Annotated in this window: 59 protein-coding genes and 3 pseudogenes; 30 read left to right on the forward strand and 32 right to left on the reverse strand. The window is 64.1% G+C overall.

Annotated features, from left to right (window positions below):
- Positions 1-20 precede the first annotated feature (20 nt).
- The 4 genes and pseudogenes from UP09_RS39065 to UP09_RS29050 all read right to left on the reverse strand — a co-directional run.
- Positions 21-206, reverse strand: a pseudogene (locus UP09_RS39065) (integrase core domain-containing protein); the annotation flags it as partial.
- Positions 185-266 (reverse strand): annotated as a pseudogene (locus UP09_RS39070) (integrase core domain-containing protein); the annotation flags it as partial. The pseudogenes UP09_RS39065 and UP09_RS39070, both read right to left, overlap by 22 nt.
- A 24-nt stretch (positions 267-290) precedes the next feature.
- Positions 291-1,007 (reverse strand): annotated as a pseudogene (locus tag UP09_RS29045) (helix-turn-helix domain-containing protein); the annotation flags it as partial.
- A gap of 69 nt (positions 1,008-1,076) precedes the next feature.
- Entirely contained in the window at positions 1,077-2,555 is a 1,479-nt protein-coding gene (locus UP09_RS29050; protein ID WP_044541805.1) for a protein adenylyltransferase SelO, read from the reverse strand.
- 194 nt (positions 2,556-2,749) lie between these two features.
- Between UP09_RS29050 and aspS the strand changes: the two genes are divergently transcribed.
- Entirely contained in the window at positions 2,750-4,525 is a 1,776-nt protein-coding gene (gene aspS, locus UP09_RS29055; protein WP_044541806.1) for an aspartate--tRNA ligase, read from the forward strand.
- Between the two features lie 108 nt (positions 4,526-4,633).
- On the opposite strand, the gene UP09_RS29060 is transcribed toward aspS, so the two are convergent.
- Complete coding sequence (locus tag UP09_RS29060) at positions 4,634-6,616, reverse strand: aq_1923 C-terminal domain (protein ID WP_044541807.1); 1,983 nt, start codon at positions 6,614-6,616, stop codon at positions 4,634-4,636.
- Positions 6,617-6,856: 240 nt separating this feature from the next.
- Here UP09_RS29060 and UP09_RS29065 point away from each other — a divergent pair, with 240 nt between their 5' ends.
- Both UP09_RS29065 and UP09_RS29070 read left to right on the forward strand, forming a co-directional pair.
- On the forward strand, positions 6,857-9,166 hold the full coding sequence (locus tag UP09_RS29065; protein WP_044541808.1) for an NADP-dependent malic enzyme: 2,310 nt from the start codon (positions 6,857-6,859) through the stop codon (positions 9,164-9,166).
- A 157-nt stretch (positions 9,167-9,323) separates the two neighbouring features.
- On the forward strand, positions 9,324-9,776 hold the full coding sequence (locus UP09_RS29070; RefSeq protein WP_044541809.1) for a DoxX family protein: 453 nt from the start codon (positions 9,324-9,326) through the stop codon (positions 9,774-9,776).
- 110 nt (positions 9,777-9,886) lie between these two features.
- On the opposite strand, the gene UP09_RS29075 is transcribed toward UP09_RS29070, so the two are convergent.
- The 4 genes from UP09_RS29075 to UP09_RS29090 all read right to left on the reverse strand — a co-directional run bounded on the left by UP09_RS29075 (position 9,887) and on the right by UP09_RS29090 (position 14,167).
- Positions 9,887-10,456, reverse strand: coding sequence for a dihydrofolate reductase family protein (locus tag UP09_RS29075; RefSeq protein ID WP_044541810.1), 570 nt, complete (start codon positions 10,454-10,456; stop codon positions 9,887-9,889).
- A gap of 25 nt (positions 10,457-10,481) precedes the next feature.
- On the reverse strand, positions 10,482-11,471 hold the full coding sequence (locus tag UP09_RS29080) for a polysaccharide deacetylase family protein (RefSeq protein WP_044541811.1): 990 nt from the start codon (positions 11,469-11,471) through the stop codon (positions 10,482-10,484).
- A 181-nt stretch (positions 11,472-11,652) separates the two neighbouring features.
- Complete coding sequence (locus tag UP09_RS29085) at positions 11,653-12,222, reverse strand: glutathione peroxidase (protein WP_044542617.1); 570 nt, start codon at positions 12,220-12,222, stop codon at positions 11,653-11,655.
- Between the two features lie 109 nt (positions 12,223-12,331).
- Positions 12,332-14,167, reverse strand: coding sequence for a L,D-transpeptidase (locus UP09_RS29090; RefSeq protein WP_044541812.1), 1,836 nt, complete (start codon positions 14,165-14,167; stop codon positions 12,332-12,334).
- A 223-nt stretch (positions 14,168-14,390) separates the two neighbouring features.
- Between UP09_RS29090 and UP09_RS29095 the strand changes: the two genes are divergently transcribed.
- A complete protein-coding gene (locus UP09_RS29095) occupies positions 14,391-14,948 on the forward strand; it encodes a CreA family protein (protein ID WP_044541813.1) in 558 nt (185 codons plus the stop codon).
- 55 nt (positions 14,949-15,003) lie between these two features.
- Here the strand turns inward: UP09_RS29095 and UP09_RS29100 are convergent, their stop codons facing one another.
- Positions 15,004-15,237, reverse strand: a complete 234-nt coding sequence (locus tag UP09_RS29100; RefSeq protein ID WP_044541814.1) for a hypothetical protein — start codon at positions 15,235-15,237, stop codon at positions 15,004-15,006.
- 406 nt (positions 15,238-15,643) lie between these two features.
- Here UP09_RS29100 and UP09_RS38225 point away from each other — a divergent pair, with 406 nt between their 5' ends.
- Both UP09_RS38225 and UP09_RS29105 read left to right on the forward strand, forming a co-directional pair.
- Entirely contained in the window at positions 15,644-15,799 is a 156-nt protein-coding gene (locus UP09_RS38225; RefSeq protein WP_197082758.1) for a hypothetical protein, read from the forward strand.
- A 43-nt stretch (positions 15,800-15,842) separates the two neighbouring features.
- Complete coding sequence (locus UP09_RS29105) at positions 15,843-16,244, forward strand: hypothetical protein (RefSeq protein WP_044541815.1); 402 nt, start codon at positions 15,843-15,845, stop codon at positions 16,242-16,244.
- 54 nt (positions 16,245-16,298) lie between these two features.
- Here the strand turns inward: UP09_RS29105 and UP09_RS29110 are convergent, their stop codons facing one another.
- A complete protein-coding gene (locus tag UP09_RS29110) occupies positions 16,299-16,568 on the reverse strand; it encodes a DUF6719 family protein (RefSeq protein ID WP_044541816.1) in 270 nt (89 codons plus the stop codon).
- Positions 16,569-16,716: 148 nt separating this feature from the next.
- A complete protein-coding gene (gene pdxR, locus UP09_RS29115) occupies positions 16,717-18,243 on the reverse strand; it encodes a MocR-like pyridoxine biosynthesis transcription factor PdxR (protein WP_044541817.1) in 1,527 nt (508 codons plus the stop codon).
- A gap of 72 nt (positions 18,244-18,315) precedes the next feature.
- Between pdxR and UP09_RS29120 the strand changes: the two genes are divergently transcribed.
- The 5 genes from UP09_RS29120 to kynU all read left to right on the forward strand — a co-directional run bounded on the left by UP09_RS29120 (position 18,316) and on the right by kynU (position 23,388).
- Positions 18,316-19,041 carry a pyridoxamine 5'-phosphate oxidase family protein gene (locus UP09_RS29120; RefSeq protein ID WP_044541818.1) on the forward strand — a complete coding sequence of 242 codons (726 nt, stop codon included), beginning with the start codon at positions 18,316-18,318 and terminating at the stop codon, positions 19,039-19,041.
- Positions 19,042-19,095: 54 nt separating this feature from the next.
- Positions 19,096-20,373: an ArgE/DapE family deacylase gene (locus UP09_RS29125; RefSeq protein ID WP_044541819.1), complete on the forward strand. Its 1,278-nt coding sequence runs from the start codon at positions 19,096-19,098 to the stop codon at positions 20,371-20,373.
- A 111-nt stretch (positions 20,374-20,484) separates the two neighbouring features.
- Positions 20,485-21,294 (forward strand): hormone-sensitive lipase, encoded by an 810-nt coding sequence (locus UP09_RS29130; protein ID WP_044541820.1) that lies wholly within the window; start codon positions 20,485-20,487, stop codon positions 21,292-21,294.
- A gap of 29 nt (positions 21,295-21,323) precedes the next feature.
- The gene (gene kynA, locus UP09_RS29135; RefSeq protein WP_044541821.1) at positions 21,324-22,163 is read left to right on the forward strand and encodes a tryptophan 2,3-dioxygenase; all 840 of its coding nucleotides are present in this window, start codon (positions 21,324-21,326) and stop codon (positions 22,161-22,163) included.
- 10 nt (positions 22,164-22,173) lie between these two features.
- On the forward strand, positions 22,174-23,388 hold the full coding sequence (gene kynU, locus UP09_RS29140; RefSeq protein WP_044541822.1) for a kynureninase: 1,215 nt from the start codon (positions 22,174-22,176) through the stop codon (positions 23,386-23,388).
- Positions 23,389-23,423: 35 nt separating this feature from the next.
- On the opposite strand, the gene UP09_RS29145 is transcribed toward kynU, so the two are convergent.
- The gene (locus UP09_RS29145) at positions 23,424-24,212 is read right to left on the reverse strand and encodes a cobalamin-binding protein (RefSeq protein WP_044542619.1); all 789 of its coding nucleotides are present in this window, start codon (positions 24,210-24,212) and stop codon (positions 23,424-23,426) included.
- A gap of 122 nt (positions 24,213-24,334) precedes the next feature.
- On the opposite strand from UP09_RS29145, the gene UP09_RS29150 reads away from it, so the two are divergent.
- Together UP09_RS29150 and UP09_RS29155 are read left to right on the forward strand one after the other, a co-directional pair.
- Entirely contained in the window at positions 24,335-24,736 is a 402-nt protein-coding gene (locus UP09_RS29150; protein ID WP_044541823.1) for a PaaI family thioesterase, read from the forward strand.
- 137 nt (positions 24,737-24,873) lie between these two features.
- Entirely contained in the window at positions 24,874-25,497 is a 624-nt protein-coding gene (locus UP09_RS29155) for a GNAT family N-acetyltransferase (RefSeq protein WP_044541824.1), read from the forward strand.
- Positions 25,498-25,577: 80 nt separating this feature from the next.
- Here UP09_RS29155 and UP09_RS29160 read toward each other — a convergent pair whose 3' ends face one another.
- The 3 genes from UP09_RS29160 to UP09_RS29170 form a co-directional block, all read right to left on the reverse strand.
- Positions 25,578-25,880 (reverse strand): hypothetical protein, encoded by a 303-nt coding sequence (locus UP09_RS29160; protein ID WP_044541825.1) that lies wholly within the window; start codon positions 25,878-25,880, stop codon positions 25,578-25,580.
- A gap of 216 nt (positions 25,881-26,096) precedes the next feature.
- Entirely contained in the window at positions 26,097-26,270 is a 174-nt protein-coding gene (locus tag UP09_RS38640) for a putative quinol monooxygenase (protein WP_245302262.1), read from the reverse strand.
- A gap of 19 nt (positions 26,271-26,289) precedes the next feature.
- Positions 26,290-26,976, reverse strand: a complete 687-nt coding sequence (locus UP09_RS29170; RefSeq protein WP_044541826.1) for a DUF2161 domain-containing phosphodiesterase — start codon at positions 26,974-26,976, stop codon at positions 26,290-26,292.
- Positions 26,977-27,117: 141 nt separating this feature from the next.
- Here UP09_RS29170 and UP09_RS29175 point away from each other — a divergent pair, with 141 nt between their 5' ends.
- Positions 27,118-27,462 carry a GrlR family regulatory protein gene (locus UP09_RS29175; RefSeq protein WP_044541827.1) on the forward strand — a complete coding sequence of 115 codons (345 nt, stop codon included), beginning with the start codon at positions 27,118-27,120 and terminating at the stop codon, positions 27,460-27,462.
- On the opposite strand, the gene UP09_RS37815 is transcribed toward UP09_RS29175, so the two are convergent.
- Together UP09_RS37815 and fabG are read right to left on the reverse strand one after the other, a co-directional pair.
- On the reverse strand, positions 27,428-27,604 hold the full coding sequence (locus UP09_RS37815) for a hypothetical protein (RefSeq protein WP_156164832.1): 177 nt from the start codon (positions 27,602-27,604) through the stop codon (positions 27,428-27,430). The genes UP09_RS29175 and UP09_RS37815 overlap by 35 nt on opposite strands.
- A 5-nt stretch (positions 27,605-27,609) precedes the next feature.
- The gene (fabG, locus tag UP09_RS29180) at positions 27,610-28,290 is read right to left on the reverse strand and encodes a 3-oxoacyl-ACP reductase FabG (RefSeq protein WP_044541828.1); all 681 of its coding nucleotides are present in this window, start codon (positions 28,288-28,290) and stop codon (positions 27,610-27,612) included.
- A 115-nt stretch (positions 28,291-28,405) separates the two neighbouring features.
- Here fabG and UP09_RS29185 point away from each other — a divergent pair, with 115 nt between their 5' ends.
- A complete protein-coding gene (locus UP09_RS29185) occupies positions 28,406-29,116 on the forward strand; it encodes an SGNH/GDSL hydrolase family protein (RefSeq protein WP_245302263.1) in 711 nt (236 codons plus the stop codon).
- Positions 29,117-29,218: 102 nt separating this feature from the next.
- Complete coding sequence (locus UP09_RS29190) at positions 29,219-29,422, forward strand: hypothetical protein (RefSeq protein WP_044541829.1); 204 nt, start codon at positions 29,219-29,221, stop codon at positions 29,420-29,422.
- A 3-nt stretch (positions 29,423-29,425) separates the two neighbouring features.
- Here UP09_RS29190 and UP09_RS29195 read toward each other — a convergent pair whose 3' ends face one another.
- Both UP09_RS29195 and UP09_RS29200 read right to left on the reverse strand, forming a co-directional pair.
- Positions 29,426-30,172, reverse strand: a complete 747-nt coding sequence (locus UP09_RS29195) for a tyrosine-protein phosphatase (protein ID WP_044541830.1) — start codon at positions 30,170-30,172, stop codon at positions 29,426-29,428.
- Between the two features lie 230 nt (positions 30,173-30,402).
- The gene (locus UP09_RS29200) at positions 30,403-30,597 is read right to left on the reverse strand and encodes a DUF2735 domain-containing protein (protein ID WP_044542621.1); all 195 of its coding nucleotides are present in this window, start codon (positions 30,595-30,597) and stop codon (positions 30,403-30,405) included.
- Positions 30,598-31,152: 555 nt separating this feature from the next.
- Here UP09_RS29200 and UP09_RS29205 point away from each other — a divergent pair.
- From UP09_RS29205 to UP09_RS37820, 5 genes are all read left to right on the forward strand, one after another.
- Entirely contained in the window at positions 31,153-32,187 is a 1,035-nt protein-coding gene (locus UP09_RS29205; RefSeq protein WP_044541831.1) for a glutamine synthetase beta-grasp domain-containing protein, read from the forward strand.
- A gap of 180 nt (positions 32,188-32,367) precedes the next feature.
- Positions 32,368-33,072 carry a hypothetical protein gene (locus tag UP09_RS29210; RefSeq protein WP_044541832.1) on the forward strand — a complete coding sequence of 235 codons (705 nt, stop codon included), beginning with the start codon at positions 32,368-32,370 and terminating at the stop codon, positions 33,070-33,072.
- A 6-nt stretch (positions 33,073-33,078) separates the two neighbouring features.
- Positions 33,079-33,765, forward strand: coding sequence for a substrate-binding domain-containing protein (locus tag UP09_RS29215; RefSeq protein ID WP_044541833.1), 687 nt, complete (start codon positions 33,079-33,081; stop codon positions 33,763-33,765).
- A gap of 31 nt (positions 33,766-33,796) precedes the next feature.
- Positions 33,797-34,615, forward strand: a complete 819-nt coding sequence (locus UP09_RS29220) for a tetratricopeptide repeat protein (protein ID WP_044541834.1) — start codon at positions 33,797-33,799, stop codon at positions 34,613-34,615.
- A 63-nt stretch (positions 34,616-34,678) separates the two neighbouring features.
- Entirely contained in the window at positions 34,679-34,828 is a 150-nt protein-coding gene (locus UP09_RS37820; RefSeq protein WP_156164834.1) for a hypothetical protein, read from the forward strand.
- 30 nt (positions 34,829-34,858) lie between these two features.
- Here the strand turns inward: UP09_RS37820 and UP09_RS29225 are convergent, their stop codons facing one another.
- On the reverse strand, positions 34,859-35,302 hold the full coding sequence (locus tag UP09_RS29225; RefSeq protein ID WP_044541835.1) for a DMT family transporter: 444 nt from the start codon (positions 35,300-35,302) through the stop codon (positions 34,859-34,861).
- Between the two features lie 159 nt (positions 35,303-35,461).
- Between UP09_RS29225 and UP09_RS29230 the strand changes: the two genes are divergently transcribed.
- Complete coding sequence (locus UP09_RS29230) at positions 35,462-37,084, forward strand: ABC-F family ATP-binding cassette domain-containing protein (RefSeq protein ID WP_044541836.1); 1,623 nt, start codon at positions 35,462-35,464, stop codon at positions 37,082-37,084.
- A gap of 28 nt (positions 37,085-37,112) precedes the next feature.
- Here UP09_RS29230 and UP09_RS29235 read toward each other — a convergent pair whose 3' ends face one another.
- Both UP09_RS29235 and UP09_RS29240 read right to left on the reverse strand, forming a co-directional pair.
- Entirely contained in the window at positions 37,113-37,649 is a 537-nt protein-coding gene (locus UP09_RS29235; protein ID WP_044541837.1) for an REP-associated tyrosine transposase, read from the reverse strand.
- Positions 37,650-37,699: 50 nt separating this feature from the next.
- The gene (locus tag UP09_RS29240; RefSeq protein WP_044541838.1) at positions 37,700-38,578 is read right to left on the reverse strand and encodes a dienelactone hydrolase family protein; all 879 of its coding nucleotides are present in this window, start codon (positions 38,576-38,578) and stop codon (positions 37,700-37,702) included.
- Positions 38,579-38,703: 125 nt separating this feature from the next.
- Between UP09_RS29240 and UP09_RS29245 the strand changes: the two genes are divergently transcribed.
- On the forward strand, positions 38,704-39,579 hold the full coding sequence (locus UP09_RS29245; protein WP_044541839.1) for an MBL fold metallo-hydrolase: 876 nt from the start codon (positions 38,704-38,706) through the stop codon (positions 39,577-39,579).
- 6 nt (positions 39,580-39,585) lie between these two features.
- On the opposite strand, the gene UP09_RS29250 is transcribed toward UP09_RS29245, so the two are convergent.
- Genes UP09_RS29250 through UP09_RS29265 form a run of 4 tightly spaced genes read right to left on the reverse strand, consistent with a single transcriptional unit; the run spans position 39,586 to position 42,336 of the window.
- Positions 39,586-40,638, reverse strand: a complete 1,053-nt coding sequence (locus UP09_RS29250; RefSeq protein WP_044541840.1) for an HD-GYP domain-containing protein — start codon at positions 40,636-40,638, stop codon at positions 39,586-39,588.
- Between the two features lie 39 nt (positions 40,639-40,677).
- Complete coding sequence (locus UP09_RS29255) at positions 40,678-40,875, reverse strand: hypothetical protein (RefSeq protein WP_044541841.1); 198 nt, start codon at positions 40,873-40,875, stop codon at positions 40,678-40,680.
- A gap of 37 nt (positions 40,876-40,912) precedes the next feature.
- The gene (locus UP09_RS29260; protein WP_044542622.1) at positions 40,913-41,215 is read right to left on the reverse strand and encodes a PilZ domain-containing protein; all 303 of its coding nucleotides are present in this window, start codon (positions 41,213-41,215) and stop codon (positions 40,913-40,915) included.
- On the reverse strand, positions 41,215-42,336 hold the full coding sequence (locus UP09_RS29265) for a DUF2336 domain-containing protein (RefSeq protein WP_044541842.1): 1,122 nt from the start codon (positions 42,334-42,336) through the stop codon (positions 41,215-41,217). The genes UP09_RS29260 and UP09_RS29265 overlap by 1 nt, the downstream gene beginning before the upstream one ends.
- Before the next feature lie 317 nt (positions 42,337-42,653).
- Between UP09_RS29265 and UP09_RS29270 the strand changes: the two genes are divergently transcribed.
- The gene (locus UP09_RS29270) at positions 42,654-43,583 is read left to right on the forward strand and encodes an AraC family transcriptional regulator (protein WP_245302264.1); all 930 of its coding nucleotides are present in this window, start codon (positions 42,654-42,656) and stop codon (positions 43,581-43,583) included.
- A 108-nt stretch (positions 43,584-43,691) separates the two neighbouring features.
- A complete protein-coding gene (locus tag UP09_RS29275; RefSeq protein ID WP_044541844.1) occupies positions 43,692-43,937 on the forward strand; it encodes a PilZ domain-containing protein in 246 nt (81 codons plus the stop codon).
- Positions 43,938-44,060: 123 nt separating this feature from the next.
- Here the strand turns inward: UP09_RS29275 and UP09_RS29280 are convergent, their stop codons facing one another.
- Entirely contained in the window at positions 44,061-44,309 is a 249-nt protein-coding gene (locus UP09_RS29280) for a hypothetical protein (protein WP_044541845.1), read from the reverse strand.
- Between the two features lie 151 nt (positions 44,310-44,460).
- Here UP09_RS29280 and UP09_RS29285 point away from each other — a divergent pair, with 151 nt between their 5' ends.
- From UP09_RS29285 to UP09_RS29295, 3 genes are all read left to right on the forward strand, one after another.
- Entirely contained in the window at positions 44,461-45,138 is a 678-nt protein-coding gene (locus tag UP09_RS29285; protein WP_044541846.1) for a nitroreductase, read from the forward strand.
- A gap of 39 nt (positions 45,139-45,177) precedes the next feature.
- Positions 45,178-46,101 (forward strand): alpha/beta hydrolase family protein, encoded by a 924-nt coding sequence (locus UP09_RS29290; protein ID WP_052833245.1) that lies wholly within the window; start codon positions 45,178-45,180, stop codon positions 46,099-46,101.
- A gap of 135 nt (positions 46,102-46,236) precedes the next feature.
- Complete coding sequence (locus UP09_RS29295) at positions 46,237-47,400, forward strand: acyl-CoA dehydrogenase family protein (RefSeq protein WP_044541847.1); 1,164 nt, start codon at positions 46,237-46,239, stop codon at positions 47,398-47,400.
- A 43-nt stretch (positions 47,401-47,443) separates the two neighbouring features.
- Here UP09_RS29295 and UP09_RS29300 read toward each other — a convergent pair whose 3' ends face one another.
- Positions 47,444-49,525: a methyl-accepting chemotaxis protein gene (locus UP09_RS29300; protein WP_044541848.1), complete on the reverse strand. Its 2,082-nt coding sequence runs from the start codon at positions 49,523-49,525 to the stop codon at positions 47,444-47,446.
- 171 nt (positions 49,526-49,696) lie between these two features.
- The gene (locus UP09_RS29305; protein ID WP_044541849.1) at positions 49,697-49,942 is read right to left on the reverse strand and encodes a hypothetical protein; all 246 of its coding nucleotides are present in this window, start codon (positions 49,940-49,942) and stop codon (positions 49,697-49,699) included.
- A 173-nt stretch (positions 49,943-50,115) separates the two neighbouring features.
- Between UP09_RS29305 and UP09_RS29310 the strand changes: the two genes are divergently transcribed.
- The gene (locus UP09_RS29310) at positions 50,116-50,706 is read left to right on the forward strand and encodes an NADPH-dependent FMN reductase (RefSeq protein ID WP_044541850.1); all 591 of its coding nucleotides are present in this window, start codon (positions 50,116-50,118) and stop codon (positions 50,704-50,706) included.
- 12 nt (positions 50,707-50,718) lie between these two features.
- Here the strand turns inward: UP09_RS29310 and UP09_RS29315 are convergent, their stop codons facing one another.
- Positions 50,719-51,102, reverse strand: coding sequence for a hypothetical protein (locus UP09_RS29315; RefSeq protein ID WP_044541851.1), 384 nt, complete (start codon positions 51,100-51,102; stop codon positions 50,719-50,721).
- A gap of 181 nt (positions 51,103-51,283) precedes the next feature.
- Between UP09_RS29315 and UP09_RS29320 the strand changes: the two genes are divergently transcribed.
- Positions 51,284-51,907, forward strand: a complete 624-nt coding sequence (locus UP09_RS29320; protein WP_044541852.1) for a L,D-transpeptidase — start codon at positions 51,284-51,286, stop codon at positions 51,905-51,907.
- A gap of 96 nt (positions 51,908-52,003) precedes the next feature.
- Here UP09_RS29320 and UP09_RS29325 read toward each other — a convergent pair whose 3' ends face one another.
- A complete protein-coding gene (locus UP09_RS29325) occupies positions 52,004-53,065 on the reverse strand; it encodes a hypothetical protein (RefSeq protein WP_156164835.1) in 1,062 nt (353 codons plus the stop codon).
- Positions 53,066-53,158: the final 93 nt, after the last annotated feature.

Below are 53,158 nucleotides of genomic sequence, written 5' to 3' on the forward strand. Positions count from 1 at the left end.
CTCGCAATTGTGCAAGTTCACTAATTCGCTGATTGAATGGGTTCAGTTTTGGTCGCAGCGAAGTCCTTTGGTGTCTGGCCGCCAAGGGCCTGATGAGGCCTGTGGTTGTTGTAGTAGATCAGGTACTCGAAGAGTTCATTGGCGAAGTGATCGAGGTTATCGAAGGTTGCCCCATCGATGACGTCGTCGTCGAGGGTACGCCAGAACCGTTCGATCTTGCCGTTGGTCTGCGGCCGATAGGGTCTGGTGTAGCGATGCTTGATGCCGAGTTCGAGGAGCATGGCTTCGAAGGGATGCTCTTCACGGTTGTTTCGGGATGCGAACTCGGCGCCGTTGTCGGACATGATTTCGGCGAAGACCAGCCCATAGGTGACGTTGAGGGTGTTGATCATCTTCAGCGTCCTGAACATGACCGGCAAGGCTTTCTTGGAGGTGATGACCTCGGCCCAGGCCAGGCGCGAGCAGCTGTCGATCAGGCTGACGATATAGGCCGTGGCCGGGGGTGGCGCCAGGAACACGTCGCGTGGCAGCTGATGCAGATCGACATGGCCAAGTTCGCCGAGCTTGTCCTTGATAATGCGGCGTTTCTCCTCGCGCATCGCCGGCGTGCGCCGGTTCAGATGATAGCGTTTCAGGACCCGGTAGATCGTCGACGGCGAGGGTAGCGTATCGCGCCGCTCGCGCAAGACAGCATGGATCTCGTAGCGGTTCATCCCCCTCTGGCGGCAAGCAACGATCTCGGCCTCGATGCCTTCCGGTTCGCGCCGTTCCTTCCACTTCGGTCCGCGCCGCCGCGGCAAGAGGTCGGCCTCCTCGCCGCTTTGCAAATAGCGGTTGTAACACTTCCGGAAGGTTTGCGAGCAGGTGCCGTGATGCCGATAAAAATCTCCGACCCGGCGGAACGTTGCCGACCGCCCGGCTTTCACCGCCTCGTATTCCGGGATCAGGAACCGCCACTTCTGCAGGTAGTTCCGCTCAATCGTCCGGTCGTAGCTGTTGTCGCGCATCGAATCCTCCCGCAAGAGAATTCAATCAGCGAATTAGTGAACTTGCACAGCAATGACGGGGGAGAGAGCTTACGTCCCGCAGAACGTCTGCGTGACGCGCTGCTCCGGCAGCGGAGGTTCGGCGTAGGCCGCGTACTGCGGGTGGTCGTCGAACGGTTTTGATAGCACCGTCAACAATTCCTCGAACGGTGCGTAGTCGTCGTTGCTGACAGCCGCCTGGATCACCGCTTCGACGCGGTGGTTGCGCGGGATGAAGGCGGGGTTGACGGCGTGCATCGCGGCCTTGCGCTCGGCCGATGTCTGCGGCTCCAGCGCGGTGCGCTCGCGCCAGCGGGCTGCCCATTCGTCGAAGGCTGCGGGGTCGGTGAATTGGGCGCGGACATCGGCGATGCCGGCCTCGTCGCCCGCGGCATGGCCGAGCTGGCGGAAGGTCAGGGTGAAGTCGGCCTCGTTCTTCGCCATTGCGTCGAGCAGGTCCTGAATCAGCGCCTCGTCGCCGTCGCGCGCGGTGAACAATCCCACCTTCTCGTGCAGGCCGGCCTGATAAGCCGTCGTGAACTTTTCCGGGAATTCGCCGAGGATCGCCTGCGCCTGCTCGATCGCTCTGTCCTTGTCGTCCGTGAACAGCGGCAGCAGGCATTCGGCGAGCCGGGTCAGATTCCACAGCGCGATCCGCGGCTGGTTGGCATAGGCGTAGCGGCCCATCTCGTCGATCGAGGAAAACACCTGGGCGGGGTTGTACGCGTCGAGGAAGGCGCAGGGGCCGTAATCGATGGTCTCGCCCGAGATCGAGGAGTTGTCGGTGTTCATCACGCCGTGAATGAAGCCGACCAGCAGCCAGCGGGCGACGAGCTCGGCCTGTCGCGCCACGACGCCGGCGAGCAGCGCGTGATACGGCTGGTCGGCGTCCTTCACGTGCGGATAGTGCCTGGCGATGACATGGTCGGCGAGCGCGCGGATGCCGTCGGTGTCGCCGCGCGCGGCGAAGAACTGGAAGGTGCCGACGCGGATGTGGCTCGCAGCGACACGGGTCAGCACCGCGCCGGGCTGCGCGATCTCGCGCTGGACCCGTTCGCCGGTGACGACAGCGGCAAGCGAGCGGGTGGTCGGAACGCCGAGCGCAAACATCGCCTCGCTGACGATGTATTCGCGCAGAACCGGACCGAGCGCGGCGCGGCCGTCGCCGCGGCGGGAGAACGGGGTCGGGCCGGAGCCTTTGAGCTGGATGTCGCGGCGGACGCCACCCTTGTCGATGACCTCGCCGAGCAGGATGGCGCGGCCGTCGCCGAGCTGCGGCACAAAGTGCCCGAACTGGTGGCCGGCATAGGCCATCGCGATCGGGTCGGCCCCGTCGGGGACGCGTTTCCCGGCGAGGATCTCGGCGCCCTCAGGCGTCGACAGCAGGTCGGCGTCGAGGCCGAGCTGGATGGCCAGCGGCCGGTTCAGCTTGATCAGCCGGGGGGCGGCCACCGGGGTCGGCGCGACCCGGGCGAAAAAGTTCGCCGGCAGCGCCGAATAGGTGTTCTGGAACGGGAAATGGACGGTCATGTCGGAAAGATAGGGCTACGGGGCGAATAGGCAAACGGTTCGCGCCAATGGTCCCGAAAATGTGCGATTTCGGGCCAAAACCGGCCGTTCCCTTGGTTGCCGCACCCGGCCTCGTCGGGTAAACCCTCCGCAACATCGGATAGGCCATTTTGGCTTGGTCCGATTCTCCTCCGACATCAGTTTTTGGAACTAATATGCATCGCTACCGGTCACACACATGCGGCGCGCTCCGAGAGAGCGATATCGACCAGACGGCCCGGCTGTCAGGCTGGGTTCACCGTGTCAGAGACCATGGCGGCGTGCTGTTCCTCGATTTGCGCGACCATTACGGCATCACCCAATGTGTGGCCGATCCGGATTCGCCGGCGTTCGCCGAGGTCGAGAAGTTCCGCTCGGAGTGGGTGGTGCGGATCGACGGCAATGTCCGGCGCCGCCCCGCCGGCACCGACAATACGGAATTGCCGACCGGCCTGATCGAGATCTACATCAAGGAGATCGAGGTGCTCGGCCCCGCCGCCGAGCTGCCGCTGCCGGTGTTCGGCGAGCAGGAATATCCTGAAGACATCAGGCTTAAGTACCGTTTCCTCGACCTGCGTCGCGAGAAGCTGCATCAGAACATCATGACCCGCGGCGCTGTCGTCGATTCCATGCGCAAGCGGATGAAGGAGCAGGGCTTCTTCGAATTCCAGACCCCGATCCTGACGGCGTCCTCACCGGAGGGCGCGCGCGATTTCCTGGTGCCGTCGCGCATCCATCCCGGCAAATTCTACGCGCTGCCGCAGGCGCCGCAGCAGTACAAGCAGCTCCTGATGATGTCGGGCTTTGACCGCTACTTCCAGATCGCGCCGTGCTTCCGCGACGAGGACCCGCGCGCCGACCGCCTGCCGGGCGAGTTCTATCAGCTCGACGTCGAGATGAGCTTTGTCACCCAGGACGACGTGTTCTCGGCGATGGAGCCGGTGATCACGGGCGTGTTCGAGGACTTTGCCAAGGGCAAGCCGGTCACGAAGAACTGGCCGCGGATCCCGTTTGCCGAAGCGGTGCGCAAATACGGCTCCGACAAGCCCGACTTGCGCAACAAGATCGTCATGCAGGAGGTCTCCGAGCACTTCCGCGGCTCCGGCTTCAAGGTGTTCGCGCGGATGCTGGAAGACCCGAAGAACCAGGTCTGGGCGATCCCGGGCACCGGCGGCGGTTCACGCGCGTTCTGCGACCGCATGAACTCGTGGGCGCAGGGTGAAGGCCAGCCCGGCCTCGGCTACATCATGTGGCGCGAGGGCGGTGAGGGCGCGGGTCCGCTAGCCAACAACATCGGACCTGAACGGACCGCTGCGATCCGCGACCAGCTCGGCCTGAAGGAGGGCGATGCGGCGTTCTTCGTCGCCGGCGACCCGGAGAAATTCTGGAAGTTCGCTGGTCTCGCACGGACAAAACTCGGCGAGGAGCTGAACCAGATCGACAAGGATCGGTTCGAGCTCGCCTGGATCGTCGATTTCCCGATGTACGAGTATGACGAGGAGAACAAGAAGGTCGACTTCTCGCACAACCCGTTCTCGATGCCACAGGGCGGTCTTGACGCGCTGAAGTCGCAGGACCCGCTGACCATCAAGGCGTTCCAGTACGACATCGCCTGCAACGGCTACGAGATCGCCTCCGGCGGCATCCGCAACCACAAGCCGGAAGCGATGGTCAAGGCGTTCGAGATCGCGGGCTATGGCGAGCAGGAAGTGGTCGACCGCTTCGGCGGCATGTACCGTGCGTTCCAGTACGGCGCGCCGCCGCATGGCGGCATGGCGGCCGGCCTCGACCGCATCGTGATGCTGTTGTGCGGCACCAACAATCTGCGTGAGATCTCGCTGTTCCCGATGAACCAGCAGGCCATGGACCTGCTGATGGGCGCGCCGTCGGAAGCCTCGGCCAAGCAGCTCAAGGAACTGCACGTCCGGGTCAATCTGCCGAACAAGGGATAGGCGGAGAGGCTGCGTAGCCCGGATGGAGCGAAGCGAAATCCGGGAACGGTGTTGCCGCAGGAGAGACTGCCCCGGATTGCGCTCCGCTCCATCCGGGCTACGGGAGCGTCATAACCCTGTCGAGGCCTCGATCTTAAATTGCGCGAGCGCCACCAGCGGATCGGTCCTGAGCAGCTGCATCAGTTGAGCCGCCGGCACCTTGCCGAGCGGTGTCACTTTGATGACGAGCGTCTGCCCCGGCGTCTCGACAAAGCTTGTGACGGCCGCAAGCAAGGCGTTGGCGTCGGGATTGGCCGCGCCGATCGCCTCGCCCTGCGCCTTGATGGCGTCGAGGATGGCGCGCCGCGCGTCGTCGCGGCTGATGTTCTGGACGCCGGCAAACTGCGCGATCCCTAACTCGACGCAGCCGAGGTCCCGCAGCGTGATCTCGAGCGAGCCGGCCTCGATCTGACCCGCCACGGTCGCTGCCTGCGCCGTATCTGACGAAAAGACCCCGCGCGGCACGTTGGCGAGCGAGACGCGCGCCTGCGCCTTCAAGAGGTTACCGAGTTCGAGCGACACCGGCTCCAGTGCGAAGCTGCGGGATGCTTCCGTCCAGGCCGCGCCGAGATCGAAGTCGAGCGCGATCGTATCCATCCCGGCGGCGGCGAGCGGCTGCAATCCGACGTCCGTCCGGTCGATCGGCGAGGTCAGCTTCGCGGTGACATGGGCCTTGCTCGGGATCGGTCCGACAAACTGGCCCCAGCTCAGGTTGATGGTGTCGATGTTGATCGGCTTGCTGGTGTTCTTGTAGGGCGCGACGAGGCCTTTGACCTCGACGCCCTGGATCAGCGGCAACAGCGCAAAGGCTTGCGCGGCCGACGGCTTTTGCGCGGAAAACTCCGCGGCCATTCGCATCAAACCGGAGATGTTGAGGGATTTCAGCGCGAAGCGTCCGAGCTTGACGGGCCCCTTGGGCGCGCGCGCATCCAGGCCCTCGAAGGCCATTTCGCCGATCTTGCCGTTGTCGATGTTGAACCGCATCGCCTGGAGCTTCATCGGGCCCTGCGGCGTATCGACCGAGAGCCCCTGCAGCTCGGTGTTTCCGATCCGGATGCCCGCATAGAGGGTGGCCATTTTTTCCATCATATCGCGCACTTGCGCTTGTGTCGGCGGCGCGGCGCCAGCCGGCGGGATCGCTGCCATCAGGGCGGGGAGTTGCAGCCGTGACGGCTTGAAGGCGACGTCATCGATGGTCATGCCATCGATCCGCATGTTCAGGCCTTGCGTTGACGTGATGATGTAGGGACCGGCCGAGATGTGCCGGTAGGCGCGGTACTCCTTGTCGTCGTTGGCCTTGCCCGGATCGAAGATGGCGGCCATCGCGCTGACATCGACGTCGGAGGCGACCAGATTGGCGAGATTGCCGGTCATCTTGATCGGCTTGCCGGCCGGTTGCGAATTGACCGTGAAGGTGAACCCGTCGGTCTTGATCGAGGCGATCTTGCCGTCCTTGAGGTTCTCCAAAGCAACGCCCAAATAGGCGAACTCGCCGCCGTCGCTGTGCATTTGGGGGCCGAAAGTGATCGTCCCTTTGACCTCGGGGACGCTGACCGATGCCGCGCTGATGCTTGCCAGCTGTTCGAACCCGAACCGGTACAGATCGAACAGCGACGCCGACGCCGGGAGCTGGCGAGGGCCGGCTGGGCCGGAGTAATCTTTCACCGCTATCCGCGGCAATTTGTAGGTCAGGCCCGCGATCGTCTGGCCTGGTGCCGCCGCGCCGACCTCGACATCGGTGGCCTCGATGCTATCGGCGGAAAATCGCGTTGCGTCGCCCTCGCGGACGCCCGACGCTGTGAAGCTGGCAATCTTGATGCTGACCGGAGGCTGTGTGGCCGATTCGCTGGCAATGTCGGCGATCGTGACCGTGCGGCTCCGCAGGTCGAACGAGACCTTGCCATGATCGGCTTTGGCACCCGTGGCGCGGATTTGCGCGAATACCGCCTCGACCTCGCCCTTGACCCGATGCTGGATGTAGAAGTCGAAGCCGAAGAAGCCTCCCACCGCGACGACGACGACCGCAATCAAGCCCAGCAGGATTTTCTTCATTCGGTCAACTCCGGATCAAGCAGAGAACAAAATTGCCATTCCCCGGCCCGATGACCGGGGAGAGAAGGGGTGATACGGCTGCGCCGGGGTGCCTGCCGGCGGCCTGTTGACGGGGAAATTATCGAATATTGCATCCGAGCGGCTGGACGTGCTTCACATCCGGCTCGATTTGCCGGCAAACTGATTTGCCTTGGACTAGCATAGAAACAAGACTTCAGGGCCGGAAACGCGGGAGCACGCATGTCGTCATCGTCCGAAGAACTCCATAACGCGGCGCTCGCCTATCACCGCCTGCCGCGGCCGGGGAAACTTGAGATCCAGGCAACCAAGCCGCTCGCCAACCAGCGCGACCTCGCGCTGGCCTATTCGCCCGGCGTGGCAGCGGCCTGTATGGAGATCGCCAACAATCCGGCCGAGGCAGCGACGCTGACGACGCGCGCCAATCTGGTGGCGGTGGTCTCGAACGGCACCGCGGTGCTTGGCCTCGGCAATATCGGCCCGCTGGCCTCCAAGCCCGTCATGGAAGGCAAGGCGGTGCTGTTCAAGAAATTCGCCGGCATCGACGTGTTCGACATCGAGATCGACGCCAACACCATCGAGCGGGTGGTCGAGACGGTGGCGGCGCTGGAGCCGACCTTCGGCGGCATCAATTTGGAAGACATCCGCGGGCCGGAGTGCTTCGAGATCGAGGCCCAGCTCAAGGCGCGGATGAAGATCCCGGTGTTCCACGACGACCAGCATGGCACCGCCATCATCGTCGCAGCCGCGATCACCAACGGCCTGTTGCTGAACGGCAAGAAGCTGCCTGACGTCAAGATCGTCTGCTCGGGTGCCGGCGCGGCAGCGATCGCCTGCCTCAATCTGCTGGTGTCGATGGGCGCGCAGCGCAAGAACATCTGGGTCTGCGACATCGATGGCGTGGTCTACGAGGGCCGCAATACCACGATGGACCGCTGGAAGGCGGTCTATACCCAGACGACCGATGCCCGCGTGCTCGGCGACGTGATCGGCGATGCCGATATTTTCTTGGGCCTGTCGGCACCGAACGTGCTGAAGCCCGACATGGTCAAGCGGATGGCGGATCATCCGCTGGTGATGGCGCTCGCCAACCCGAACCCGGAGATCATGCCGGACGAGGCGCGCCAGGCGCGCCCCGATGCGATGATCTGCACCGGGCGGTCGGACTTCCCGAACCAGGTCAACAACGTGCTGTGCTTTCCCTTCATCTTCCGCGGCGCGCTCGATGTTGGCGCCACTGCGATCAACGAGGAGATGAAGCATGCGGCGGTCGACGCCATCGCGCAGCTCGCGCGCGATCCGCCGTCGGACGCCGTGGCCCATGGTTTCGATACCGGCGAGACGCAGGGGTTCGGCCCGGGCTCGCTGATCCCGAGCCCGTTCGATCCGCGCCTGATCCTGCGGATCGCGCCGGCGGTGGCCAAGGCCGCGATGGAGTCAGGCGTCGCGACCCGGCCGATCACCGATTTCGACGAATACGCCATCAATCTCGAGCGCTTCGCGTTCCGCTCCGGCCTCACCATGAAGCCGGTATTCGCCAAGGCCAAGACCCAGCCGGTGCGCGTGATCTACGCCGAAGGCGAGGACGAGCGCGTGCTGCGCGCGACGCAGGTGGTGCTGGAGGAGAAGCTGGCGCGGCCGATCCTGGTCGGCCGTCCGTCGGTCGTCGAAGCCCGGATCCAGCGCTTTGGCCTCTCGATCAAGGCCGGGCGGGATTTCGACCTGGTCAATCCCGAGGACGATCCGCGCTACCGCTCCTATGTGCAGTCCTATATCGACGTCGCCGGCCGGCGCGGCGTGACGCCGGAGGCGGCGCGCACGGTGGTTCGCACCAACAACACGGTGATCGCAGCACTTGCGGTGTCGCGCGGCGAGGCCGACGCGATGCTGTGCGGCGTCGAGGGCCGCTACATGAGCCATCTGCGCCATGTCCGCGAGATCATCGGCTTCCAGCCGGGGATCAGCGATTATGCCGCGCTGTCGCTGTTGATCACCACCAAGGGCGCCCATTTCATTGCCGACACCCAGGTGCGGCCGAATCCGAGCGCGGAGGAACTGGCGGAGGTGGCCTCGCTTGCGGCGATCCACGCCCAGCGCTTCGCGTTCAAGCCGCGGATCGCCTTCGTGTCACATTCCGACTTCGGCAGCTATGATACCGAGTCGTCGCGCAAGATGCGCCGGGCCACCCAGCTGCTGAAGGAAAGGCATCCGGAGATCGAGGCTGACGGCGAGATGCAGGGCGACACCGCGCTGTCGGCGTTGGCGCGCAAGCTGGTGCTGCCGCATTCCAAGCTGGAGGGCGAGGCCAACATCCTGATCATGCCGAATCTCGACGCCGCCAACATCGCCTATCAGATGATCAAGTCGCTGGCGGACGCGCTGCCGGTCGGACCGATCCTGATCGGCCCGGCGCGCCCGGCGCATATCCTCACCCCGTCGGTGACGGCACGCGGCATCCTCAACATGACCGCGGTCGCCGCGGTCGAAGCCCAGGAGCGGGCCGGCCGCGCACAGCCGACACTGTTTGGGTAAGAGCCTGCTTGTTTGAGCATGACCTTTTCGGAAAACCGCTGCGCACTTTTCCGGTTCATGCTCTAGCGAGACCGATTCGATTTGATCGAAGCAGGCGGAACGACCATAATCGTTGCGCCTGCTCCGTCCGATTTCTGCCATCCAGTGAGGCCGACCCATGCCAGCGTTCATTACTTTCGGGCGCGTTTTGTTCGCCGTGCTGTTCCTCTATTCGGGGGCGACCAAACTCTTCGGCATCCAGGCGACCGCCGACATGCTGACGGCCAAGGTGGTCATTCCCGCCGTGATCGCGCCCTATATGCAGCAGATCGAAACCTTTGTCGGCATGCCGTTCATGCAGCTACTGGCGATCACGATCGGCGGCTTCGAAATCCTCGCTGGTCTGATGATCGCGGTGAACGTGCTGACGCGGTTCTTTGCGATCCTGCTGATCATCTTCATCTGCGTTGCGACCTTTTACGCTCATGACTTCTGGAATCAGGCCGCGCCCGACAACGGCAAGACCTTGATCGATGCGCTGAAGAACCTTTCGCTGATCGGCGCGCTGTTCGTCATCGCCGGCTACGGCCGCGGCCCGCGCAGCACCGAGCCAGCTTACGGGGACGTGTAGGGCGATCACTGTAGGATGGGTAGAGCGCAGCGAAACCCATCACCTTTGGGCCGAGAAATCGATGGGTATCGCTGCGCTCCACCCATCCTACGAAGTCATCTTCTACGATCCTATGGGGACGTTTTGGGCTCGCGCCGCCACGGCGTGACGCTGACGTCGTGTGCGGCGTCGATCAGCTGCGGCTCACCGGCGCGCAGGCCATGCGCCGCCAGCACCTGCTGCGGGGTGCGGGCGGGGACGCCGGGGAAGCATGGCTCGCCGTTGGGGATACGCACGCGCGGCGCGACCGACAGCCAGAACGTGTCGTAGCGGTCCATGAACATGCCGAACACGCTGGGGCCGCCGATGATCGCGACTGTGCCCGATGAGACGCCGGCCTCGCGGCTTGCCCTCTCGAAGGAACAGCCGGCGGGATTCCACAACAGCGCCTTTGGATTGGTCGGGTCGGGCGCGATGGTCTCGACATCGCCGGTCAGGATGATGCGGCGGCGCTTCGGGGCATTCGGCTGCTCCTCCTCGGAGTGGCGACCGTGCACGACCAGATCGGCGCGGTCGAGCGCTGATGTGAAGAACCGCTTGTCGCCCTCGACCTTGAGATCGTCGGGCATGACATTATGCGCATTCGCCAGCCGGCCGTCGGCGGAGACGATGACATAACCCTCGATACGCAGCGCCGGCACGCGTCTTGTCGTCCGCTGTCGGCGCTTACTGGTTGACCGTCGTGACGACGCTGTCGACCGGCCGCGAGCTCACGGTCGGCAGCTTGACGTCCTTGGCGAGCTCCTGCTCGTATTGCGGCAGCACCGTCGCCGGGAATTTCGCGCGCATCGCGACCACCTTGTAGCCGCCGGCCTTCAACTGCGTCAGCAGTGTCGGCAGCGCCTCCGCGGTGTGCTTCTGGAAGTCGTGCATCAGGATGATGCCCTTGCCGAGCTTGGCGAGCCTCTTCATCACGGTGTCGATCACGGCTTGCGAATTCTTCGACTTGAAGTCGAAGGAGTCGAGGTCGCAGGAGAAGATCGCGATGTTGCGAGTGCCGAGATAGGTCACCATCTGCGGCGGGTGCTGCAGCGCCGGGAAGCGGAAGAAGGGCGCGGGCGAGACCTCGAGCGCCCATTTGACCGCAGCCAGTCCGCGCTCGATCTCATCCTTCCTCTGATCATCGGTCAGCTTCTTGTTGCTCTGATTCTCGTGCGACCAGGTGTGCGAGCCCACCGTGTGGCCTGCGGCATAGACCTGGCGCAGGATCTCAGGGTGATAGGTCGCGTGCTTGCCGATCGGGAAGAAGATGCCCGTGGTGCATTCATCCGCCAGCGCCTTCAGCACCGCCGGCGTGTTGGCCGGCCACGGACCATCGTCGAAGGTCAGCACCACCTCGTGGTCGCGCAGGAAGTCGAGCTGCTTGAAATGTTCGAAGCCGAAGCCCGGACCGCCCGTGGTGTCGATCTCGACGGTGCGGGCGACGCCGAGCGCAGTCGGGTTGTTGCAGGCGGCACGCGCCGGCTGCGCGGGTTGCTGCGGCGGGACCGGAGCCGCAGCAACGGGCGCCGGGGCAGCAGCCGCAGGTGCGGGAGCTGCCGCCTGTGGTGCGGCCGCTGGCGCTGCGCCCTTGGCTGCCGGCGTCTGGGACCAAGCTGCACTCGACGCGAGCAACGACACCGTCCCCGCGAAAATCAGACCTGCCGCAATGCGCATGGTGTGTTCCTTGCTGATCCCGCTCCCGGTACGGCCTGTTGCCGTGGCCGGGCGGCTCTCACCCCGTAACGAGAATACCCTAGTTGGATCGCCGCCGCCAAGGCAACGACAAGGCAACGGACGTGGCGGCTTTGTGTCCAAAATCCCCGACCGATCAGTTAATTCCGGGGATTACCACGCATCACGCCGCCGCAAGAGTCCGGGCGATTGCGGTCTTGATCCGTGTGTCCTCTGGTGTGACGGACTCCGGGAAGACGTCGGCGATGTAGCCGTCGCGGCCGATCAGGTATTTGTGGAAGTTCCAGTGGGGCACGTCCTTCGGTCGCGCCTCGGCCGCCCATCGGTAGAACGGATGTGCGTTGGTGCCCTTGACGACCGCCTTGGCTGCGATCGGGAAGGTGACGCCATACTGGTGCTGCGCCGTCTCGGCGATCTCGGTCGGGCCGCCCGGCTCCTGACCGCCGAAATCATTGGAGGGGACGCCGATGATGGCGAAGCCGCGATCGCGGAATTCGGTCCACAGCTCCTGCAGGCCGGCATATTGCGGGGTGAAGCCGCAGAGCGAGGCGGTGTTGACGATCATCAAGGGATGGCCGGCATACTCGGCGAGGCGGATGTCGCCGCCGGCCAGCGCCGGAAATGAGAACGCGTAAGCCGTGATCCGGCTCATCGCGGGCAGCTCGGCATGCACCGTGCGCGATCCGGCCGCAGCAGCCAGTCCCGCCACGATCAGTGTCCTGCGGTCGATCATGGTCATGTCCCCGGACAGATTCTGTGGGGGATCATAGTCCAGGTTGCAGGTCTGGAGCTTCAAGATGCCGTCATTGCGAGCGAAGTGGGCTACGAATGCCCCGCCGAGCCTAGCGCAGCGGCACGATGAAGTCGGTGCCTTCTCCGGTCTCGCCCTGGTTCACGCCAAGGTCGGAGACGATGATCGATCCGCCGGTGCCCAGCATGTCGGTGATCCGCGCCATCGTGTCGGCGGGAATGGTGATGCGGTCGAGGGCCTCGGCCGGGCTGTTCACCGTGGGCTGCGGCTTCGTCTCGATTGCCGCGGCGCCCGTCATCTTGTGACGGCGGGAGGGCCGATCCTCGTCGTCGATCCGCGCGGCATTGCGGGTCGGCAGTGTGACCACCGACCAGTGCAGCGCATTGGTATCGGTCTTGTCGGCTTCCGCCGTGAACACATGCGTGCCCAGCGGCCGGTCGCTCGCCGCGATCGTCACCGGCGACTCGAACAGCGGCGCAAAGTTCTGCCGCACATAAAGCTTGGAATCTTTGCGGCTGATATAGACCGCGATTTGGCCGGTGCGCTTCGGCACGTCGGCCTTTGCCAGGGCCGGCAGCCGAGCCGGATCTTTCTTCGCATCGGGCGCGTCGGCTGCCTTCACCGGGTCGGCGGGCTTGTCCACGCTTTTGGCTGCATCGACCTTCGGCGCCTCGGCGCCGGCAACGTCGGGCTTGGCCGTATCGGATTTCGCGACATCAGCCTTCAGTTCATTAGCCTTCGGTTCATTAGCCTTTGGTTCAGCAGCCTTGGCTTCGGCCTTCACATGGTCGCTTGCGGAGACCTCGGTCTTCCCGGCGTCGGAGCTGGCGGTGACGGGCGTTTCACCGATCGTCTTCTTGTCAGCGGTCCCGCTGCTGTCGCTGGCGGCTGCATCGGTGGACTTGCTCTCGGCCGGCTTCTCCGTGGTTGCGGAGGTCGAGGGCTTGTCAGCGGCGGCCTGGGCGTCCGGTTTGGCGTCGTCGGCCTTGGCTAAACTGGCCTCACTCTTGACGGCATCTTTGGTCGCTTCCTTGTTGGCTTCGTCGGGCTTGTCGGCGACGGAGGAGGCGGCATCCGACATCGTCGCCGACGCGCTGGCGGCCGGCATCGCGCCGCTGGCGTCAGCGGTATGGGTGTTGTCGCGCAGCGAGGCCTGTTCGACATGACCGACCGTCGAACGCAGCTCGAGGCTGGTCTCCGGCTTGTCCGCGCCCTTGTCGCCCTTCACGCCGAGCGGCGCATCGGCCTTCGGAACATCGCTGGCGACCGGTTGCGGCACGACCCGCTGCGTCACCAGCAGCGGATGCGAGAAACTCTCCGGAGAGATTGTGCCGGGCGTGACGATCACGCGGGCACCCATCCGGGTCCAGTTATACATCTTGACCGCGAATGCCATCGGCATGCGGATGCAGCCATGGGAGGCGGCATAGCCGGGCAACACACCGGCGTGCATCGCGATGCCCGACCAGGTGATGCGCTGCATGTACGGCATCGGCGCGCCGCTATAGATGTTGGACTGGTGGTATTTTTGCTTCTGGATGACGCTGAACGCACCCATCGGGGTCGCATGCCCCTTCATCCCCGTCGACACCGGGCTTTCGGCGTACAAGCCATTGGCGTCGTAGACCCGCACTCTCTGCTGGTCGATCGAGACGTTGACGATCACCGCGCCCTGCGGCTTGGTACCGGTTTCCTTCTCGACGCCAGCGTCCTTCCTGGCCGGATTGCGCCGCGGCTTTGGCCGGTGTGGCGGCGGCGCCGGCTCGGCCTGGCTGCCGTAATAGGTGGTATCCCCGTTCCAGTAGTAGAGCGCTGCATCGGCCGGCGCGGAGGCGCCGACGGTGCCAGCGGCGGTCAGAACCGCAAACTGCCAAAACCGCTCATTTGCGAAATCAAAAATCGAAATCCGACGGCCGCTTGCGCGCATATTCCGAATCCCAGTCCAGACTAATCTGTTGGTTGTTGCAGACGGAAAACACGTTCACCAGCACAAGGGTCCTAACCCCTGCGTGATCGCGTGATTTTCGCGGAAAGCGTAACAAAAAAGCCTCACATAAGGTTAAAGCGGCGCTGAGATCACCAACCTGTTAGCGCCTACCGGTGCGGCCTTTGCGCACTACATAGGCCGAGACCCACCCGCGGAGACCTTTATGACGTCGAGAAGTGTGAGCCTGTGTGACCTTCGTGTTCTGTCTCGTTGGGGGTGTGCGTTGCTGCTTCTGGCGGTGGCCCTGGCGCAGGCCGGCCCGGCGGCTGCCGCTGACGACCCGGACCTGATCTTCCGCCGCTCGACGGTGTTCAAATGGCTGAGTCCCAACGACAAGCTCGCGACCTATGGCGTCGACGATCCCGAGGTCGAGGGCGTCGCCTGCCACTTCACGGTGCCAGAGAAGGGCGGCTTCAAGGGATGGATTGGCGTAGCCGAGGAAGTCTCTGATATCTCGCTCGCTTGCCGGCAGATCGGGCCGATCCGCTTCAAGGATAAGATGAGCCAGGGCGACGACATGTTCAGCAAGCGCCGCTCGCTGTTCTTCAAGAAGATGCAGATCGTCCGCGGCTGCGACGCCAAGCGCAACGTGCTGGTCTACATGGTCTATTCAGACCGGCTGATCGAAGGCTCGCCGAAGAACTCGACCTCGTCGGTGCCGATCATGCCCTGGGGGGCGGCCGACGCCAGCGTGCAGAAATGCGGCGAGTTTATTCAGTAGCCAAAACAGATGGTTCGGCTGCGAACTTCAGCCAGTGCGCAAATCGGCTATCGGCTCAGCTCTTAACTTGCCCGAGCTGCCTGGCACGGAAGTCGAAGCCGGCCCGTTCGGGCCGGACACTGGTGTCGCGGCATCCCACCAGCCGGACCAGCTTTTGCGGCGCGCATTCATTGTCGCCCATGACGTGGGCGCCCTGATGCGACATCGCGCCCGCCATCTGTGGCTGGCCGGGCTTACGGGTCGCGGAGTCCTTGCCAGCACCCATGTTGCCATTGTCCACGACTGACATCCTTCGTTGGATTGGGGGACGACAACGTGCCACCACGAAGATGGTTGCACGGCGCGCACATCAGTCGGCGGGAACCCAGATGCGGTTCACGGGTCGACTTTGCTGCGCCGCAGTCTGTCTCACCAGAGGAACGTTAAGAAAGCGGCAGTGACGGTGGCCCGCCCAACTGGGCGTTCGCCTCGAATTTCATATGCCTCGGATCGATCCGAATAGCTCCTGCAGGGCGGTGCCGCTGAAATTACTCGTCTTTTTTGGCCAATGTTTCGTCGGACCGTGGCTGACGAAACAATTCTCGCGCCGACGAAACCGTTTTTTGTTTTTGGCGCAGAACTCCGGAAACGCGAGATCGTTATCAAACCGTCAACCAAACGGCGGCGACGCCGATCGCACTACCGGAGACAGACAAATGCGGACCATCAGCTTCATCCTCGCCTTTGCCTTCGTGTTGGCCGGTCCGTCGCTGGCGGGTTCCTCGGACAATGGTCTGCCCGGCATCGGCACCTTCTCCTACAACGGCTCGCCGATTTCGACCTCGGCGCCGGTGGTGATGGCCGCCAACTAACCGCGACAAGCAAACCGAACAAAATTGCCGGTAAAGGCTCCATATGTTGCTTCGTATCTGTTCCGCGGCCATCCTCGCGTCCTTCGCCTTCGCTGGCGCCGCGCAGGCTCAAACCCAGCTTCCCCTCGAGTCGGTGCAGCTTCGTACGCTGTTCAAGATGCCCGACCAGCGTGAGGAATTCGTCCGCCAGTGCGTGCCGCATATGGCTGGCCGTTGGGCGCACCCCGATGCCGTGTGCGGCTGCTTGCACGACCATGCCGCAGCGGTTGTCGATGACGCCGACCTGCGTCAGGCAGTGTTGCGTGGCATCAGCGAGACCGGCGTGCCGACGATCGAGACCGACTGGGTGCCGCGGTCCAAGCAGTCCGAGATCGGACCGACCTTCACCAAGATCGCCAAGCCGACGCTGCAATGCATGTTCGAGCCGTCGACGACGACGAACTGAGCGGCACGCTCTCAAAGCGACGACGAAAGTGGCGCCTCGCAAATGCGGGGCGTTTTACTTTTTGGCAAACCGCGGCACGCAGGTGATGCTGCGCACCACGCCGTTCTGGTTCAGTTGCGCACCGGTGACCAGCTTGATCTTCCCCGCCGGGCACGTTCCGTCATCGACCAGCACGCGCTGACCGACGCGCAGATCCACGATGTCGCGCTCGTGCGAAACGGCCTGGGCCTGTTGGGCCGACGCGCCGACGTCCGTCGCGACAAGTGCGAGGGAGACGAGCAGCACACCGATGATCAGAACCAGGACATTGCGATGGCCGGGCATCCGGTATTTCCCATGGCTAGAGCGTTTTCAAGCGAAGTGGATACCGGTTCGCGTAAAGAAAACGCGTCAAAATATGACTCCAGAACTCCGTTCCGATTCCATCGGAACGGAAATGGCTCTGACGCCGATTGAACGCGTGCGACCTTAGTCAGGCGGTGCCGATTCTCATAGGGCGCGGCGGTGCGTGCGCGCCTTTCGATGTCTTGCGGCGGGCGCGCAGCGCAGCCAGCGCGGCCTTCGCCAATTGTTCCGCCGACGCGACGAGTTGCAGAACCGGATGGCCGGAGAATCCGAGCACGAATCCCGATAGCGGCGCCGCACGGTGATAGGTTTCGGCGAGCAGCCAGCCGCCGACGCCGGCGGCCGCCTTCGCCTCTGCTGCAACGAGCGGATCGGTCGACGGCGCGAGGCGTGCCACCAGATGCAGGCCTTGCGAGGGGACCGGAACCGTGAGTTCGCCTTCGGAAGCTGCCGCCAATGTCGACGCCAGCACATCGCGCGCGTCGCGATAGAGTTTGCGCGACTTGCGCAGATTGGCGGCGAAGGCGCCGGAGTTCAGCATGTCGGCGACCGCGCCTTCCATCAGGGTTGCGGGAAAGCGGTCGAGCGCGGCACGCGCCGCCGTGACCGGACCGACCAGTTGCTCGGGCAGGGCGCAATAGCCGATCCGCAATCCCGGAAACAGCGTCTTGGCAAAGGTGCCCATGTAGATCACGCGGCGCAAATGATCGATGCCGGCGAGCGACAACAGCGGCGCGCCGTCATAGCGGAACTCGCTGTCGTAATCGTCCTCGAACACGAAGGCGCCGGCGTCCTTGGCCCAATCGAGCAACTCGAGCCGACGCGGCATCGACATCTGCACGCCCAGCGGAAACTGATGCGACGGCGTGACGTAGGCGGCGCGCGCCGTCGGTGCCGATGCGCGCCCCTTGGCGACGCGCATGCCCGACGCATCGACCGGCACCGAAACCGGACGATAGCCGCAATGCTCGATCGCGCGCCGCGCGGCCGGATAGCCGGGATCCTCGCACCAGACCTGGTCGCCGGGTTTGAGGATCGCGCCGAGCACGATGCGCAGCGCGTGCAGCGTGCCCGACGCCAGCATGATTTGATCGGGATCGCAGCGCAGCCCGCGCGCCGACAAAAGGTGATCTGCGATCGCGGCGCGCAATTCGCTGCTACCGCGGGGATCGCCATAGTGGAGATGCTCGGGTCCGAACGCGCGCAGCCTCCGGCCGGCAAACGCGCGGAAACGCTGCAGCGCGCGTGCGTCGATATGGGTGCAGCCGAGCGACAGCGCGCTGTGCTGTGGCGGCTCGATCATGATCCTGGTCTTGCGCGGTGCGCCGGCCTGCGCCGGGATCCGCGCGGCGACGAAGGTGCCGGAGCCTGTGGTCGCGACCGCAAAGCCGTCGGCGATCAGCCGCTCATAGGCCGTGGTGACGGCGTTGCGGCGGAAGCCGGTCTGCTTGGCGAGCGCGCGCGACGGCGGCAGTGGTTCGCCGGGTTTCACGATGCCGCCGACGATGGCGTGGCACAGCGCCTGATAGAGCCGGTTCTGCGAGGCGGCGCCCTGCGTGACATGGGGGCCTGCAAGATCGAGCGGCAGCTCGGCCTTGCCCGGCGAAGACTTGCCTGGCGGGGATTTGCGCAAATTGGTCGGAATTTTTCGCATGGAATTGGCACTATCGCAGACCAAATCGTCCGCTACAACCGTTCTAACATTCCAATCCAGCGAGGCATTGCCGTGACCGAAGGCGCATCCACTCCCTCCTATCCGCTATCGTCCCGCAACCGGGTGAAGCGCCTCCACGAACGCGGCTTCTACGACCATGAGACCGTGCACAGGATCCTCGACGCCTCGATGATGTGCCACGTCTCCTACGTGATCGACGGCCAGCCCTATTGCACGCCGACCTTTTTCTGGCGCGAGGGGACGAAGCTCTATTGGCACGGCTCGAGCGCGAGCCGGATGCTTAGGAACCAGACGGAGGGCGAGCGGGTGTGCCTGACGGTTGCCCATCTCGACAGCCTGGTGCTGGCGCGCTGCGGCTTCAATCACTCGGCCGATTATCGCGCGGTGATGGCGTTCGGCAGCGCCTATCTCGTTACCGACGCGGAAGAGAAGCAGCGCGCCGTCGTCGCGATGGTCGACCGCTTCTTTCCCGACCGCACCGCGACCTTGAGGCCGAGCAACACGCAGGAAATCAAGGCGACCTCGTTCATCGCGATGGAGATCGAGGAGGCCTCCGCAAAGGTTCGCTCCAAGGGCGTCGCCGACGACGCCGAGGATTACGAGTTGCCGATCTACGCCGAGCGTATCCCGGTCCGCACCGTGCTCGGCGCGCCGGAGCCGTGTTCGCGGCTGCTCGACGGCGTGACGCGGCCGGCGACGCTCGATGGCTATTCGGAAGGCCGCCTGCTCGGAGATGCATTGCGGGATGCCTATTTTGCGGAGTACCCCGCCGGCTGAGATCGGGTTACGGTGGCGCTCCCGCCTTCTGACATCCCCTGACGGAGCTGCTGCATGACTGCCGATACGCAACAACGAATCCTTGCTGCCGTTGACGAAGGGTTCGATGCGCAGCTTGCGACCACGCAGGCCTTTGTGGCGATCCCCTCGACCCGCGGCGCCGAGGGGCCGTGCCAGGACATGATCGGCGACCTCCTGCGCCAACGCGGCTATGAGGTCGACGACTGGCACATCAATGTCGATGACCTCAAGGATCTGCGCGGCTTCGGCCCGATCGAGCATGATTTCTCGAAGGCGCGCACCGTTGTCGGCACCTATCGGCCGGCGACCAATGCCGGCAGATCGCTGATCCTGCAGGGGCACTGCGACGTGGTGCCGACCGGCCCGCTCGAGATGTGGGCGACGCCGCCGTTCGATCCCGTCATCAAGGACGGCAGGATGTACGGCCGCGGCGCCTGCGACATGAAGTCGGGCACCATCGGTGCCCTTTACGCACTGGATGCGATCAAGAAGGCGGGGCTCAAGCCGACGGCGCGGATCCATTTCCAGTCCGTCATCGAGGAGGAGAGCACCGGCGTCGGCGCGCTTTCCACCTTGCAGCGCGGCTACCGCGCCGATGCCTGCTTCATCCCGGAGCCGACCAACGGCAAGATGATCCGCTCGCAGGTCGGCGTGATCTGGTTTCGCCTGAAGGTGCGCGGCTTCCCGGTGCATGTGTTCGAGGCCGGTGCCGGCTCCAATGCGATCATGGCGGCGTATCATTTGATTCATGCCCTCGAGAAGCTCGAGGTCGCCTGGAACGAACGCGCCAAGAGCGACCGCCATTTCAAGGACGTCAATCATCCCATCAACCTCAACCCGGGAATCATCAAGGGCGGCGACTGGGCCTCCAGCGTGCCGGCCTGGTGCGACGTCGATTGCCGGATTGCGGTGCTGCCAGGCTGGTCGATCTCGGAGTGCCAGAAGGAGATTCTGGCCTGCGTCTCGGCCGCTGCGCGCGACCACCGCTTCCTCTCCAACAACCCGCCGCAGGTTGAGTGGTCGGGCTTCCTGTCGGAAGGGTACGAGCTGGCGAATTCCGAAGCACCGGAAGCGGCCTTCGCCAAGGCGCATCAGGCGGTCTATGGCGGGGCGGCGGAAGACCGCGCTTTCACGGCGCTGACCGACACCCGCTTCTACGGGCTGAACCACGACATCCCGAGCCTATGCTTCGGCGCCACGGGAGCGGCGATGCACGGCTTCAACGAATATGTCGATCTGGAATCGTTGCGGCAGTCGACCAAGGCCACCGCGCTGTTCATCGCCGAATGGTGCGGGGTGGAGCAAGCATAGCCTTTTTGTGTGGCGTCCCCAGATAGTTTAAGCTTAAAATAAAGACTGGGCGGCCGGCCCCGCCGGTGGCAAAGTGCTGCCCGACCGTCGGCGAGTCCTCGGGGAGCCACGATGCGCGATTGGGATGACGCTTATGCAAATTCGGCCCACGTGCCGGGGTCGGACAAGCTGCCGGCGCTGTGGACCGAGCGCGCGGCGGCCTATCGCGCCGGGCTCAATCGATTCAAGCCTGATATTGCCTATGGATCGGGAGAGCGGCAGCGGCTCGACCTGATCCTGCCGGACGGCGACAGCAAGGGCCTCGTCGTCTTCGTGCATGGCGGCTACTGGATGCGCTTCGATAAATCGTCGTGGACCGACCTCGCAGAGGGGGCGCGAAACCACGGCTGGACGGTGGCGCTGCCGAGCTACACGCTGGCACCGGCCGCGCGCATCTCCGACATCACGGCAGAGATCGCGGCCGCGATTGCCTTGGCTGCGGCCCAGGTCTCCGGCCCGATTCGGTTAGCCGGCCATTCCGCGGGCGGCCATCTTGTCACGCGCATGCTGTGCGACGACGGCCCGCTCGAACCTGAGGTCTACAACAGAATCGCGGCGACGCTGTCGATCAGCGGTCTGCACGATCTGCGGCCGCTCCTGAAGACCAGGATGAACGATACGCTCGGGATGACCATGGACGAGGCAACGCGCGAAAGCGCCGCCCTGCATCTGCCGCGGGGCACGTCGCCGCTCACCGCCTGGGTCGGTGGCAGCGAACGTCCCGAGTTCATCCGCCAGGCCGAGCTGATGGCCAACATCTGGACCGGCTTCGACGTGCCCACGCGCCTCGTCGTCGACCCCGGGCATAACCATTTTACTGTTGTCGATGGGCTGAAGGATCCATCCTCCGCCATCACAAGATGCCTTGTCGGCCTCGGTTGAAGGCAGCGGATCGATCGGGAGGATGTGTCATGAGCAGTAACGCCTACGATCCCGCGACCGAGGGCGCCGAGACCGACTTCGCCCGGAAAATGTCGTATGCCGACTATCTGCATCTCGATGCACTGCTCGGCGCCCAGCACCCCGTCTCGGACGCGCATGACGAGATGCTGTTCATCATCCAGCATCAAACCTCCGAGCTGTGGATGCGGCTCGCCATCCACGAGCTCCGCGCCGCGCGAGCCGCCATCGCCCGCGAGGAGGTATCGCCGGCGATGAAGATGCTCGCGCGTGTCTCCCGCATCTTCGAGCAGTTGAACAGCGCCTGGGACGTGCTGCGCACCATGACGCCCAGCGAATACACCCATTTCCGCGCGCGGCTCGGACAGTCCTCGGGTTTCCAGTCGTTTCAGTACCGGCAGATCGAATATCTCCTCGGCAATCGCAATGCCGCGATGCTGCAGCCGCACGCGCATGATGCCGAGGTGATGACGTTGCTCGAAACCGAGCTTGCCACGCCGAGCCTTTATGACGAGGTGCTGCGGCTTGCCCACCGCAAGGGGCTCACCATGCCCGCGAACGTCCTGTCACGCGACGTCCACGAAAGCCATCACTTCGACGAGGGGGTGATGCAAGCCTGGCGCCGCGTCTATGAGGCTCCCGAAGCCAACTGGATGCTCTATGAGCTCGCCGAGAAACTGGTCGACTTCGAAGATTATTTTCGCCGCTGGCGCTTCAATCACGTGACGACGGTGGAGCGCGTGATCGGCTTCAAGCGTGGCACTGGCGGCACCGGTGGGGTCAGCTATCTCAAGCGGATGCTTGAGGTCGAGCTGTTTCCCGAACTGTGGCGCGTCCGCACCATCCTGTGAGCGAGTAGCCATGACCGAAGCGAAATCGCAACTGCGCGTCTACGACGACACCAGGGCAATGTTTCATCTGCCCGCGGATGTCATCTATCTCGACGGCAACTCGCTCGGTGCGCTACCGCTGGGCGTTGCCGAACGCGTGGCGCATGTCGTCACAGCCGAGTGGGGCGACGAGCTCATTCGCGCGTGGAACACCGCCGGCTGGTACGTGCAGCCGCGCCGCGTGGGCGATCGCCTCGCCCGCCTGATCGGCGCCGAGCCGGGCACCGTGATGATGGGCGACACGCTGTCGCTGAAAGTCTATCAGGCGCTTGCGGCCGCGCTCGACATGAACCGGGAGCGCAAAATCGTTCTCTCCGACACCGGCAATTTCCCGACCGATCTGTATATGGCGGAAGGGCTGATCGCGACGCTCGGGCGCGGCCATCAATTGCGGCTGGCGGCGCCGGAGGAGGTCGAGGCATCGTTGTCGGACGACATTGCGGTGCTCTATCTGACCGAGGTCGACTACCGCACCGGCCGCCGCCACGATATGCTGACGCTGACCAGGAAGGCGCATGCGCTCGGCATCGTCACGGTCTGGGATCTCGCGCATTCGGCCGGCGCGCTGCCGGTCGATCTTGCCGGTGTTGGCGCCGATTTCGCCGCCGGCTGCACCTACAAATATCTCAACGCCGGCCCCGGCGCGCCGGCCTTCCTCTACGTCGCGCCGCGTCATGCCGATCAGGCGCGCGCTGCGTTGTCGGGCTGGATGGGCCACGCAAATCCGTTTGCCTTTGATCTCGGTTATCAGCCTGCCGGCGGTGTCGAGCGCATGCGCGTCGGCACACCGCCGGTGCTGGCGATGGCCGCGCTGGAGGCGTCGCTCGACATCTGGGACCGCGTCGATATCGGCGAAGTTCGCGCGCGCTCACTGGCGCTCGGCGACTTGCTGATAGCCGAGGTCGCGCGACGCTGCCCGTCGCTGAAGCTGGTGACACCGCGCGCGCACGCGCAGCGCGGGTCGCAAATCTCCTTCGCGTTCGCCGGCGGGTATGCCGCCATGCAGGCGCTGATTGCCCGCGGCGTGATCGGCGACTTCCGGGCGCCTGATATCATGCGGTTCGGGATCACGCCGCTCTATATCGGCGAAGCCGAGGTGATGAAGGCCGCCGGGATCATCGAGGAGGTGATCAATGGCGAGGTGTGGCGCCGGCCGGAATATCAGGTCGTGAATGCGGTGACGTGAGCAACGAACGTCACTCCAGGCACCATTGCGAGCGCTCATAGGCGCTGCGGCCACAACGCCTTGACAATCGCATCGAGCCCGTCCGTCAGCGCCGCGGGGCCGGGCTGCAGGATGATGGTCGACTTGATCTCGACGATGCGATCGTTGCGCACCGCCGGAATCGTATCCCAGCCGTCGCGCTTGCGGATGCGGTCGGGGACGACCTTCTTGCCGCACCAGGATGCCAGGATGATATCGGGCGCAGCATCGCGCACGACATCCGGCGCGATGATGCGGTCCTTCGCCGCCTTGTGCACGCGCAGATGCGGCAGTGCGTCCTCGCCGCCGGCGATCTCGATCAGCTCGGAGACCCAGCCGATGCCGCTGATCAGCGGATCATCCCACTCCTCGAAATAGACCTTTGGGCGCGGTGCCGGACGCGGCGTCGCTGCAATCGTCGCAAGCCGTTGCTCGAGGTCCTGCGCGAGCCGTTCGGCGCGCTCCGCGGCGCCGACGATGGCACCCAACGTGCGGATCATCGCAAAGATGCCGGCCAGGTCGCGCTGGTTGAAGACATGGACGGCGACGCCGGCACGGACCAGATCGGCGACGATGTCGGCCTGCAGGTCGGAGAAGGCGAGCACCAGATCGGGCGCCAGCGCGAGGATCTTTGGAATGTCTGCGGAGATGAAGGCGGCGACGCGCGGCTTCTCGCGGCGGACTTGCGGCGGCCGCACCGCGTAACCGGAGACGCCGACGATGCGGTCCTGCTCACCGAGCAGATACAGCGTCTCGACGGTCTCTTCGGTCAGGCAGACGATTCGGCGGGGAGGGAAGTCGCGCATGAACGACGTATGCAGAATCGGGGGCAGGTTGTCACGGCGGGCATGACCTCCGACGTCATTGCCTGATTTACCCGGCGCGTACATTCTCCGCGCAGTGAGAAAAATGCGATGCCGGAGGACCGATGACGCCGCTCGAAAAAATCCAGTCGATGAAGATGCCGTTCGCGGAACTGAAGGGCGTCACCTTCACCGCAGCCGACAAGGATCGCGTGGTCGCCCGGATGACGGTGCGACCGGAACTCTGCACCCTCAACCACACCATCCATGGCGGCGCCATCATGGCATTCGCGGATTCGGTCGGCGCTGCCGCCACCGTGATCAACCTGCCGGAGGACGCCAAAGGGACCACGACACTGGAGAGCAAGACCAACTTCATCGGCGGTGCCATGGAGGGAACTACTGTCATTGCGACAGCGACGCCGGTGCATCGGGGGCGGCGGACTCAGGTCTGGCAGACCCGGCTGGAGACCGAGGACGGCAGACTGGTTGCGATCGTGACCCAGACGCAGATGGTATTATGGTAGCGCAATAATATGATTTCCCAATCAAGTCATGGTTTATTCAAATGAATCAAGACACTTGAATTATATGGTGCGATGCACAATATAATCCGGACTAGGGATTCGACGCCTCCTCGAGGGCTATCACGAGGAGTTATGAAATGAACTATGATTCTATCAGTACAACGGCTGCCAAGGGCACCGTGCGAACCCTGAGCCAGCAGGAGGAGCTTCCCCTGCTGCGCGATCACCTTTTGAGACTGGACCGAACCAGCCGGCATGATCGGTTTCATGGCTTCATCGATGACAGTTTCATCCGTCGCTACGCCGAGCGGTGCGCCAATGATGGCACCGTCATCATCGCCTATGTCGAGGATGGCGTCGTCCGCGGTGCAGCCGAGTTGCATCCGCCGGAGCAGTCGCCGGACGCCCAGCCGGAGATCGCCTTCAGCGTGGAGCGGTCGGTCCGGCGCAAGGGCGTCGGCAGCATCCTGTTTCGCAAGCTGATCGCTGAGGCCCACGCCAAGGGCTACACCAGCCTGCGGATCACTACCGGCGCGCAGAACGACGCGATGCGGGCGCTCGCCAACAAGTTCGGTGCGCACCTGACCTTCCGTCACGGCGAATCCACCGGCAGCATCGACCTGAGCGAGCAGAGCCAGAGCGAGCCGGCGCCGGCAGCCGCCGCGGTTTCGCCGGTCGAGGCCGTCCGCGCGATCGCCGACATCAACCGCGCCTATTGGCGGATGGTGATGCAGATGTCGGGCTGGGGCCGGGCCGCCTAGTAGAGCATCCGCCAGCAACAAACGAAAAAGGGCAATTCGCTCAGCGAATTGCCCTTTCTTTTTGATCAATCGGTTTGTTGTCAAGTGCCGGTGCGGGCCGCAAAGCGGCGGACCACGCGGCGCTCGACCACGATGGAGCGCTGCGCGCCCTGTTCGCCGGCGATCACCCGGGTGGCCGTGCCGGTCCGGGCGCTGACGCGAGCGGTCTTCTTGACCTCCGCCAGCACTTCTTCATAGGGCAGGCCCATCAGGGCAGACGCGATCTCGGCCTGGCCTTCCACGTCATCGGTGATGCCGATGGCCGCGAAGATTGCCTCCTCCAGCGTCGGCGGATCATGCCGTACGCGCCGGGTCCCATACTTGGTGTTCCAGTCTCCGCTCATCGCCGCCTCGCTTCTGAATCGCGGGTGATACGTAAGTTGCCTTATGTTGCATTGCAATATGAAACTGATGTGGCATTTCAGCCATGCGTTCAGGGTCTCTCGATCTTGTGAGCGTCATAAAGCTCAAGAGTGGTCGCCGCAGCGGCCAAGGGCTGCAGCGAGCGCACCAATTCGCGGGTGGCAGGGACCGCGAAATGGGTCTGCAGCGCGGCGAGATCAGCCCATTGCTCGAAAAAACACCAGTCTCAGCGGATTCTCGCAGTCGATATGGACGGCATGTGAGATGCAGCCGGGCTCGGCGCGCGAACGGTGCACGTGTTCGAGACTTAGCCGCCGCACTTCGTCAAAGCTGTCGGGGCGGGCGGTCACGCTGCCAGTCACCACGATCATGCCGCCCCCCTTGTTCGTCCTATGGCGCGGCTTCGGCCGCCCCTGAGAAATCCGCCGGCTGCTGCGGCCAGCGCTTCAGCGCCGCGCGCCCGGCATCGGTCAACACATAGATGCCGCGCTCGGCGCGATCGAACCAGCCATAGACATTGTGCAACAGGATCTTGCCGGCGTCCGGAAAATCGACGCGCAACTCGCGCACCTTGCGCGGGCCGTTCGCAAGCGCCGAGGCGCAGGCCAGCGCCTGCTGCCGATAGGCGGTCATGATCGGCGCCCGGGTCGAGCCTCCCAGGACCGGATCGCCCTTGCGCTTGCGATGCTCGGCGATCAGGCGCGACCGCTTCTTCGGATTGCGGCGGGGTGCCGCGGTCGGCGGCTTCACCAGCACCTCGACATCGCCGGTCGAGGTGACGCCGAGCATGCCGAAGCCGAGCCGGCGGCACAGATTGCGGTAGCGTGCATCGCTCTCGCGGCCCTTGCCGCGGATCGAGATCTTTGCGGCGATCCAGACCTCGTCGGCGGCGCCGGCGCGATCGACCGCCTGCAGGATCAGTTCGAGATTGAACGCGAGCTTGAGTTCCCCGATCACGACAACCGGCGGATCGCCGGCACTTAGCGCGACCAGATCGCAGCCGCCGACCTCGCCCTTGACCGTGAAGCCGAGCTTTTCGAGGAAGCGTTTGACGGGCAGATAAAGCGCGGTTTCCAACGGTAGGCTCCGGCGGCGCCCCAGGCCGCGACTCGATTCGCAGCAGCATAGCGCGGATCGGGTCCGCCGACCGCGACCGGATTTGCCCAACGCCCGCTTGGACGGTTATTGTTGCTGCCGGGACAAGGCGCAACAATTTCCATGATCAAGAACGGGCTCTATCACATCACCATCGACTTCCTCGACAGCGTTTCCGGCGGCAATCAGGGCGTCATGGTGCTGCGTGACGGCCAGATGCGCGGCGGCGACTCGTTCTTCTACGCCCACGGCAGCTACACCGCGGCGGACGGCAAATGGAAGGGCGAGGTCACCAACCAGGAGCATTCGCCGACCTATGGCGAGCGGCCGGTGTGGGAACGCAAGGTCGTCACGATCGGGTTTACCGGCACCTACACCGATGAGACCGCCGAAGGCGACGGCATCGCGCTCGCCGGAAAGCAGAGCATCCGCTTCAAGTCGAAGCTGCGGCTATTGATCCCGGATTGAGCAAGTCGAGCGATTGTCCGGCGCGATGCGCTGCCAGTGCCTCCTCGGCAAGGGCGTCAAATTTCCCGCCCTTTGCGTCCCGCTCAATCGCTGCGTCGAACCGCTCCGCATCGGTCTCTTCGATGTCGTTTGCTTTGATCATACCTTCTAGACCCGTCCGTTGACCGGCAGCAGCGCGCCGGTGACGGCGCTGGCGGCGTCGCTGGCGAGGAACAGGATGACGTCGGCGAGTTCTTTCGGCGTCACCCATTTGGAAACGTCAGCCTTCGGCATCGCGGCGCGATTGGCTGCGGTGTCGATGATCGAGGGCAGCACGGCGTTGACCGTGACCTTGCCCTTCAGCTCGGCCGCGAGTGCTTCGGTCAGGCGATGCACGCCGGCCTTCGAGGCGGCATAGGAGCCCATGCCGGCAGCGGCCTGCAGCGCGCCCAGCGCGCCGATGTTGATGATGCGGCCGGCGCCGGTCGAGGAAAGATGCGGGATCGCGGCGCGCGAGGCGTTCAGCGCGGTCATCACATTCATCGCATACATGCGCTGCCAGGTCGCGGGCTCGCCGTCGGCGACCGACTCGAAGGTGAAGCCGCCGGCGATGTTGATCAGCGCATCGAGCCGGCCGAAATGCGCGGCCGCCTTGTCGATCGCCGATCTGGCCTGCGCGGCGTCGGTGAGATCGACGCCGCCGAGCTCGATGCGGTCAGCCGTCGCCGCAACCGACGACGCTGCATGATCGATACCGGCGACGCGCGCGCCCCTTGCGAGAGCTTGTTCGGCGACCACCTTGCCGAGCGCGCCCAGGGCGCCGGTGATGACGATGGCTTTTCCGTTCATAGTGGTCTCCGTGCAGGGAACAGGCAGGCGTCCACTATGATTAGGTGGATTTCATTTGCAATGCCGCGAATTTCGCTACCTACTGCGGGTATTGTTCAATTCATTCGCGCAAAGGATGTTTGCGATGCCCGCACCCAGGCCATGCGAAACGCATCTCGATATTGTGAAGCTCCAGCACGGCTTGCCGCATCTGGCCCAAGCGCTCAAACGTCAACGCAAGGTCAAGGTGGTGGCGCTCGGATCGTCATCGACCGCGGGTGCTGATAATATTCTGCCGTTCCCGCCGCGACTCGAGATGCTGTGGCGAAGCCAGAAACCGTCCTTCGGCCGGATGATTGATGTGATCAACCGCGGCATCGGTGGTCAGGAGGCGCCGGAAGAGTTCTCGCGCATCGAATCCGATGTCATCGCTGAAGCACCGGTGATGGTGATCTGGCAGGTCGGCACCAACGCCGTCTACAAGAACTACAACTTCGATCAGGTACAAGCGACATTCCAGGCGGGACTAGACGTGCTCGCCGGGCTGCCGCTCGACGTCGTGGTGATGGATTCCCAGTACACTCAGGCCATCATCGGAACGCCTGACGTACTCAAGCTTGCCAACCAGTTCATGCCGATGATCGCCGAGGTCGCAGCAAGCAGGCAAGTCAACTTGTTCCGCCGTTTTGCGCTGATGAAGCAATGGGTCGATGCCGGAATTCCGTTGTCCGAACTCGACGACGGCGCGCAGGAGCATCTTCATACAAGTGACTGGGCGACCGATTGTGTGACGCAGGCATTGCTCGGTGCGATCAACGATGCCGTGACGCGCGAGCTGATCACGTAAGACTACGGGTGTCGCGCGATCAGTAAAATTTGCCGCAGTTCTGTAAGTCGATAGCAGAATCCTTCCGATAGAAGCGAAGTCCGACCAAGGCAGGGGTTCGTTATGGGATATCTTCCGGATCACGGTTTACCGCTTGTTCAGCTTAAGGAGCAGCGGCGCGACCTCGTGGTGGCGCTGCAGAATCGCAACGGGCCGGTGAGCTGTTGGGAGTTGATGCAGATCGCGGCAATCCAGCAGGCGATCTCCGCATTCGAGGACGTCATCGCCGATCTCGACGCGGAGCTCGAACTCGAGGCCGCGGCCTGAACTTCACGCCTGCAAATAGCGGCCTTCAAGCGCCTTGCGCTCGGCCTGTCCGAGCCCGATTCCATCTCGGAAATAACGATCGAGGTTGCCGTAATCGGCATCGATCGCCTCGAACGCAGCGTGCAGGAACGCGGGCTGCACGGCGCCGAGCACCTGCTTGACGTCGTCGGGAAGCTCGGTGCTGGCGGACGGATCGCGCTTGTAGAACTGGTTGGTCAGGAGATAGTCGTCCGCGATTACCTCGCCGGGCACGCCGAGCGCGTGCAGGATCAGCGCGCAGGCAAAGCCGGTGCGATCCTTGCCGGCGGTGCAGTGGATCACGAGCGGCGCACGATCTTCGAGCAGATGGGCAAACAGCGCGCGATAGCGCGGTGTGTTGTCCTGAACATAGCCGCGATAGGAGTCCTGCATCACCTCGACCGCGTCGGCCTTCGACGGCGGCCGGCCGCGCGCGGCGATCGCGCGCAGCGCGGCCACGACTGTCGGCTCGACGGGAAGTGAATGCACGGTGATTTCGGCCATGCCGCACGGCGCTTCAGTGCGTTCGGTCACGCCGCGGAAGTCGAATGCGCTTCTGACCCCGAGTCCGCGCACCACCGCGACGTCCGGCTCGGTGAGATGGCCAAGATGATTGGAGCGAAAGATCTGCCGCCAGCGCACCGTTCGTCCATCCCGCGTCGGGTAGCCGCCGAGGTCGCGAAAATTGCTCGCGCCGGAAAGATCGAGATGGCGGGCAGGGATTTCTGACATCGGACCAACCTGTGCTCACATCGTCGCGGACTTGACGCAGGACTGGTCTATAGCTGGCCTCTCGCTGGGAGAATATGACTTATCCTGGGAGCGTCTCGTTCGGCAGGGCGACCCGTGACGGCCTGCAACCCGGCATGAAAAAAGGGCCGAAACCTTGGTTCCGACCCTTCTTTACTGTTCCGACGCTGCCTGATGTGTCCTGCGCGTCGTGCCCCTCGATCGCGCCGGCATCAGTGATCCCGGCCCGGTTTGGCGTCTTCGATCGCCGCCTGATGGTACCAGCTGTCGCTGCAGTTGCTGGTCTCAACCTGTGCCGCGAGCGCCGTCCTGGCGTCGCCATAGCGACGTCCGCTGAGAGCTGCGCGGCCCCCGGCCGGGAATTGATAGATCTTGGCAGATCCCTCATTTAAGCCTGTGTTCATCATCGCAAAGTCTCCTTGGTCCGGAATGCGAACCACCATGGTGCGCCCGACTCCTTCGTGCGCCGTTACCGTCCTCTGCATATCGGCCGAGGCCCGTGAGGGTGCAAGGTGACTAAGACGTAGTCACATTCTGTTTAATTCGTAGGCAATTCCGCGTTTGCCTCCTGCGGGGCAGTATGCAGATGACCAACGCTTGGGCCGGAGTGGTGGTTGCTAGAAGCTTGCCGGGCGCGGGCGGGCCGGAGGCGAACTGTCACACGACACTGCCACGGCTTTAATCGGCAGGGCGCCTTCGGCCGGATTTGCCGGAGAATCGGGCGCTGGCGCAGGTCTGAAAGCGGAATCTGGCTGCCCAAAACGCATGCCAGCCGCGCTCCTATGTCGCACCAAAAAATGCAGTGTCCGCTGTGGACACCAGCGAGCACGGCGGGTGCCGCATTGCAGCGACTGGCATTTTAATTGCTTGGTAGCAAGTGGCCGATGGTGGCCGGGTACACGTGCGGCGATCGACTTGCTTTCGGTTTCCTCACGTTTTTGCATCATCAACAGAGAGGTTCAATGACCAAGTACAAGCTCGAGTATATCTGGCTCGACGGATATACGCCGACGCCGAGCCTGCGCGGCAAGACGCAGATCAAGGAATTCGCGTCGTTCCCGACCCTCGAACAGCTTCCGCTCTGGGGCTTCGATGGCTCGTCAACCCAGCAGGCTGAAGGCCATAGCTCTGACTGCGTGCTGAAGCCGGTCGCGGTTTACCCCGACGCTGCGCGCGAAAACGGCGCGCTGGTGATGTGCGAAGTCATGATGCCCGACGGCAAGACGCCGCACGCCTCGAACAAGCGCGCCACCATCCTGGACGACGAAGGCGCATGGTTCGGCTTCGAGCAGGAATATTTCTTCTACAAGGACGGCCGCCCGCTCGGCTTCCCGTCGGACGGTTATCCGGCGCCGCAGGGCCCGTACTACACCGGCGTCGGCTACTCGAACGTCGGCGGCGTCGCCCGCAAGATCGTCGAAGAGCACCTCAACCTCTGTCTCGGCGCTGGCATCAACCACGAAGGTATCAACGCCGAAGTGGCGAAGGGCCAGTGGGAATTCCAGATCTTCGGCAAGGGCTCCAAGAAGGCCGCTGACGAAATGTGGATGGCTCGCTACCTGATGCTGCGCCTCACCGAGAGCTACGGCATCGACATCGAGTTCCACTGCAAGCCGCTCGGCGACACCGACTGGAACGGCTCGGGCATGCACGCCAACTTCTCGACCTCGTACATGCGCGAAGTCGGCGGCAAGGAGTATTTCGAGAGCCTGATGTCGGCCTTTGAGAAGAACATCATGGACCACATCTCGGTCTACGGGCCTGATAACGACAAGCGCCTGACCGGCAAGCACGAGACCGCGCCCTGGAACAAGTTCAGCTACGGCATTGCCGACCGCGGCGCCTCGGTTCGCGTTCCGCACTCCTTCGTCAACAATGGCTACAAGGGCTATCTGGAAGACCGCCGTCCGAATTCCCAAGGCGACCCCTACCAGATCGCATCGCAGATCCTGAAGACGATCTCCGAAGTTCCGACCGGCGTGAAGGCTGCGGCCTAAGATCCCGTTGGACCCGGACGGCAGCGTCCGGTATCGCAATCCGGTCCGCCAAGCGAAAGCTTGGCGGACCTTTGCGTTTTATGACATCGCTTGTGCGCGGCTTCACACGGAAAGCGGTTTCGCTGCGTTATGAACCGCGCTAGACAACGCGGGCAATTTGCGCTGCCGGGGACGCGGCACTTGTTTGAGGGGTTTTACAAGGTTCGATTCGAACTCGGCGGCACCGTTGGCCGCAGCGTGATGTATGTCGGCGAAGGCGGGATGCTCGGCGGCAACTCGGCCTTTGCCCATATCGGCACCTACCGGAAGAACGGCGACGAGGTCGCCATCGAGATCAAGACCGTTCGCCACAACCCCGATCCGAACTACCGCGCGATGGCCGGCACCGACGACGCGACGCTGATCGCCAAAGGCGGGCCGGATGGCGATCTCTATCGCTTCAAGGGCGAGCTCAAGGAATTGCCCGGCGTGTCCTTCCAATCGGTGATGACACCGATCACGGCGGACGAAATGCCGATCGCCGGCGGCGTCGGCGAGGGCTGCGTCGTCAACGGCCTCTATTCGATCCACATCCGCATGCTCGACGGGGTCGATGGCGGCCTCACCGGCGTGATGCTGCTCAACAATGGCCGGATCCTCGGCGGCGACGCCTTCTTCTACTATCTCGGCACCTACACCTCCGAGAACGGCCGTTGGAAGGGCCAGATCCTGAATCAGGAGCATACGTCGGCGAAGGGCGAGAACCCGATCTTCGGCGGTCACGAGGTCGGCATCGGCTTTGCCGGAACCTGCGACGAGGAGGGCGCCGTGCTCGATGCCACCGCGCTTGCCGGCAAGCGCAGCCTTCGCCTCACGGCGTTGCTCAAGTTGTTGCGGCGGGCGTAGGCTCCAATGGACAATTCAGTCCGCGTGCTCTCGACATTGGCGCTGAAGGGCGCCGTGGCGCGGCTTGCCGAGACTTATCGAGCGACAAGCGGTGTCCGGATCGATGCCGATTTCGCGCCGACGCTTGCGTTGCTCGAGCGCCTGCGCGGTGGCGAGGCAGCCGATCTCGTGATCCTCACCCGCGAGGGCCTCGACGAGATGATCGGCGAGGGCCGTGTTGTCGCCGACAACTCAGTCGATCTCGCGCGCTCCTATGTCGGCCTCGCAGTGATGGCGGGCGCGGCGCATCCCGACATCGCATCTGAAGCCGCGCTGCGCGCAACGCTGCTCGGCGCGCGGGCGGTCGCCTATTCGCGGCTCGGCGCGAGCGGCATCCTGTTCGCACGGCTGATCGACCGGCTCGACATCGCCGCCGAGATCAACGCGCGCGCCGTGATCATCCCGTCGGGCTTCACCGCGGAAAAGCTCGTTACCGGCGAGGCCGATCTTGCGGTTCAGCAGATCAGCGAGCTGAAGCAAGTTGACGGCACCGATGTCGTCGGCCCCATTCCGCTGAATTTGCAGACCGCAGCGGTGTTTTCAGCCGGCCGCATGACCGCGTCGGGGAACGCTGATGCCGCCGATCATCTGCTGCGCTATCTGGCCTCAGCCGATGTCGCGCCGGTGCTGCGCGCGACCGGGCTTGAGCCTTGAATTTGCCGGCCTGGCGACGCAACCTCCGCCCATGATCAAACGCCTCCATGCCATTGTCGTTGCCGCGGTGCTGGCTGCGCCGGCGCTTGCTTATGCGCAATCGGCCGATCTCGTGCTGTGCGACCGCGTCGCAGCCAGTCCCTCCGATCCCGACAAGCCGGCCGACGTCAAGGGCGTGCCTGAGATCGCCGTATCAGACATTTCGACCGCGATCAGATATTGCGCGGTCGCTGCGAAATCGTCGCGCCGCGCGATGTACCAGCTCGGGCGCGGCTATGCCGCCAACCGCCAGACCGCGGAGGCGGCTGCAGCCTGGCGCAAGGCCGCCGACAAGGGCTCGACATCAGCGATGGTGGAACTCGGCGTGCTCTACGGCACCGGCACGGGCGTCGCCAAGGACGAGGCGCAGGCCCGCCAATTGTTCGAGCGCGCGGCACAGGCGGGCAATGCGCGCGGCATCAGCAATCTCGCAGCCCTCGGCGGCAGTGCGGCCTCCGATCCGGCGCGGGCGCGCGAATTGCTCGGCAAGGCTGCGGAGACCAATCCAGAGGCGCAGTATCAGCTCGGCATGATGCTGGCGGACGGCAAGGGCGGCGCGCAGGATGACGTCGCGGCACGCGCATTGTTCGAGAAGGCTGCCGCGCAAAATCATCCCGGAGCGCTGGAACGCATGGGCGCCTTCGCGCAGGCCGGTCGCGGTGGCCCGAAGGATGCTGACGCCGCGAAAGGCTACTACGAGCGTGCCGCGGCGCTCGGTGACGAGGATGCCAAGAAAGCGCTGGAGCGCGCCCGCTGTCCCTACGTCATCAAGGACAAGCGCGGCAATGCGGTGACGAATCTGTGCTTCTAGCCGAACTGGAACGCGGGCTCTTCCATATCGTTGACATGCGGCAGGTGTTGGCGAGGCGAAGTCATGATCCGCAAGCTCAGTTCCGGCGAGTACCGGCTGTATTCCCGCAAGGTCAATCCGAAGACCGGCAAGCGCCGCAATCTCGGTACCTTCAAGTCACGCCCGGCCGCGGAAAAGCATGAGCGCGAAGTGCAGTACTTCAAGCGGCATTGATGCCGCCAGCAGCGACGCGGCGCTGCGGCCTCAATCCTTGATGAGGAGAACGCCGCCGATGACGAGCGCAATGCCGATCAGTCGTGAAACCGACACAGGATGCGGCGTCAGCCCGAAGACGCCGAAATGATCCATGGCGATGCCTGCCAGCATCTGACCGGCGACCACCAGTGCCAGCAAGGTCGCAGCTCCCAACGACGGCAACAGCAAGATCATCAGTAGGATGAACACGCCGCCCAGGAGGCCGCCACTCCAGGCCCACCACGGCGTTGCCGTCACCAAATTCCACGACGGTACCGGCTCGTGCCGCACCACGAGCACCACGACCATTGTCAACAGACCGCCGAGATAGCTGACGAGCCCGGCCCAGGCGGGCGAGTTCAGGGCGGAGCGCAGATTGCCGTTCAGGACCTGCTGAACGGACACGCTGATGCCCGCACCGAGCGCGAGCAGAGAGAGAAGCCAGACTTGCATGCGACGCCCCCAAAGACCGATTGGCGAAGTATTCCCGGTCTGGTTCTGATGGCAATGACAGGCATGCGTGCGGGCTAGCTGCGAAACGCATGGAACGGGCTTCCACCCGGGCTCCAGATCGAATAAGAGGCCGCAACCTCCTATTTCCCCACATGTGTCATGATCCGCCTCGATAACGTCTCAAAGCAAGTCGGCCACCAGATCCTCTTCATCGAAGCCTCAGCAGCGCTGCAGAAGGGCGAGAAGATCGGCCTGGTCGGGCCGAACGGCTCCGGCAAGACCTCGCTGTTCCGGATGATCTCGGGCCAGGACATCCCCGATGAGGGCCAGGTCTCGGTCGATCGTGGCATTTCGATCGGCTATTTCAGCCAGGATGTCGGCGAAATGTCCGGCCGTAGCGCGGTCGCCGAGGTGATGGACGGGGCAGGGCCCGTCAGTGAGGTCGCGGCCGAGCTCAGGGAACTCGAGGCCGCGATGGCCGATCCTGACAAGGCCGACGAGATGGACGACATCATCGCGCGTTATGGCGAGGTGCAGCACCGCTTCGAGGAGCTGGACGGCTATGCGCTCGACGGCCGCGCGCGCGAAGCGCTGTCGGGCCTCGGCTTCAGCCAGGAGATGATGGAGGGCGACGTCGGGAAGCTCTCCGGCGGCTGGAAGATGCGGGTCGCGCTGGCGCGCATCCTGCTGATGCGGCCCGACGTGATGCTGCTCGACGAGCCGAGCAACCATCTCGATCTCGAAAGCCTGATCTGGCTCGAGCAGTTCCTCAAGGGTTATGAAGGCGCGCTCTTGATGACCTCGCATGACCGCGAGTTCATCAACCGCATCATCAACAAGGTGGTCGAGATCGACGGCGGCCAGCTCACCAGCTATTCCGGCAATTACGAGTTCTACGAACAGCAGCGCGCGCTCAGCGACAAGCAGCAGCAGGCGCAGTTCGAGCGGCAGCAGGCGATGCTGGCCAAGGAGATCAAGTTCATCGAGCGCTTCAAGGCGCGTGCCTCGCACGCGGCCCAGGTGCAGAGCCGCGTCAAGAAGCTCGACAAGATCGAGCGCGTCGAGCCGCCACGGCGGCGGCAGACGGTGGCATTCGAATTCCAGCCGGCGCCGCGCTCGGGCGAGGATGTCGCCAGCCTGAAGAACGTCCACAAGGGCTATGGCAGCAAGCGGATCTATGACGGACTGGACTTCATGATCCGCCGCCGGGAGCGCTGGTGCGTGATGGGCGTCAACGGCGCCGGCAAGTCGACATTGTTGAAGCTGGTGGCCGGGGCAACCGAGCCCGATGACGGCGCGGTGACGGTCGGCGGCAGTGTCAAGATGGGCTATTTCGCCCAGCACGCGATGGATCTGCTCGACGGCGAACGCACCGTGTTCCAGTCACTGGAAGATGCGTTTCCGCAGGCCGGCCAGGGCTCATTGCGCGCGCTTGCCGGTTGCTTCGGCTTCTCGGGCGACGATGTCGAGAAGAAATGCCGGGTGCTGTCGGGCGGCGAGAAGGCGCGTCTGGTGATGGCCAAGATGCTGTTCGATCCGCCGAACTTTCTGGTGCTGGACGAGCCGACCAACCATCTCGATCTCGCCACCAAGGAAATGCTAATCAATGCGCTCGCCGAGTTCGAGGGCACCATGCTGTTCGTTTCGCATGATCGGCACTTCCTCGCCGCGCTCTCCAACCGTCTGCTGGAACTGACGCCGGAGGGCATCCACCAATTTGGCGGCGGTTATACCGAGTATGTCGCGCGCACCGGGCAGGAGGCTCCGGGGTTGCGTTCGTAGCCCGGATGAAGCGAAGCGAAATCCGGGGTCAGTCTTCCCGCTCGCCAAAATCGCCTTTATCGAACGCTCCGCTGCCACCCCAGTCCGCCGGGAAGATTCCGTCGCGGACGTACCGATGGAGCGACGAGTGTGGCCAATCCGCTGGCGACGAAACGGGGCAGTGCTTGGCCGGATTGTAGTGGATGTAGTCGACGCAACGCTCAAGATCACGTTCGTTGCGGATGGTGTGCTCCCAAAAGCGCTTCTGCCAAAGCCCATACTCGCCACGGTGGTTAGCTGAAAGCGGCACGCCAGCGGCGACCAGCCCGCGAGTAAAGTGGCTCTTGATCTGCCGCCATCGATCCGAGAAGTCGGCATCGCCGGATGGCAGCGTCATCACGGTGTGCAGGTGTTCTGGCAGGATTACGATTGCATCCACCGTAAACGGCTTCTTGTCGCGCGCTGCACGAAATGCCGCGCGCAGCAGTCCAACACGCTCAACAAGCAGCGACGACCTTCGATCTTCCAGTGTGACTGTGAAGAAGAACGTTCCGCCGGGTATGAAATTGCGTCGATAGCCCACCATGCGGGTAGTTTACCCCAGATTTCGCTTCGCTTCATCCGGGCTACACGAGCCTAGTTCTTGACACCTTCCACAAAGCCAATTGCACGCTTTTGGGCATCTGCCGATGCCACGGCATTGGCGGGAATGGATTGGCGGCGTTGGCCGGGGTCGTCGAAATCGTGGGTCGCGCCCGGATAGAGCACGACGTCGATCTTGCTGCCCGCAGCGATGGAGCGCTGGGCGACGTCCTGACACTCCAGCGGCGACACTTCCTCGTCGTCGGAGCCGAGCAGCATGGTGATCGGTGCGGCTGACGCAAGCGTCTGCGCCAGCAGAGCCTTTGGTCCGCAGCCGGGATAGAACGCCAGCGCTGCGCGAAAGCCCGATGTCGCCGCGCCCTGCCGCTGCATGACGTTCAGCGCGGTGCTGCCGCCGTTCGACCATCCCTGCAGGAAGACGCGGTTGCCGACGATGTCATTCTGGCTGCGCATCCAACTCAGTGCGCCCTCCGCATCGAGCGGCCGGACCGTCAGTTCATTGACATCGGCGCGATCCGGATCGCCATGGGTAAAGCGGCCAAAGCCGTGGGCCTTGCCGCGCGGTCCAAAACTGTCCGGCAGCAGCGCGACGTAACCGCGGTCTGCCCAATATTGGCCCCACATCACATGCCGCTTCGACAGGCCGCCGGCGTTGCACTCGGCGGACGGACTGGTGCGCGACACCAGGGTGCAGCCCTTGTTGACGTTGATCGAGTACGGACCGCCACGGCCATGCAGCAGCACGATCGCAGGGTGAGGGCCCGACGATGGTGGCTTGAACAGATAGGCGACGATCTCGGTCTTGCCGTCCGCGCTCGGAAAGAACACGGTGTCTGGCGCGGCGGAGGCCGCGTGTGCCGGAAGCGATGTGAGCATCAGCAGCAGGGTGAGCTGAATCGCGCGATTTGTCATGCCCGCACATTAGCAGCTTTTCGGACGACTTGCGGCATCGGCGCATGGCACGTCGCGGTGGGCCCCGGCTTGTAGACCCGCGGAGCGCCCGTTACCATTTACCAAAAAACGGGAGTGAAACGGCCATGAAGCAGATCAGGATCGGCGACATCACGATCGACGCAGTGATCGAGCGCGAGGGACCGTGGCGGCGGCCGCAGGACTTCTTCCCCGCCTATGACGACGCCGTGTTCCGGCATCACCTGCCGACCATGGAGCCGGAGGTGTTCGATGCTATCAGCGGCATGATGGTGATCACCTATCAGACCTTCGTGGTCCGCACACCGCGCTACACCATCCTGGTCGATACCTGCACCGGTGAGGACAAGGGCCATCCGCCGCCGTTCGACTTCCCGGGCAAGGAGCGCTGGCGCAACGAGCTGTTCGCGCACGGCATCTCCTACGAGCAGATCGACTACGTGTTCTGCACCCATCTCCATATCGATCACACCGGCTGGAACACGACCTTGCGCGACGGGCGCTGGGTCCCGACGTTCCCGAACGCGAAATACGTGTTCCACAAGCGCGAATATGCGGCCTGGGAGGCCGAGAACGCCAAAGGCGCCAATCCGCCGGGGACGGTGTTTCGCGACAACTGCCTGCCGATCGTCGAGGCCGGGCAGGCGCTTTTGGTCGATGATGATTACGCGCTCGACGACACCGTTACGCTCACCCCGACGCCGGGCCATTCGCCGTGCCATTGCTGCGTCAACATTGTCTCGAAGGGTCAGCGCGCCGTGGTCGCCGGCGATCTGATGCACCACGTGATCCAGTGCCGCGAACCGGACTGGTCCGCGAAACCCGATTGGGATCCGAAGCAGTCGGCAGCATCGCGCCGGAAGTTCTTCGCCTCGGTTGCCGAGACCGGCACCCTGATCCTGCCGATTCATTTTCCGACCCCGACGGTCGGCCTGATCAAGTCGGACGGCGACCGCTTCGACTATCGGTTCAAGCGGGACTAGGGGGTATCAACGGTTCAACGCGACATCCCTGAACGCCGCCACCAGCGGCCGTTCGAGCTTGCCATTCATGTCCAGCAGGATCTCGTAGGCCTTCTCCCGCGGCATCGTCGGCTTGTAGCTCCGCTGCTCGATCAAGGCGGCAAAGATGTCGGAGATGGTCAGGACTCGTACGATATCCGAAATGCTCTCCGCGCACAGTTTGTCGGGATAGCCGCTGCCGTCGAGATACTCGTGGTGATGCCGCACCGCGTCCAGGATCTCGGCCGATATGCCTGGGGTACCCTTCAGCACGTGGTATCCGGCAGCAGGATGGGTCTCGATCATGGCGCGCTCGGCCTCGTCGAGCCGACCGGGCTTGTCGAGCACCGCGAGCGGGATCCCTGCCTTGCCGATATCGTGGAACATCGCCGCCGAATAGAGCCGTTCGATATCGGCCCTGGCCATGCCGAGGCTGAGGCCGAAATCGACGGCAATGCCGGTCACCAGCAGGCAGTGCTGATAGGTGCCCTCGTGATGGCGTCGTACTGTGGTTAGCCAGTCAGAGAGGCCGTTTTCCGCGATGCTTTCGGCGATCCCGGCACCGGCGAGCCTCGCTCCAGCAACATTGATCGCGGAGCCGTTGATCACGGCCGAGAACATCGAGGCAATGCTGGCGACACCTGCGGACGCAGCCTCCTGAGCGGTCGTCGCTGCCGTCTCGTCCGGAACGATCGATGGCGCGTCGATATCGGTCAGCATTGCCAGAAGCTGCGCCGGCTTGACCGGATTGACGAGCGCATGCGTCGCGCCGAGCGCGTAAGCCTGGACGATTGCGAGGCGCGTGCGCTGATCGATGATGAAGATGCGCGTGGGAACTCGCACCAGCTTGCGGGAGGCCGCCCTCAACGCCGTAATATTCTCGACCACCCGCAGGTCCGCGCTGACCACAATCGCATCGGCGCCGTTGCTGCGAAAACGGGCGGCGTCGAGCAACTCGGTCGTGACCTCGAACGTCGGTCCGAGGATATCGCAGACGGACGTCAGCTTGGCGGGGGCATCGGCGACAATATGAATCGGCATCAAACAGGTCTCGTCAGCCGTCTAGCGTCAAGGAGCGCCTCACCCAAGCCGGACCAGGCGTGGCCGGCGTGTGACCTGGGTGAGAAATCGATCGAGCCCGCTGCAAAGTTGATGCGCGAGATCCTCGTTGATCTGGAATTTCGAGACTGTCCCGGCGCAATTGATCTCGAGACGTGCGCGCAGTGGGTCGGTACACTCCGTCGAGATCGTGACGTTCGTTACGTTCAGAATGGTCATTTGGGTTCCCCTCAGCCTTGATGAATTCCGCCAATCCTTATTTCGGAACGACGGGATGTCCCTTCTTCTTTTTTTCCTCGATGAACCTAACGCCGACCTCGGTGCCGTCGACACGGATCAGTTCGCAGCGGCGAAAGGCCAATCCCCGCGATGAGAGCACGAGGAAGAATTCGTGCGCCCCGAGAACTTCGAGCGTTCCGTCGACTTCGAGCCGCGCTCCGCTCTGGGAGACGTCGAGCAGAGCGCAACTGCGATGCCAGGTGCCGTCGACTCCCATGAGGTTCACGGGGTGGCGGGTTTCGAGCCGGACGCGCCCGGCCTTGCGGTCTCCATAAGCCATCACGGTCTCCGCGGCGCGGCCGACGGTGCGGCGGTCAGATCACTGAACGAGCCAAACCGCACCGCGCGCTGGGCGTTTGAAAGCGGCATTGCTTCAAATCTCTCTCGGGCGAGTTCAAGCTCCTGTTGCGAGATCCTCGGCGCGGCCGTCCGGCTGTTGATGATGGCCGCCGTCGTATTCCAGTTCAGCCGCGATGCCCGGCAGGCAACCACGAGCCCGTGGATCTCGGCGGACTCCATCAGCGGCTCGATCGTCTCGGTCGGCACGGCCGCCAGCTGTGCCAGGGCTGCGACAACATTGTGGTGTTCGCCTCTCACGGCGAAACGATTGACGCTGGAATCGTTCAATTGACCCGAATTGTTGAGCGCCATGACCGCAGCCTTCGCTTCGGTGTAGTCGATGGCGACGGGCGGTTTCGCCCGGGCGCGGGCGGCAGCGCTGGCATCGATCGCCGTTCGGATCGCGGCTTGTGACGACGGAGGCGCGGTCTTGAGGAGTTTGGCCTGGAGGCGTGTCGCGCATCTTGCGACGAGATCGCCGAGTGCGCCGGGCGGCAGGTCGTTGCGCGCGACCAGCGAGCAAGCGATGTCCTCGTCGCGCTCCGCGGTATCTATGAGCATGGCAAAGCCTGCGCTGGTAAACTTCGTACCGGGATTGCTTGCCAATTTGCGAAGGACGCTGCTGTCCCCCCGCATCAGTAAGACATCGGTAAGCTCATCGGTGACGTTCTTTCGGGCTGCGATCGCGCAAAGGTGCTCTTCGGCACGCAACCAGGCGATGTCGATCAGATCGGCATCAGGGATGCAATCACAGTTGCGCAGGATCGGAGCCGCGACGTCGGCGTCATCATGATTGGCAAGGCGCCGCGCCAGCTCGCTCGGCACCAGGCGCGAGTCGGCAAAGGCGCGGCTCAGCGTGGTCAGGGTCCGCAGCTCGACGCCTTCCATCAAGCGGACCAGGACGTCATCGAACACGCCGATGTGGTGCTCGTTGAGCCGGTGGGCGTCCTCAAGAAAAAGACCAACCACCTGCCGCAACATCCGCACACGGCGGTCGGACGGGCCTGCTTTCAGAACATGGTCGAGTTCGGCAATAAGATCGGTCGAGGCAATGGCTGTCATTGCGGCACCTAAAAATGCTCCGCGACAGGGAACTACATTGTTCCCAGAACCAGTTTGCTCTCCGAATATTAATGCCCCCATAGAGTTTTATGGATACAAATGCCCGGTACGGTGGAAATCCCGCCAAACGCTATCGAAAATCGGCAGCAGCCGCACTTTGTCATATTGTTTAAGCCGGATATTGCACCGCAACTACCTCATTGTGTTCGTTGGACGATTCGGAACCGGAGCGTTGATTCAATTAAAGATGTCGGCGCGCGCAAAGGCGCGGCGACAAGTGCCAATTTTCAAGATCGTTTCAGATGAACAACAGTTCGATGGCGCCATTGCTGGTGCCGAGGGTCTATCGATTTAACGATGTCGATGCCTTCAGGAGTTCGATCAGAAACCTGAACGTGGATTTCACGCCGCTCGCCCGGAGAATTTCGGCCGAGCAGGTGATCCTCAGCCTGCCGGGATGCGACATCAACTACACGCAATCGTTTCCGCGGATTATCGATGGGCAATTCGCGCACGGTACCACCGCAATCGGTTTCACGATGGACGACGGCGTTCCGATCCGGTTCAACGGCGCCGAACGTGATCGTGCGGCGCTCGTGATCGGCAATGGCGGTGCCTTCTTCACCACCGTCGAGAAGACGCCACGCCAGTACACCTCGATCGTCTTCACGCCCGAGATCGTCGATCGCGGCTGGCCCAATTCCATTGTCAAATTCAGCATCCACGAGATCAGCCAGCCGGCGCAGGATCGGTTGCGCGAGGTGGTACGGCAAGCCATGCTCGTCGCGTCGCAGCAAGTCGCGGCAGCCGAAATCGTCGCCACCGGCACCGCGATCAAGGAATCCCTGCTCGCGGCGATCGACGGCGCCTTCGCCGGGATCGTTCCAGCCGAGTGGACGAGGCGGGTCAACACGACGCGTCAGTTCAAGGTCTTCAACCAAGCGCGAGCCGCACTGGCCGGGAACGTGGCTCACCCGATCTACAGCGGCGACCTTGCCAGGGAGATCGGCGTGTCCGTGCGCACCCTGCACGATGCCATCCAGCGATATCGAGGCATGAGCATGCACCGCTATTTGCGCCTGCGGCGGCTCTGGCTGGTACGCCAGCAACTCCTTGGCGGCGCGCCCAGCGTCAAGGCTTGCGCCCTGGCGTACGGCTTCTGGCACCTGAGCGACTTCTCCAGGGCCTACCGCTCGCAGTTCGGTGAATCGCCGTCCGAGACGCTGGCGGCATCGCGTTCGTCCTGACCGCCGCTCGCGATCTGGCCCGATTGACAAGGTCAGCAAACAACAGGCTTGCACGGAATCTTAACGGCCGCCGAAGAGCATGTTGGCCGTCTACTCTAGGGATTGGTGATGTATCCTCGGCGGTTTGCGCGTGTTCGTCCGGCAGGTGTTGTGTCCACTTCGGTCAAGCTTTTGCTCGAACCGAAGACGCCGCTGCTCGAATGCAAGCTGCTGGACTATTCGGCCGGAGGCGCCTGCATCGAGTTGCAGCGCGCGGTGCAGTTGCCTGAGCGTTTCGAAATGTTTCATGGCAACATCAGGAAACGTTGTCGGCGCGTCTGGACGCGAGGTCTGCGGGTCGGCGTCTCATTTTGAGCGCTCGAGCATTTAGCGTTCGAGCACTCCTCCGCGAGCGTCGATCAACGCCACATCGGGCCGCGTTCACGCGGCCCGATACTGTCTCGGTTGATCAAGCTGGAAGAAAAACTGGCGAGGGGCTCAGGCGCCGCTTTCACACTTCTTCATGAAGGAGTTCTTGGCAGCGCCGGCGAGCTTCTTGCCGTCCGAGCCGACCGCCTTGGTCTCGCAGGTATCGGTCGTGCACTTCTTCATGAACGAGGTCTTCGCCGCGCCGGCGAGCGCCTTGCCGTCCTTGCCGACCGCCTTTGTTTCGCAGGAGGCGTCTTGTGCAAATGCCGAGCCGGCTGCAAAGGTCGCGATCACGGCAGCCAAGAAAATCCGCTTCATTTGGGTCTCTCCCTAAACCAAACCAGTGGCCGGATTGGATATCGGATTCTTGACCCGATCAAGTTCCCATGGTGGATTTTGGCGGTAAAAGGCCCGATGACGGGAGAAAATTTCCTGTATTGAGCGTGGAACAAAATGGAGGAAGCACGGAATGGACTTCGAGACGCTGGTACAGACACGCCAAAGCGTGCGCGGGTTCAAGCAGCAGCCGGTGGCTCGGGCGACCATTGAGGAGATCATCGAGGTGGCCAAGCGGGCGCCGTCCTCGATGAACACCCAGCCCTGGCACGTCCATGTCCTGACCGGGGCGCCACTGGAAGAGGTGCGGCGGCGCAACATGGAGGAGATGATCGCCGGCGCCAAGGCGAAGCGCGACATCGTCAGCCATGGCGAATATGAGGGCGTCCACCGCGGCCGCCAGGTCGACATCGCCAAGAAGCTGTTCGGCGCCATGGGGATTGCCCGCGACGACAAGCCGATGCGGCAGGATTGGGTGCTACGCGGCTTTCGCCAGTTCGACGCTCCGGTTTCGCTGGTCTTGGCCTACGACCGGATCCTGGATCCCGGCGCGGTCTGCCATTTCGACCTCGGCGCGCTCTGCTACGGCATCGTGCTGGCAGCCTGGGACCGCGGGCTCGGCAGCGTGATCAACGGGCAGGGCATCATGCGCTCGGACATCGTGCGCGAGGTCGCCAATATCCCGGAAGACCAGGTGATCTTGACCTGCGTCGCCATGGGCTATCCCGACGACAGCTTTGCCGCCAACGCGGTACGGTCCGATCGCGAGGCCAACAGCGATTTCGTTCGCTATGTCGGTTTTGCCGACTGACGCAAGGGAGCTTGTAGCCGAAAGGTGAGGTCACAGCGGATGCGACACTGCAAATCGACCGTTGCGTGGCTCCTGCTGGCGCTGTTCGGCTTCGCAGGGTCCATCGTGATGGGGCGGGCGGAGGGCATCAGGCTCGATGAGCTCAAGCTCTCGGTCCCGAATGCCGGCTCCAGCGGGCCGGCCACGGCGCGGCTCGATGCGATCGTGCTGCGGCCCGACGACGGGCAGCCGCATCCGCTGGGCCTGCTCAATCACGGTTCGCCGCGTTCGGCGAGCGATCGCCCGTCCATGAGCCCTTACGGGATGCGGGCGCAGGCCACCGAGTTCGCGCGCCGCGGCTGGGTCGCGGTGGCCTTCCTGCGCCGCGGCTACGGCGCGTCGCAGGGCGGATGGGCGGAGACCTATGGTCCGTGCGCCCATCCGGATTACGCCAAGGCCGGCCGCGCCGGTGCCAGCGACATCGCGGCCGCCGCCCAGTTCATGTTGAGCCAGCCCTATGTCAGCAAGGGCAAATGGATCAGCGTCGGCCGCTCGGCCGGCGCTTTTGCCACGGTGGCGCTGGCGTCCACCATGCCGTCGGGGCTTGCCGCGGTGATCGTGTTCGCGCCCGGCCGCGGATCGAGCGGCCCGGACACGGTGTGCGGGGAAGACGAGCTTGTCGACGCCTTCGCGCAGTACGGCAAGTCTGAGCGCGTGCCGCTGTTGTGGGTGTCGGCCGACAACGATCACTTCTTCGGTCCGCAACTTGTGACGCGATTGTCCGGCGCCTTCGCGAAGGCCGGCGGCAACCTCACGCTGGTGAAGACGCCCCCGTTCGGCAGCGACGGGCACATGCTGTTCGGCGCGGATGGTGTCGCGATCTGGGCGCCGATCGTCGATCGATTCCTCAAGGCGAATAACCTCGTGCTGCGCGACAAACTGCTCGACGTCCCCGCACAGCCGGCGCAATTGCGCGGTCGTTGACCATGTCGCGGGATATTGAATTCCGCGCGGTGAGAACTGAGCACGCGGCGCAACGGTGCGCGTGCGTTTCCGCTATTCGCGCCGATCCAAAATGCGCTACTGGTCTTGAAACAACAGCGCAGGCGAGGACATCAGATGAGCGATGACGAGCAAACAGCAATGATCCGCGAGACGGTCGCGAGATTCGTCGATCGCGAACTCATCCCGCTCGAGCCGCAATACCTCAAATCGAAACTGCCCGGCAGCGACCATCCCGAACTGACCGGCGAACAGCGCAAGCGGTTGCGCGACGTCTCGAAGGAACTCGGCTTGTGGGGCCTCGATGCGCCCGAGGATCTCGGTGGTCACGATTTGCCGACGCACACCATGGCCGCGGTGCACGAAGAGCTCGGCCGCTGCTGCGTGCCGTTCGTGCTGCCGCCGGATTCGCCGAATTTGCGCATGCTGCAGGCGGCCGGCACCGAGGCGCAGAAGACAAAATATCTGCAGCCCTATATCGAGGGCCGGATGACGTCGGCGATCGCGATCTCCGAACCCGGCGCCGGCGGCGATCCCGCAGGCATGAAGACGCGGGCGGTGCTCGACGGCGAGCAGTGGGTGCTGAACGGCCGCAAGATCTGGATCAGCAACGCGCGCGCCGCCGATTTCATCATCGTGATGGCGCGCGTCGGCGGCGACCAGCGGCAGGGAGGCATCACCTCCTTTATCGTCGAGAAGGGCACGCCGGGCTTCATCATCGAGCGCGAAATCCCGATGCTTGGCGGCGGCTCGACCTACGAGATCGTGTTCGAGGACTGCCGCGTCCCGAAGGACTCCGTGCTCGGCGAGGTCGGCAAGGGCTACGCGCCGATGCAGCTACGCCTGCGTACGCGCCGGCTTGAGATGGGATCGACCTGCATCGGCATCACCAGGCGCGCGATCGACATGCTGTGCGAGCATGCGAAACAGCGCGAGACCTTCGGCGTCAAGCTCGCGGAGCGCCAGGCGATCCAGTGGTGGATCGCTGACATGTCGACGCGCATGCACGCCTGCCGGCTGATGGTGCGCGACGCCGCCGACAAGACCGACCGCGGCGAAGACATCAGGCATGAGGCCTCGATGATCAAGGTGTTCGCAACGGAAATGGCCTACGAGGCCTGCGACCACGCCATGCAGACGCTCGGTGCGCTCGGCATGACGCTGGAATTGCCGCTCAACGCGCTGTGGCAGAAGGCGCGCCTGATGCGGATGTATGAGGGCCCGAGCGAGGTCCATCGCCAGGCGATCGCGCGGCGCGTGCTGGGGCTGCGCGGGGGCTGACGCTTCTTTCGCTGTCTGCGCGTGCCAAATGCCCGCGACGATCTCAGGCAGCCCGCACGTCGGAGAGGAAGCGGTTGACCTGGCCGGCGAGGTCCTTCGACTGTGTCGAGAGCTGTTCGGCTGCGCCCAACACCTGGGTCGCCGCGCTGCCGGTGTCGTCGGCGGCGTGCTGGACGCCGGAGATATTGGAATTGACCTCCTGGGTGCCGCGCGCGGCCTCCTGGACGCTGCGCGCAATCTCCTTGGTCGCGGAGCCCTGTTCCTCGATCGCGGCGGCAATGGCGGTGCCGATCTGGTCGATTTCGGTGATGACGTCGACGACGTTCTGGATCGCGGTGACGGTCTCGTCGCTGGCGGCCTGAATCGCGGCGATCTGCTCCGAAATCTCGGTGGTCGCCTTGGCGGTCTGGCCGGCCAGCGACTTTACTTCGGAGGCGACGACGGCAAAGCCGCGGCCGGCTTCGCCGGCGCGCGCCGCCTCAATGGTGGCGTTGAGCGCGAGCAGATTGGTTTGTGCTGCGATGTTCTGGATCAGCGTCACGACGTCGCCGATTTTCTGTGCGCCCTCGGCGAGCGAGCGGGCGGTGTCGCCGGTGCGGCGGGCGTGGTCGACCGCGCGCGCCGCGATCTCGGTCGAGGTCGAGACCTGGCGCGCGATCTCGGAAATCGAGGACGTCAGCTCTTCGGTCGCGCTCGCCACCGTCTGCACGTTGGTCGAGGTCTGCTCCGACGCAGCCGCGACGATGGAGGCCTGGCGGTTGGTCATGGCAGCCGTCGCCGACATCGATTGCGCGGTCTGTTCCATTACCGACGATGCCGCCGACAGGCCGCCGACCAGCTCGGTGACCTTCATCTCGAAGGCGCGGGTGAGGTCGTCGAGCACGTGGGAGCGGCGCGTCTTGACGTCGCTCTCGGCTTCCTTCTCGGCGGCCAGGCGATCGGCTGCGATCCTGTTGTCCTTGAACACCTGCACGGCGGCGGCCATCGCGCCGATCTCGTCGTGGCGCGCGGTGCCCGGGATCGCCTCAGCGACGTCGCCGGCAGCAAGCCGCGACATGCGGCCGGTAAGGGCGGCGATCGGGTTGAGGATGCGGCGGCGAACAATGACGATCAGACCGGCGCTGGCAACCGCGACCGCGATCAGCCCGATCAGTGCGACCACGAAGCTGAAGCGCGCCGACGAATAGGCGGCCGCGAGCCCCTGTTCGGCGTTGTCATAGAAGGCGTCACGCACGGTGATGATGGCGGCCAGGCCGACCTGGGATTCGACGAAATAAGTGTCGACGTCCTGCTCGTATTTGCCCGACACCGCGCCTTCCTTGGCGAGCTTCAACGACTTGCCGAAGCGCTCGACATAGTCGGCCTGCATCTTGCCGAGCGCCGCCGCGACGTTTGCCGATGTCGCCGGATTGTTGCGCAGTTCCTGCAAGGTCGAGAGGATCTGCTCAGTGCGGCCGGTGCTGCGGAACAGCTCCAGCCTCTCCGGCTCGGTCGCGGCGCGCTTGGCCCCGACCAGCGCCTTGTGCAGGCTGGCATTGAGGCCGCCGATGTCGCGCAGCGACCAGGCGACGTTGGCGTAATTGGCCTGGCGATAGGCATTGCCGTCGAGGCCGGCGAGCCGGCGCACCTGCTCGTCGAGCAGCGCGGTCACCCCGGCGTTGAAAACCGAATTGTCGGCGACGATTTTGGTCGCCGCGGCGCGGCGCCCATCGATGGGGCCGGCGATGGCCGTCGCGATGGCGTCGCGAAGGGCGGTAAACCTGACCTTAATTGCATCGATCGCGCCTGCGATCGCCTCGCCATCGTCGAGCGATCCCGGGAGGGTGGCACGCACCTGGTTGACCCTGGCGAGTGCGCTGTCGGTCAGCTGGCGCAGCCTGTCGAGCTCGGCCGTCTGCTTCTGCTCGATCGCGCCGCTCCCGATCAGCAGGTTGGTGGCGTAGCCGCGCTCGGGGTTCAGGTTGCGCGGGATATCGCCGACGGCGCGGACGATGTCGAGCCGGCTCTGCGCGGTCGAAGCCTTGTCTATCGTCTGGTACTTGGTGACAGCGACATAGGCCGCGAGAACGCCGCCGACCGCAGACAGCGAGACGATCGCAGCCGTCAGGAGGGTACCGATTTTCATGGGATGCGCGCCGTGACGAGAGGGGTGTGAGAGCCTCAACCGTACCGGGTGCGCATTAATCTTGGGTTTACGATACAGGACCGCGCCGGCGCTGCGGGCACACGATATCTCGGCCGAAAGTCGAATCCGGTTCGTCGCGGCAGCCGCCCCGTGGCCCGGGCGGTCCTGACCTCAGTGCTCGTCTTCGTCCGCGCCCTTGGTCGCGGTGCGATGCTGGGTCGAACCGGTCGAGCCCATCTCGCCGCAGGGAAGCTGTGTCCAGCTGCCATCGGCGGCCTGCTGATAGGCTTGGCAGCCGGTGGACGCGGTGGATTTGTCGTCAGCCTTCTGGTGGTCGGAACTCTTCGCCAACGCAGGGGCGGCAACCGCAGCAAAGGCTGCGAGCGAACCTGCGAAAACCAGCCTTGCGATCCGCATGTCGGGTTCTCCTTCGAAGCAGGGCGCATATCGGGAAATGAATTTGGCGATTTTTGGCCGCGGCGGGCCGGTTGCAGGAGATTTGCTTAATGGCCGGAAAACGGGTGGCATGGGCGATTAAGGTTTGTGAATGCCACCGTGCCGTCGCGACCGTGTGGTAGGGTCTGACCGTCATGACCCACCGCATTCTCGTCCTCTACGGCTCCTACCGCTCGGATCGCATGGGCATCCGGCTGGCGCATTTCGTCATCGATGGCCTTCGCGCTCGCGGCGACGACGCCGAATTGATCGACGCAAAAGAGGTGGGCCTGCCGATGCTCGACCGGATGTACAAGGAATATCCGAAGGGGCAGGCGCCGGCCGCACTCGAGACGCTGGCCGGAAAAATCCGCGACGCCGACGGCTTCCTGTTCGTCACGGGCGAATACAATTGGGGCATCCAGCCCGGCTTGAAGAACCTCACCGACCATTTCCTCGAAGAATGGTTCTGGCGGCCGGCCGCGATCGCGAGCTATTCGGCGGGCCGTTTCGCCGGCGCGCGCGCCGCGACCGCCTGGCACGGTACGCTCTCGGAGATGGGCATGGTCGTGGTCTCGAGCACGATCGCCGCGGGTCCGATCGCACATACACTTTCAGAGGACGGCAAGCCGATCGGTGATGGCGGCAAGGCACTGGAGCGCGCCTTTCCGCGCTTTGCCGACGATTTTGCGTGGTGGATCGAGGCTGCCAAGGCGCAGCGTGCGCGCAAGGCGCCGCCGTACTAAAGATGTGGGCGTCTATTCCTTCGTCCTGATATAGCCCGCCAGCCGCGTCTTCTGGTCCGAGCACCAGCTCGTCATGCCGGCGCGGCGCTGGTCGAGGTCGGTGGACTGGGTGGCGATCGCGACGTCTGTCATCAGATCGTCGGACTGTTTCTCGCCCATTTTGCCGCCGGTATGCATGAAAGCGATCGCCTTGCGCACCTGCTCGGTCGTGCCGTCGGGTAGCTGCATCTCCTGCGCCTTCTGGACGAGGTCCTGATAGACCACGTCGGTGCCGGGACATTCGATCTTGGCGGCAAACGCCTGCAGAACATTCGTGACATAGGTCAGGCGCGGATCGGCGGCATGGGCCGGCGTTGCGGCAACAAGCAAGCCCGCGATGACCAGAGCGTAACGCATGAATTCCTCCCAATGTTTTCGACGCTTTTTTGCGAGGCTACCGTTCGCGGGAACTCACTGCAACACCTGAGACACACCATCGCGCCGAACCGATCAAACAGCCGTGTTCCATGCGGTGCTGCCACGATTTCAGCACGATTGCGGCACCATGTGCCGCGGGATGACACAGGGGAGAACGATCGTGCCGAAGTCGGGGCTTGCGGTGGTGCTGTTGGGTTCGCTCGCGCTCGGCGGCTGCATGCAGACGACATTGTCGCCGGTGACGGACGCCGCCATGACGGCGCGCGACCGGCAGTTGCTGGCGCATCCGCCTTACGCGCAGGCGAGCATCCCCGAGCAGTTTCAGCGTCACATCGTCGACTACCGGCGCCGCGAGCAGCCCGGTACGATCCTGGTCGATACCGACGCACGCTATCTCTACTACGTGCTGCCCGAGGGCAAAGCGATCCGTTACGGCGTTGCGGTCGGGGAGGAGGCGATGGCCTTCTCCGGCGTCGCCACCGTCGGACGTCTGGCCGAATGGCCGGACTGGGTTCCGACGCCCGACATCCAGGCCCGGCTCGGGCCGTATCCGGCCCGCGTTGCAGGTGGGCCGGCCAATCCGCTCGGCGCGCGCGGCATCTATCTTTACCAGGGCAACAAGGACACGCTCTACCGCATCCACGGCACCAACCAGCCCGAATATATCGGGCAGGCGATTTCGTCGGGCTGCATCCGCATGAACAATGCCGATGTCATCGACCTCTATCAGCGGGTCAAGCCAGGCGCGACGGTGGTCGTGCTGCCGCCAGGACAGAGTGCTTAATCGCCAAAGCGCGTAGTCGTCAGAGCGCGCAATCCACCATCGGTCAGCAGCAGGTCGGCGGACTGCGGTTTCCCGCGTCCGCCGTCCAAGTCATCGTCAGCGCACCGGCATCGGCGGACGGACAACGGGGCCGTCGTCGTCGGCCTCAACAACGGCGGATTGCGGCGGCGACTGCAGCGGCAAGGGTGCAGCAGCCTGCGGCGCCGGTGCAGCGACTGCCGGCAGTGGCGCGATTGACGTCCGCCCGGTCGGCACCGGAGGTGGCGGCGGCGGGATATATGCCTGTACCGGGCGGCGGACCGGCGGCGGTACGACGGCCGCGTGCGGTGGCGGCGGTACCGTTGCGCGCGGGCGCGGCGGGACGGGTCGCTGCTCGATGGCCCTGGTTTCGGTCGTCCTCGCGGCACGCTGCGACAATTGATCCTGGCTCGCCTTGAGCTGGGCGATGCTCGCCTTGAGCTGCTCGATCTGCTGTCCCATCGACGCGAGGTCGCGCGCCATCGACTGCAGTGTTTGATCGGGTGCGACTGCTGCTGCAGTCGGTGCTGCCGGAGCAACGGCTGCGATTGACGTCGCTGCTGCGGCCGGCGCAGGCGTGGCCACGGCGACGTCCTGTGAGGGAGCCGCCGGCGCTGCGCCTGCCGCCGGTTGATCGGCGGTCGCTGCTTGCACCGCTGGCGCGGCCTGTTCGGGAGCGGACGCAGCCTTGCCGGGAATCAGCGATGACAGCATCGCGACCTGTGGCGTCAACTCCGCGACCAATTGCTTGGCGCGATCACCGTAATGCTGCCACGCGGCGGCACCCATGGCGCTGATGATCGCGAACACGAACCAGAAGCCGCGGATCGCCCATCTGTTGGGGCGGGGCGGAGCGCGATCGTGCAGGACATCGTCGAGCCGGATGTCGTCGGCCGCGGTGGCGCGATACATCGGCGCAACCGGTGGCACGGGCGTGACCGGCGGTACGGACGCGATCGGCGGCGCAGACGATGGAGCCGCGATGCTCGGACCGAAATGCGGCTCGCGCTGCTCGGGCGATCCCGTGCTTACCGGTGCGAGCGTGGCGGCGGCGCTCTCCGTGCGTGACGGCGCGAAATTTGGTTCGATCGCGAAAATATCGTGCGGATCGGCGTCTTTCATCATGAGCGTAGATTGCATTGGCGGTCCCCGTTGTCAGTCCAAGGTCAAACCGCAAATGGGCGGCCGGCGCGTTTACGTCCTGTATCGACCCCTGGCCCTGTCCCCACCACT

Source organism: Bradyrhizobium sp. LTSP885 (assembly GCF_000938305.1).
Classification (GTDB): Bacteria; Pseudomonadota; Alphaproteobacteria; order Rhizobiales; family Xanthobacteraceae; genus Bradyrhizobium.

What these genes read in the sequence shown, in the direction of transcription:
- UP09_RS29240 (WP_044541838.1), bottom strand. Translation starts at nt 38,578, where the DNA reads ATGACAAATCGCGCGATTCAGCTCACCCTGCTGCTGATGCTCACATCG.
- UP09_RS29260 (WP_044542622.1), bottom strand. Translation starts at nt 41,215, where the DNA reads ATGGCTTATGGAGACCGCAAGGCCGGGCGCGTCCGGCTCGAAACCCGC.
- UP09_RS29195 (WP_044541830.1), bottom strand. Translation starts at nt 30,172, where the DNA reads ATGTCAGAAATCCCTGCCCGCCATCTCGATCTTTCCGGCGCGAGCAAT.
- UP09_RS29275 (WP_044541844.1), top strand. Translation starts at nt 43,692, where the DNA reads ATGTATCCTCGGCGGTTTGCGCGTGTTCGTCCGGCAGGTGTTGTGTCC.
- UP09_RS29200 (WP_044542621.1), bottom strand. Translation starts at nt 30,597, where the DNA reads ATGATGAACACAGGCTTAAATGAGGGATCTGCCAAGATCTATCAATTC.
- UP09_RS29130 (WP_044541820.1), top strand. Translation starts at nt 20,485, where the DNA reads ATGCGCGATTGGGATGACGCTTATGCAAATTCGGCCCACGTGCCGGGG.
- UP09_RS29100 (WP_044541814.1), bottom strand. Translation starts at nt 15,237, where the DNA reads ATGTCAGTCGTGGACAATGGCAACATGGGTGCTGGCAAGGACTCCGCG.
- UP09_RS29175 (WP_044541827.1), top strand. Translation starts at nt 27,118, where the DNA reads ATGATCAAGAACGGGCTCTATCACATCACCATCGACTTCCTCGACAGC.
- UP09_RS29305 (WP_044541849.1), bottom strand. Translation starts at nt 49,942, where the DNA reads ATGCGGATCGCAAGGCTGGTTTTCGCAGGTTCGCTCGCAGCCTTTGCT.
- UP09_RS29220 (WP_044541834.1), top strand. Translation starts at nt 33,797, where the DNA reads ATGATCAAACGCCTCCATGCCATTGTCGTTGCCGCGGTGCTGGCTGCG.
- UP09_RS29280 (WP_044541845.1), bottom strand. Translation starts at nt 44,309, where the DNA reads ATGAAGCGGATTTTCTTGGCTGCCGTGATCGCGACCTTTGCAGCCGGC.
- UP09_RS29315 (WP_044541851.1), bottom strand. Translation starts at nt 51,102, where the DNA reads ATGCGTTACGCTCTGGTCATCGCGGGCTTGCTTGTTGCCGCAACGCCG.
- UP09_RS29145 (WP_044542619.1), bottom strand. Translation starts at nt 24,212, where the DNA reads ATGCGCGACTTCCCTCCCCGCCGAATCGTCTGCCTGACCGAAGAGACC.
- UP09_RS29065 (WP_044541808.1), top strand. Translation starts at nt 6,857, where the DNA reads ATGTCGTCATCGTCCGAAGAACTCCATAACGCGGCGCTCGCCTATCAC.
- UP09_RS37820 (WP_156164834.1), top strand. Translation starts at nt 34,679, where the DNA reads ATGATCCGCAAGCTCAGTTCCGGCGAGTACCGGCTGTATTCCCGCAAG.
- UP09_RS29190 (WP_044541829.1), top strand. Translation starts at nt 29,219, where the DNA reads ATGGGATATCTTCCGGATCACGGTTTACCGCTTGTTCAGCTTAAGGAG.
- aspS (WP_044541806.1), top strand. Translation starts at nt 2,750, where the DNA reads ATGCATCGCTACCGGTCACACACATGCGGCGCGCTCCGAGAGAGCGAT.
- UP09_RS29325 (WP_156164835.1), bottom strand. Translation starts at nt 53,065, where the DNA reads ATGCAATCTACGCTCATGATGAAAGACGCCGATCCGCACGATATTTTC.
- UP09_RS29270 (WP_245302264.1), top strand. Translation starts at nt 42,654, where the DNA reads ATGGCGCCATTGCTGGTGCCGAGGGTCTATCGATTTAACGATGTCGAT.
- UP09_RS38225 (WP_197082758.1), top strand. Translation starts at nt 15,644, where the DNA reads ATGCGGACCATCAGCTTCATCCTCGCCTTTGCCTTCGTGTTGGCCGGT.
- UP09_RS29110 (WP_044541816.1), bottom strand. Translation starts at nt 16,568, where the DNA reads ATGCCCGGCCATCGCAATGTCCTGGTTCTGATCATCGGTGTGCTGCTC.
- UP09_RS29185 (WP_245302263.1), top strand. Translation starts at nt 28,406, where the DNA reads ATGTTTGCGATGCCCGCACCCAGGCCATGCGAAACGCATCTCGATATT.
- UP09_RS29080 (WP_044541811.1), bottom strand. Translation starts at nt 11,471, where the DNA reads ATGCGCATTGCGGCAGGTCTGATTTTCGCGGGGACGGTGTCGTTGCTC.
- UP09_RS29235 (WP_044541837.1), bottom strand. Translation starts at nt 37,649, where the DNA reads ATGGTGGGCTATCGACGCAATTTCATACCCGGCGGAACGTTCTTCTTC.
- UP09_RS29245 (WP_044541839.1), top strand. Translation starts at nt 38,704, where the DNA reads ATGAAGCAGATCAGGATCGGCGACATCACGATCGACGCAGTGATCGAG.
- UP09_RS29230 (WP_044541836.1), top strand. Translation starts at nt 35,462, where the DNA reads ATGATCCGCCTCGATAACGTCTCAAAGCAAGTCGGCCACCAGATCCTC.
- UP09_RS29095 (WP_044541813.1), top strand. Translation starts at nt 14,391, where the DNA reads ATGACGTCGAGAAGTGTGAGCCTGTGTGACCTTCGTGTTCTGTCTCGT.
- UP09_RS29205 (WP_044541831.1), top strand. Translation starts at nt 31,153, where the DNA reads ATGACCAAGTACAAGCTCGAGTATATCTGGCTCGACGGATATACGCCG.
- UP09_RS29300 (WP_044541848.1), bottom strand. Translation starts at nt 49,525, where the DNA reads ATGAAAATCGGTACCCTCCTGACGGCTGCGATCGTCTCGCTGTCTGCG.
- UP09_RS29090 (WP_044541812.1), bottom strand. Translation starts at nt 14,167, where the DNA reads ATGCGCGCAAGCGGCCGTCGGATTTCGATTTTTGATTTCGCAAATGAG.
- fabG (WP_044541828.1), bottom strand. Translation starts at nt 28,290, where the DNA reads ATGAACGGAAAAGCCATCGTCATCACCGGCGCCCTGGGCGCGCTCGGC.
- UP09_RS29285 (WP_044541846.1), top strand. Translation starts at nt 44,461, where the DNA reads ATGGACTTCGAGACGCTGGTACAGACACGCCAAAGCGTGCGCGGGTTC.
- UP09_RS29215 (WP_044541833.1), top strand. Translation starts at nt 33,079, where the DNA reads ATGGACAATTCAGTCCGCGTGCTCTCGACATTGGCGCTGAAGGGCGCC.
- UP09_RS38640 (WP_245302262.1), bottom strand. Translation starts at nt 26,270, where the DNA reads ATGATCGTGGTGACTGGCAGCGTGACCGCCCGCCCCGACAGCTTTGAC.
- UP09_RS29255 (WP_044541841.1), bottom strand. Translation starts at nt 40,875, where the DNA reads ATGACCATTCTGAACGTAACGAACGTCACGATCTCGACGGAGTGTACC.
- UP09_RS29125 (WP_044541819.1), top strand. Translation starts at nt 19,096, where the DNA reads ATGACTGCCGATACGCAACAACGAATCCTTGCTGCCGTTGACGAAGGG.
- UP09_RS29155 (WP_044541824.1), top strand. Translation starts at nt 24,874, where the DNA reads ATGAACTATGATTCTATCAGTACAACGGCTGCCAAGGGCACCGTGCGA.
- kynU (WP_044541822.1), top strand. Translation starts at nt 22,174, where the DNA reads ATGACCGAAGCGAAATCGCAACTGCGCGTCTACGACGACACCAGGGCA.
- UP09_RS29060 (WP_044541807.1), bottom strand. Translation starts at nt 6,616, where the DNA reads ATGAAGAAAATCCTGCTGGGCTTGATTGCGGTCGTCGTCGTCGCGGTG.
- UP09_RS29310 (WP_044541850.1), top strand. Translation starts at nt 50,116, where the DNA reads ATGACCCACCGCATTCTCGTCCTCTACGGCTCCTACCGCTCGGATCGC.
- pdxR (WP_044541817.1), bottom strand. Translation starts at nt 18,243, where the DNA reads ATGCGAAAAATTCCGACCAATTTGCGCAAATCCCCGCCAGGCAAGTCT.
- UP09_RS29050 (WP_044541805.1), bottom strand. Translation starts at nt 2,555, where the DNA reads ATGACCGTCCATTTCCCGTTCCAGAACACCTATTCGGCGCTGCCGGCG.
- UP09_RS29070 (WP_044541809.1), top strand. Translation starts at nt 9,324, where the DNA reads ATGCCAGCGTTCATTACTTTCGGGCGCGTTTTGTTCGCCGTGCTGTTC.
- UP09_RS29105 (WP_044541815.1), top strand. Translation starts at nt 15,843, where the DNA reads ATGTTGCTTCGTATCTGTTCCGCGGCCATCCTCGCGTCCTTCGCCTTC.
- UP09_RS29290 (WP_052833245.1), top strand. Translation starts at nt 45,178, where the DNA reads ATGCGACACTGCAAATCGACCGTTGCGTGGCTCCTGCTGGCGCTGTTC.
- UP09_RS29265 (WP_044541842.1), bottom strand. Translation starts at nt 42,336, where the DNA reads ATGACAGCCATTGCCTCGACCGATCTTATTGCCGAACTCGACCATGTT.
- UP09_RS29160 (WP_044541825.1), bottom strand. Translation starts at nt 25,880, where the DNA reads ATGAGCGGAGACTGGAACACCAAGTATGGGACCCGGCGCGTACGGCAT.
- UP09_RS29085 (WP_044542617.1), bottom strand. Translation starts at nt 12,222, where the DNA reads ATGATCGACCGCAGGACACTGATCGTGGCGGGACTGGCTGCTGCGGCC.
- UP09_RS29250 (WP_044541840.1), bottom strand. Translation starts at nt 40,638, where the DNA reads ATGCCGATTCATATTGTCGCCGATGCCCCCGCCAAGCTGACGTCCGTC.
- UP09_RS29150 (WP_044541823.1), top strand. Translation starts at nt 24,335, where the DNA reads ATGACGCCGCTCGAAAAAATCCAGTCGATGAAGATGCCGTTCGCGGAA.
- UP09_RS37815 (WP_156164832.1), bottom strand. Translation starts at nt 27,604, where the DNA reads ATGATCAAAGCAAACGACATCGAAGAGACCGATGCGGAGCGGTTCGAC.
- kynA (WP_044541821.1), top strand. Translation starts at nt 21,324, where the DNA reads ATGAGCAGTAACGCCTACGATCCCGCGACCGAGGGCGCCGAGACCGAC.
- UP09_RS29295 (WP_044541847.1), top strand. Translation starts at nt 46,237, where the DNA reads ATGAGCGATGACGAGCAAACAGCAATGATCCGCGAGACGGTCGCGAGA.
- UP09_RS29225 (WP_044541835.1), bottom strand. Translation starts at nt 35,302, where the DNA reads ATGCAAGTCTGGCTTCTCTCTCTGCTCGCGCTCGGTGCGGGCATCAGC.